Origin of the sequence: Psychrobacter sp. AOP7-B1-25 (genome assembly GCF_052376195.1) — a bacterium.
Classification (GTDB): Bacteria; Pseudomonadota; Gammaproteobacteria; order Pseudomonadales; family Moraxellaceae; genus Psychrobacter.
In genome coordinates, this window is the sequence record NZ_JBQSVK010000002.1 from 173,015 (window position 1) to 230,685 (window position 57,671).

53 protein-coding genes and 2 tRNA genes (2 of these 55 running past the window's edge) are annotated in these 57,671 nt (G+C 42.1%); 30 read left to right on the forward strand and 25 right to left on the reverse strand.

The annotated features are described in order from the left end of the window. Positions 1–413, reverse strand: the 5' portion of a protein-coding gene (locus tag ACT3QR_RS03360) for an AOC03_06830 family ribosome hibernation factor (protein WP_444519983.1). Its footprint begins 700 nt before the window's first position; 413 of the gene's 1,113 nt are visible here — the first part of the coding sequence; it begins with the start codon at positions 411–413; the stop codon falls past the left edge of the window. 508 nt (positions 414–921) lie between these two features. Here ACT3QR_RS03360 and ACT3QR_RS03365 point away from each other — a divergent pair. The 4 genes from ACT3QR_RS03365 to ACT3QR_RS03380 all read left to right on the forward strand — a co-directional run bounded on the left by ACT3QR_RS03365 (position 922) and on the right by ACT3QR_RS03380 (position 4,635). Next, positions 922–3,108, forward strand: a complete 2,187-nt coding sequence (locus ACT3QR_RS03365; RefSeq protein ID WP_444519984.1) for a M3 family metallopeptidase — start codon at positions 922–924, stop codon at positions 3,106–3,108. Next, a complete protein-coding gene (locus ACT3QR_RS03370; RefSeq protein ID WP_444519985.1) occupies positions 3,109–3,366 on the forward strand; it encodes a YheV family putative metal-binding protein in 258 nt (85 codons plus the stop codon). It begins immediately after the preceding gene. Between the two features lie 127 nt (positions 3,367–3,493). Beyond that, positions 3,494–4,042, forward strand: a complete 549-nt coding sequence (locus tag ACT3QR_RS03375) for a hypothetical protein (protein ID WP_444519986.1) — start codon at positions 3,494–3,496, stop codon at positions 4,040–4,042. A gap of 29 nt (positions 4,043–4,071) precedes the next feature. After that, the gene (locus tag ACT3QR_RS03380; protein WP_444519987.1) at positions 4,072–4,635 is read left to right on the forward strand and encodes a hypothetical protein; all 564 of its coding nucleotides are present in this window, start codon (positions 4,072–4,074) and stop codon (positions 4,633–4,635) included. Positions 4,636–4,754: 119 nt separating this feature from the next. Here the strand turns inward: ACT3QR_RS03380 and pnp are convergent, their stop codons facing one another. From pnp to tpiA, 14 genes are all read right to left on the reverse strand, one after another. After that, entirely contained in the window at positions 4,755–6,857 is a 2,103-nt protein-coding gene (gene pnp / locus ACT3QR_RS03385) for a polyribonucleotide nucleotidyltransferase (RefSeq protein WP_444519988.1), read from the reverse strand. 690 nt (positions 6,858–7,547) lie between these two features. Further along, a complete protein-coding gene (gene rpsO / locus ACT3QR_RS03390) occupies positions 7,548–7,814 on the reverse strand; it encodes a 30S ribosomal protein S15 (RefSeq protein ID WP_045443035.1) in 267 nt (88 codons plus the stop codon). A gap of 383 nt (positions 7,815–8,197) precedes the next feature. After that, the gene (locus ACT3QR_RS03395) at positions 8,198–8,374 is read right to left on the reverse strand and encodes a hypothetical protein (protein WP_444519989.1); all 177 of its coding nucleotides are present in this window, start codon (positions 8,372–8,374) and stop codon (positions 8,198–8,200) included. Between the two features lie 119 nt (positions 8,375–8,493). Continuing rightward, positions 8,494–8,655: a hypothetical protein gene (locus tag ACT3QR_RS03400; RefSeq protein WP_444519990.1), complete on the reverse strand. Its 162-nt coding sequence runs from the start codon at positions 8,653–8,655 to the stop codon at positions 8,494–8,496. 79 nt (positions 8,656–8,734) lie between these two features. Next, on the reverse strand, positions 8,735–9,259 hold the full coding sequence (locus ACT3QR_RS03405; protein ID WP_444519991.1) for a type 1 glutamine amidotransferase domain-containing protein: 525 nt from the start codon (positions 9,257–9,259) through the stop codon (positions 8,735–8,737). Positions 9,260–9,643: 384 nt separating this feature from the next. After that, complete coding sequence (gene truB, locus ACT3QR_RS03410; RefSeq protein ID WP_444519992.1) at positions 9,644–10,741, reverse strand: tRNA pseudouridine(55) synthase TruB; 1,098 nt, start codon at positions 10,739–10,741, stop codon at positions 9,644–9,646. 9 nt (positions 10,742–10,750) lie between these two features. Next, positions 10,751–11,140 carry a ribosome-binding factor A gene (locus ACT3QR_RS03415; protein ID WP_444519993.1) on the reverse strand — a complete coding sequence of 130 codons (390 nt, stop codon included), beginning with the start codon at positions 11,138–11,140 and terminating at the stop codon, positions 10,751–10,753. Positions 11,141–11,341: 201 nt separating this feature from the next. Further along, positions 11,342–14,068 carry a translation initiation factor IF-2 gene (infB, locus tag ACT3QR_RS03420; RefSeq protein ID WP_444519994.1) on the reverse strand — a complete coding sequence of 909 codons (2,727 nt, stop codon included), beginning with the start codon at positions 14,066–14,068 and terminating at the stop codon, positions 11,342–11,344. A gap of 151 nt (positions 14,069–14,219) precedes the next feature. Continuing rightward, positions 14,220–15,704: a transcription termination factor NusA gene (gene nusA, locus ACT3QR_RS03425; RefSeq protein ID WP_444519995.1), complete on the reverse strand. Its 1,485-nt coding sequence runs from the start codon at positions 15,702–15,704 to the stop codon at positions 14,220–14,222. 131 nt (positions 15,705–15,835) lie between these two features. Then, positions 15,836–16,336, reverse strand: coding sequence for a ribosome maturation factor RimP (gene rimP, locus ACT3QR_RS03430; RefSeq protein ID WP_057757748.1), 501 nt, complete (start codon positions 16,334–16,336; stop codon positions 15,836–15,838). A gap of 452 nt (positions 16,337–16,788) precedes the next feature. Further along, positions 16,789–16,865, reverse strand: a tRNA-Met gene (locus ACT3QR_RS03435). Positions 16,866–16,989: 124 nt separating this feature from the next. After that, positions 16,990–17,073, reverse strand: a tRNA-Leu gene (locus tag ACT3QR_RS03440). Between the two features lie 141 nt (positions 17,074–17,214). Further along, positions 17,215–17,523, reverse strand: a complete 309-nt coding sequence (gene secG, locus ACT3QR_RS03445; protein ID WP_191114493.1) for a preprotein translocase subunit SecG — start codon at positions 17,521–17,523, stop codon at positions 17,215–17,217. A 214-nt stretch (positions 17,524–17,737) separates the two neighbouring features. Further along, the gene (gene tpiA, locus ACT3QR_RS03450) at positions 17,738–18,550 is read right to left on the reverse strand and encodes a triose-phosphate isomerase (protein ID WP_444519996.1); all 813 of its coding nucleotides are present in this window, start codon (positions 18,548–18,550) and stop codon (positions 17,738–17,740) included. 379 nt (positions 18,551–18,929) lie between these two features. On the opposite strand from tpiA, the gene pilB reads away from it, so the two are divergent. The 4 genes from pilB (at position 18,930) to coaE (ending at position 23,798) form a co-directional block, all read left to right on the forward strand. Further along, positions 18,930–20,645, forward strand: a complete 1,716-nt coding sequence (gene pilB, locus ACT3QR_RS03455) for a type IV-A pilus assembly ATPase PilB (protein ID WP_444519997.1) — start codon at positions 18,930–18,932, stop codon at positions 20,643–20,645. A gap of 210 nt (positions 20,646–20,855) precedes the next feature. Next, the gene (locus ACT3QR_RS03460; protein ID WP_444519998.1) at positions 20,856–22,079 is read left to right on the forward strand and encodes a type II secretion system F family protein; all 1,224 of its coding nucleotides are present in this window, start codon (positions 20,856–20,858) and stop codon (positions 22,077–22,079) included. A gap of 7 nt (positions 22,080–22,086) precedes the next feature. After that, positions 22,087–22,986: a prepilin peptidase gene (locus ACT3QR_RS03465; protein ID WP_444520103.1), complete on the forward strand. Its 900-nt coding sequence runs from the start codon at positions 22,087–22,089 to the stop codon at positions 22,984–22,986. A gap of 125 nt (positions 22,987–23,111) precedes the next feature. Then, the gene (coaE, locus tag ACT3QR_RS03470; protein WP_444519999.1) at positions 23,112–23,798 is read left to right on the forward strand and encodes a dephospho-CoA kinase; all 687 of its coding nucleotides are present in this window, start codon (positions 23,112–23,114) and stop codon (positions 23,796–23,798) included. Here the strand turns inward: coaE and rlmB are convergent. Together rlmB and ppnP are read right to left on the reverse strand one after the other, a co-directional pair. Then, complete coding sequence (rlmB, locus tag ACT3QR_RS03475; RefSeq protein ID WP_444520000.1) at positions 23,761–24,531, reverse strand: 23S rRNA (guanosine(2251)-2'-O)-methyltransferase RlmB; 771 nt, start codon at positions 24,529–24,531, stop codon at positions 23,761–23,763. The two genes, coaE and rlmB, sit on opposite strands and share 38 nt — an antisense overlap. 223 nt (positions 24,532–24,754) lie before the next feature. Further along, positions 24,755–25,090 carry a pyrimidine/purine nucleoside phosphorylase gene (ppnP, locus tag ACT3QR_RS03480; protein ID WP_057757729.1) on the reverse strand — a complete coding sequence of 112 codons (336 nt, stop codon included), beginning with the start codon at positions 25,088–25,090 and terminating at the stop codon, positions 24,755–24,757. 765 nt (positions 25,091–25,855) lie between these two features. On the opposite strand from ppnP, the gene recN reads away from it, so the two are divergent. The 8 genes from recN (at position 25,856) to ACT3QR_RS03520 (ending at position 32,060) form a co-directional block, all read left to right on the forward strand. Further along, positions 25,856–27,535, forward strand: coding sequence for a DNA repair protein RecN (gene recN, locus ACT3QR_RS03485; protein WP_444520001.1), 1,680 nt, complete (start codon positions 25,856–25,858; stop codon positions 27,533–27,535). 168 nt (positions 27,536–27,703) lie between these two features. Then, entirely contained in the window at positions 27,704–28,267 is a 564-nt protein-coding gene (locus ACT3QR_RS03490; protein WP_101204671.1) for a YqgE/AlgH family protein, read from the forward strand. A gap of 89 nt (positions 28,268–28,356) precedes the next feature. Continuing rightward, positions 28,357–28,881: a Holliday junction resolvase RuvX gene (gene ruvX / locus ACT3QR_RS03495; RefSeq protein WP_444520104.1), complete on the forward strand. Its 525-nt coding sequence runs from the start codon at positions 28,357–28,359 to the stop codon at positions 28,879–28,881. An 86-nt stretch (positions 28,882–28,967) separates the two neighbouring features. Further along, the gene (locus tag ACT3QR_RS03500) at positions 28,968–29,444 is read left to right on the forward strand and encodes a hypothetical protein (RefSeq protein ID WP_444520002.1); all 477 of its coding nucleotides are present in this window, start codon (positions 28,968–28,970) and stop codon (positions 29,442–29,444) included. Between the two features lie 83 nt (positions 29,445–29,527). Continuing rightward, positions 29,528–29,854 (forward strand): sulfurtransferase TusA, encoded by a 327-nt coding sequence (tusA, locus tag ACT3QR_RS03505; protein ID WP_444520003.1) that lies wholly within the window; start codon positions 29,528–29,530, stop codon positions 29,852–29,854. Positions 29,855–29,920: 66 nt separating this feature from the next. Further along, positions 29,921–30,859 carry a site-specific tyrosine recombinase XerD gene (gene xerD / locus ACT3QR_RS03510; protein ID WP_444520004.1) on the forward strand — a complete coding sequence of 313 codons (939 nt, stop codon included), beginning with the start codon at positions 29,921–29,923 and terminating at the stop codon, positions 30,857–30,859. Positions 30,860–30,927: 68 nt separating this feature from the next. Beyond that, complete coding sequence (locus tag ACT3QR_RS03515; RefSeq protein WP_444520005.1) at positions 30,928–31,257, forward strand: DUF3817 domain-containing protein; 330 nt, start codon at positions 30,928–30,930, stop codon at positions 31,255–31,257. A 194-nt stretch (positions 31,258–31,451) separates the two neighbouring features. Beyond that, positions 31,452–32,060, forward strand: coding sequence for a class I SAM-dependent methyltransferase (locus tag ACT3QR_RS03520; RefSeq protein WP_444520006.1), 609 nt, complete (start codon positions 31,452–31,454; stop codon positions 32,058–32,060). A 120-nt stretch (positions 32,061–32,180) separates the two neighbouring features. Here the strand turns inward: ACT3QR_RS03520 and lptG are convergent, their stop codons facing one another. Then, positions 32,181–33,389 carry an LPS export ABC transporter permease LptG gene (gene lptG, locus ACT3QR_RS03525; RefSeq protein ID WP_444520007.1) on the reverse strand — a complete coding sequence of 403 codons (1,209 nt, stop codon included), beginning with the start codon at positions 33,387–33,389 and terminating at the stop codon, positions 32,181–32,183. Next, the gene (locus ACT3QR_RS03530) at positions 33,389–34,774 is read right to left on the reverse strand and encodes an LPS export ABC transporter permease LptF (RefSeq protein WP_444520008.1); all 1,386 of its coding nucleotides are present in this window, start codon (positions 34,772–34,774) and stop codon (positions 33,389–33,391) included. The genes lptG and ACT3QR_RS03530 overlap by 1 nt, the downstream gene beginning before the upstream one ends. Before the next feature lie 409 nt (positions 34,775–35,183). On the opposite strand from ACT3QR_RS03530, the gene ACT3QR_RS03535 reads away from it, so the two are divergent. From ACT3QR_RS03535 to sstT, 4 genes are all read left to right on the forward strand, one after another. Further along, complete coding sequence (locus ACT3QR_RS03535; protein ID WP_444520009.1) at positions 35,184–35,801, forward strand: cysteine hydrolase family protein; 618 nt, start codon at positions 35,184–35,186, stop codon at positions 35,799–35,801. Between the two features lie 218 nt (positions 35,802–36,019). After that, positions 36,020–37,675, forward strand: coding sequence for a leucyl aminopeptidase (locus ACT3QR_RS03540; RefSeq protein ID WP_444520010.1), 1,656 nt, complete (start codon positions 36,020–36,022; stop codon positions 37,673–37,675). A 7-nt stretch (positions 37,676–37,682) separates the two neighbouring features. After that, positions 37,683–38,168: a DNA polymerase III subunit chi gene (locus tag ACT3QR_RS03545; RefSeq protein WP_444520011.1), complete on the forward strand. Its 486-nt coding sequence runs from the start codon at positions 37,683–37,685 to the stop codon at positions 38,166–38,168. Between the two features lie 292 nt (positions 38,169–38,460). Further along, complete coding sequence (gene sstT, locus ACT3QR_RS03550; RefSeq protein WP_444520012.1) at positions 38,461–39,663, forward strand: serine/threonine transporter SstT; 1,203 nt, start codon at positions 38,461–38,463, stop codon at positions 39,661–39,663. Positions 39,664–39,735: 72 nt separating this feature from the next. Here sstT and ACT3QR_RS03555 read toward each other — a convergent pair whose 3' ends face one another. Then, positions 39,736–40,059: a chaperone modulator CbpM gene (locus ACT3QR_RS03555; RefSeq protein ID WP_444520013.1), complete on the reverse strand. Its 324-nt coding sequence runs from the start codon at positions 40,057–40,059 to the stop codon at positions 39,736–39,738. Positions 40,060–40,159: 100 nt separating this feature from the next. Beyond that, the gene (locus ACT3QR_RS03560; RefSeq protein WP_444520014.1) at positions 40,160–41,185 is read right to left on the reverse strand and encodes a DnaJ C-terminal domain-containing protein; all 1,026 of its coding nucleotides are present in this window, start codon (positions 41,183–41,185) and stop codon (positions 40,160–40,162) included. Positions 41,186–41,866: 681 nt separating this feature from the next. Between ACT3QR_RS03560 and ACT3QR_RS03565 the strand changes: the two genes are divergently transcribed. Then, positions 41,867–42,229 (forward strand): septal ring lytic transglycosylase RlpA family protein, encoded by a 363-nt coding sequence (locus tag ACT3QR_RS03565; RefSeq protein WP_444520015.1) that lies wholly within the window; start codon positions 41,867–41,869, stop codon positions 42,227–42,229. Positions 42,230–42,301: 72 nt separating this feature from the next. On the opposite strand, the gene ACT3QR_RS03570 is transcribed toward ACT3QR_RS03565, so the two are convergent. Beyond that, positions 42,302–44,323, reverse strand: a complete 2,022-nt coding sequence (locus ACT3QR_RS03570; RefSeq protein WP_444520016.1) for an ATP-binding cassette domain-containing protein — start codon at positions 44,321–44,323, stop codon at positions 42,302–42,304. Between the two features lie 660 nt (positions 44,324–44,983). On the opposite strand from ACT3QR_RS03570, the gene erpA reads away from it, so the two are divergent. The 8 genes from erpA (at position 44,984) to ACT3QR_RS03610 (ending at position 53,434) form a co-directional block, all read left to right on the forward strand. Further along, positions 44,984–45,364, forward strand: coding sequence for an iron-sulfur cluster insertion protein ErpA (erpA, locus tag ACT3QR_RS03575; RefSeq protein ID WP_444520017.1), 381 nt, complete (start codon positions 44,984–44,986; stop codon positions 45,362–45,364). Positions 45,365–45,718: 354 nt separating this feature from the next. Beyond that, the gene (gene gshA, locus ACT3QR_RS03580; RefSeq protein ID WP_444520018.1) at positions 45,719–47,293 is read left to right on the forward strand and encodes a glutamate--cysteine ligase; all 1,575 of its coding nucleotides are present in this window, start codon (positions 45,719–45,721) and stop codon (positions 47,291–47,293) included. Between the two features lie 125 nt (positions 47,294–47,418). After that, positions 47,419–47,931, forward strand: coding sequence for a disulfide bond formation protein B (locus ACT3QR_RS03585; RefSeq protein WP_444520019.1), 513 nt, complete (start codon positions 47,419–47,421; stop codon positions 47,929–47,931). Between the two features lie 442 nt (positions 47,932–48,373). Next, complete coding sequence (locus ACT3QR_RS03590; RefSeq protein ID WP_444520020.1) at positions 48,374–49,003, forward strand: copper resistance protein NlpE N-terminal domain-containing protein; 630 nt, start codon at positions 48,374–48,376, stop codon at positions 49,001–49,003. A 292-nt stretch (positions 49,004–49,295) separates the two neighbouring features. Then, positions 49,296–50,777, forward strand: a complete 1,482-nt coding sequence (mpl, locus tag ACT3QR_RS03595) for a UDP-N-acetylmuramate:L-alanyl-gamma-D-glutamyl-meso-diaminopimelate ligase (RefSeq protein ID WP_444520021.1) — start codon at positions 49,296–49,298, stop codon at positions 50,775–50,777. Between the two features lie 322 nt (positions 50,778–51,099). Continuing rightward, on the forward strand, positions 51,100–51,354 hold the full coding sequence (locus ACT3QR_RS03600; RefSeq protein WP_057757652.1) for a GlsB/YeaQ/YmgE family stress response membrane protein: 255 nt from the start codon (positions 51,100–51,102) through the stop codon (positions 51,352–51,354). A gap of 201 nt (positions 51,355–51,555) precedes the next feature. Continuing rightward, positions 51,556–52,110 carry a peptide deformylase gene (def, locus tag ACT3QR_RS03605; protein ID WP_444520022.1) on the forward strand — a complete coding sequence of 185 codons (555 nt, stop codon included), beginning with the start codon at positions 51,556–51,558 and terminating at the stop codon, positions 52,108–52,110. 148 nt (positions 52,111–52,258) lie between these two features. After that, positions 52,259–53,434, forward strand: a complete 1,176-nt coding sequence (locus ACT3QR_RS03610) for a type III PLP-dependent enzyme (protein ID WP_444520105.1) — start codon at positions 52,259–52,261, stop codon at positions 53,432–53,434. Positions 53,435–53,688: 254 nt separating this feature from the next. Here ACT3QR_RS03610 and ACT3QR_RS03615 read toward each other — a convergent pair whose 3' ends face one another. The 3 genes from ACT3QR_RS03615 to dnaJ all read right to left on the reverse strand — a co-directional run bounded on the left by ACT3QR_RS03615 (position 53,689) and on the right by dnaJ (position 56,811). Further along, positions 53,689–54,594, reverse strand: a complete 906-nt coding sequence (locus ACT3QR_RS03615) for a hypothetical protein (protein WP_444520023.1) — start codon at positions 54,592–54,594, stop codon at positions 53,689–53,691. 77 nt (positions 54,595–54,671) lie between these two features. After that, on the reverse strand, positions 54,672–55,502 hold the full coding sequence (gene dapB / locus ACT3QR_RS03620) for a 4-hydroxy-tetrahydrodipicolinate reductase (RefSeq protein WP_444520024.1): 831 nt from the start codon (positions 55,500–55,502) through the stop codon (positions 54,672–54,674). Positions 55,503–55,674: 172 nt separating this feature from the next. Beyond that, on the reverse strand, positions 55,675–56,811 hold the full coding sequence (gene dnaJ / locus ACT3QR_RS03625; protein WP_444520025.1) for a molecular chaperone DnaJ: 1,137 nt from the start codon (positions 56,809–56,811) through the stop codon (positions 55,675–55,677). Between the two features lie 249 nt (positions 56,812–57,060). On the opposite strand from dnaJ, the gene ACT3QR_RS03630 reads away from it, so the two are divergent. Further along, positions 57,061–57,671, forward strand: the 5' portion of a protein-coding gene (locus ACT3QR_RS03630; RefSeq protein WP_444520026.1) for a DUF2939 domain-containing protein. The gene runs 208 nt beyond the window's last position; the window shows 611 of its 819 coding nt (coding positions 1–611); it begins with the start codon at positions 57,061–57,063; the stop codon falls past the right edge of the window.

The window sequence follows — 57,671 nt, forward strand, 5'->3', positions numbered from 1 at the left end:
GCCTCAATTAGACGAGCATTATCGCGAGTTAAGACCACGGTATAGTAATGAACGGCACTAGCCATATCACGAACCAAGTCACGAGTAGCAAATCTATCTGAAATCACAACGCGTTCTGTTGTATCGATTGGCATACGAACGACTTTCACGTCATCTGTACTAGCGAATATGGCTAAGGTGTCGAGGTTATAATTGTGATTAAGTTCACTGATTTTATTTTGGATATTATCTAGAATGGTGGTCGCTGTGCGTTTATCGTATTCATTGGTCAAACGCTCTTCGGCAACTTTTAGTTGATTTTTTAGAGCGATAGGATCCTGCTCGTTGGCTGGATGTTCACGATGTGTTTTAACAAAGATACTTACTGCAGGGTTAGCTTTTGTCTCACGTAAACTTTTAAGAGTCGCTTTCATATATTGCTCCTTGTTTTATTATCGTTCATTTTCAACTTTGTATATTTCTTTACTCATATACTTTTTATAAGTTTAAAAATATCTGAGTTTAAAAATCTCTATCCGTGTTTTTCTTACACCCTGTCGGTGCACTATTTTCAGATTCCATTATCTTAATGCTAACAGCTATACCCCACTCCCTGTAGGGTTAATTTGCAAGCAAATGATAGCGCTTTGTAAATAGAATACTCTATATTGTTAAAGAGATTCTTTATCTAACATACCTATATATCCAGATAGCTATCTTTAAACGCTTACATCTAAGTATCAGAATCTCGATATTCATTTTTAGATTGCTAATATTGTTTTAATCATTCGAATTGTATAAAAGCACTTAGGTTGTATTTTTACTAAATGAACCCATCTTTTATATAATCTATATATAAAATAAGAACGCACTATATATTTTAATCGTAGCCAGCCCTACCTCATTTTAATTCATAATAACTCATTGATCTTGGATACCTATATGACACTTTCTCCTTCAGATTTACACCTTGTCGATTTTGCCGATACTGCGCCACATAAGTTACAGAGCCAAGTGATTGACGCTATTGATGCTGCCAATACTTTTTTAGATACACTGACAGTAATAGAAAAGGGTGGCGCTGAAAAAATAAGCGCTGAACAAGCTTTAGCAGATGTTATGAGGTTTGATCATATCAATTTAGCATTAGATCGCGGCTGGGGTATTTTGTCGCATCTCAATAGTGTAATGAGTAACGATGAGATTCGCCATGTTCACCATGAGCTACTACCGAAATTATCTGCTTACGGTACGCGAGTTGGCCAGCATCAGCCTTTGTTTAATCGCTATCAAACTATCGTTAATGATACGGATTTTTTTGCCACACTAGAGCCTGCTCGTGCACGTGCGATCGAACTGGCATTGCGTAGCTTTGAGCTATCAGGCGTTGCGTTACCTCAAGCTGAACAAGAAAAATTCGCCGCTATCCAAAGCGAGCTATCTACCTTGTCTGCAACCTTCTCGGATAATATCTTAGATGCAACGCAAGCATTTGCCTTGCCTTTAGAAGACTCACAGTTAAAAGGCTTAACAGAAAGTGGTTTGGCACTACTGGCAGATGCAGGCGAGCAGTATAAAGCGCGTGAGCTTGCTAGCGGTACCCTTAGCCAAGCTGATATAGATGCACTGCCAACGCCTTATTATGCGGCAAGTTTGAATATTCCCGTATATCTGGCGATTATGACTCATGCGGATGATCGTAGCCTGCGTGAGACGCTTTATCATGCCTACGTCACGCGGGCCTCTGAGTTTGATACGCATACCAACGCAAAAGGCAAATCATTAAATAACGCTGATAACATGAGTCAAATCCTCACATTACGTGAGCAAAAAGCCACGCTACTTGGGTTTGCAAACTATGCCGAAGTATCGCTATCGACCAAGATGGCAGACAGTGTCTCGGAAGTTGAAACATTCTTACGTGACCTGGCGGCACAAGCGACCCCTGCTGCCAAAGCAGATTTGGCACAACTACAAAAATACGCGAGCGATTATGGCATTGACGAATTACAACCGTGGGATAGTGCCTACATTGCCGAAAAGGTAAAACAAAGTGAGTTCAGTTTATCGCAAGAGGAAATTCGTCCATATTTCCCAGTACCAACAGTAATTAATGGTTTGTTCACTATCGTTGAGCGTCTATACGGTATCAAAGTACAAGAGCAAAGCCGTAAAGATGCAGAAAGTGACTCAGCATCTCGCTGGCATGATGATGTGAGTTTTTATCAATTATTCGATGCAGACGATCGCTTACTTGGTGGTTTCTACTTCGACCTATTTGCGCGCAGTGGTAAGCGTGGCGGTGCATGGATGAACGGTTTCCAATCTCGCTATAGCTATGAAAAACAAAATCACCAGCAGCTACCCGTCTGTTTTATGGTTGGTAATTTTACGCCAGCACTTGATGGTAAACCTAGTTTATTGACCCATGATGAAGTACTGACCCTATTCCATGAGTTCGGTCATGGCTTGCATCATCTATTAACCCAAGTGACGGTCGGCGATGTCGCTGGTGTCAATGGCGTTGAATGGGATGCTGTCGAGCTTCCTAGCCAGTTTATGGAGAACTGGGCTTGGGACGCTGAAGGTATTGCCCTTATCAGCAGCCATGTTGAGACTGGTGAGCCATTACCTAAAGACAAGCTTGATGCATTATTGGCAGTGAAAAACTTCCAGAGCGGCATGCAAACGCTACGTCAAATTGAGTTTGCTCTGTTTGATTTACTGATTCATGCTCATACGCCAGCGCTGAATTATGATGGCATTTTAGAGACGCTCAATACCGTTCGTAATGATATTTCTATCATGCACACGCCTGACTATAACCGCTTTGCTAATGGCTTTAGTCATATCTTCGCGGGTGGTTATGCGGCAGGCTATTACTCATACAAATGGGCAGAACTACTATCAGCCGATGCGTTTAGCAAATTTGAAGAAGAAGGCATTTTTAATCCAGTAACAGGTAAAGCGTTCCGTGAATCTATCTTATCTGTTGGTGGAAGCTTTCCAGCGAAAACCAATTTTGAAAACTTCCGTGGCCGTAGCGCTAGTATCGACGCCTTACTACGTCATAACGGTTTTGAGAATGTTGATGCGGCAAATACTCAAACGACTCGCGAGGCCATTTAAATGCGTTATCAGTCATCTAGTCCTAAACGCCGGTTTTTAGCAGGAGTACGTTGTCCGAAATGTCAGGAGATGGACGCTGTCGTGCAAGTTAATATCGTCACTCCTACCCCAGATGAGTATATTGAGTGTACTCAATGCGGACACACGGAGCATCGTCCCGATCCTGATGCTATTAGTGCAAAGAACCATTTAGAGGATCAAATGGCGCGTGATGCTATGGTAACTGGTACAAGTGGCACCGTAAAATTTAAGTCTTAGTTATCTGGTACTTGTACTCGCAAACAGATTAAATCCTCTATTAAGCCTATCTATCAATAGATAGGCTTTTTATTTTGAGTTTGCTATAGTATGGCTACTTATATTCTTGACATGAATCGATCATAATATGAAACCAGAAAACATCCGGCCTTCATCAACCCACGCCTCCAATAAAAATCCGACTAAATCACATCAGAAAATTTTGGCAGTACTTATCTCCTTATTGCTGCTTATTGTCATTACCTACCTTATTGTAGGCAGATCTAGCACCCAGTCTACACTCCCTGTAGATGTCTCTGCTTCAGTACCAGTAACTGAGCAAACGACGACAGAGTTAACCACAGGTAATATATCTGATATAGCGGATGACTCTGTGGTTATCGATGGTGTGCTCATGGATGAAAACTCTGAGGAAGCAAATAATGACAGTGACGCGATACCAAATCCTACTGCTATATTAGATGCGCCTCTACCAGAAAGTGATAGCTTAGCGAAAGAAGAGATTGATCGTTTAGAAGATGAGCGTCAGCGACTGGCCGAACAAGAAAAGTTAGCAGCTGAACAGGTCGCTATGAATAAGCAATTGACTGATATGAAGGCCGAACAAATTGCACTACTCGAACAACAAATTGCTCAGTTAGAAGCAAACGACTCTAATAAAGCAACGGTTCAGTAGCTGCGTACTTTCTTATAGAGAGACTTACGATGGCAGTTTTGCAACCTACACATACCTCTATTTTAAATAGCAATGCACAGCTGCTTGTTTTTCCTGTTAATACTGCTGGTGTCGTTTTAGATCCTGTACTCACACGAGCTAAAACACTATTTCCTGGCAACTATAGGCGCTATCATCGTGCGTGCCGCGATGGTAGTCTAAGTATCGGTAGCTGCTTACTTAATAAGCTTACACGTGAGCAAGTTGGTCTTGGTATCAGTAGTAACGGCAACCAGCCAAGCTATATTGCTAACCTCGTAATATCAAACCACCCTTATCATCCAGTGCGCACGCGTTGGCTGACTGCTGCTTTGATTGATCTACAACAGCAAATGATGCCACTCATACGTTACCAAGGCATACGCAGAGTTGCATTACTTGCACGGCCGCTGATCTCAGGTAAACCACGTGATATCGTATCCAATCAGAGTGATATAGCAGACACCTTGCCTTTGGACTGGTATGCTGATACTTTGCCATTACTGACTGAACACTTACAAGACCTACCAAAATTTCGTATCGACATACATCTGCCCAAAAGTATTAATTTATAAGTGACTTTTTAGCTAGCCTGTTATCGTCTCTTTGAGCACATAAAAAAACCGCCTTGAATACTCATAACGAGCATTTCAAGGCGGTTTTTTATTACTTAAACCACATCAGATATTGAGTATTAGTTCTGCTCAACACCTTTCATAGTCAGTTTAATACGACCACGGTTGTCAACGTCTTGTACGAGTACTTTAACGACCTGACCTTCTTTTAAATAGTCTGATACACTCTCAACGCGCTCTTCTGCGATTTGTGAGATATGTACTAGGCCATCCGTGTTTGGCAAGACATTTACGAATGCACCGAAGTCAACAATGCGAGCAACCGTACCTTCATAAGTCTTACCGACTTCAACTTCAGCAGTCAATGCTTCGATTTTGCCAATGGCGGCTTTAGTTGCGGCTTTGTTTTCACCAAAGATACGAATCGTGCCACCATCATCGATATCGATCACTGCACCAGTTTCTTCAGTTAACTGACGAATCATCGCGCCACCTTTACCGATTACATCACGAATCTTATCTGGATTGATTTCGATAACCGCATAGTTAGGCGCATGAGCATTGATTTCAGTACGACTTTCTGGCAATACTTGGTTCATTGCTTCTAAGATATGGATACGACCAGCATGGGCTTGCTTAAGCGCTTGCTCCATGATGTCTGGTGTAATACCTTCGATTTTGATATCCATCTGTAGCGCAGTGATACCGTCTTTAGAACCAGCTACTTTAAAATCCATATCGCCAAGATGATCTTCATCACCTAAGATATCTGACAATACAGCGAAACGCTCGCCTTCTTTAACTAGACCCATCGCGATACCAGCAACTGGTGCTTTTAATGGTACGCCTGCGTCCATCAATGCCAAGCTTGCACCACAAACAGATGCCATAGACGATGAACCGTTTGATTCAGTAATCTCTGATACCACACGGATAACGTACGGGAAGCGTTCGCTATCTGGAAGCATTGCTTGTACACCGCGACGTGCTAGACGACCATGACCGATTTCACGACGTTTTGGAATACCTTCACGACCCGTTTCACCTACTGAGAAATGCGGGAAGTTGTAATGCAACATGAAATGGTCACGAATCGTGCCACCCAATGAATCAATCATATTAACGTCACGGCTGTTGCCCAATGTAGTCGTAACCAATGCTTGCGTCTCACCACGTGTGAACAATGCTGAACCATGCGTATATGGCAATACACCAACTTGTACGTCAAGCGCTCGAACTGTTTCAGGGTCACGGCCATCAATACGCGGTTTACCTGACAAGATATTGTCACGAACCGTACGATATTTAAGTTCGTTGTAGATTTCTTTAAGCTCAGATACGGTATCAGCATAAGTTTCTGATTCAGCATCACCGGCAAGTGCATCAATAATTGATTGCTTGATTTCATCAAGTTTCGTGTAACGTGCTTGTTTATCAGTAATGGTATATGCATCAGCAACTTGCGCGCCAAACTGCTCTTTCATGCTACTGGTAAGCGCTTGATCACGCTCAGGAGCAGAATATTGCTGCTTAGCAGTACCAACTTCTTCTGCCATTGATACAATGTTATCAATAACGATTTGCTGTTGCTGATGACCGTATAGTACTGCGCCCAACATTTGATCTTCTGACAATTCAGCCGCTTCTGACTCAACCATCAATACAGCAGATTTAGTACCAGCTACAACCAGATCTAGATCACTGGTCTCAAGCTGCTCAGACGTTGGGTTTAGAACGTATTCACCGTTAATGAAACCAACACGAGCAGCAGCAACAGGACCATTAAATGGCGCATCAGAGATAGCCAATGCTGCTGAAGCACCGATTAGTGCAGCAATGTCTGCAGACTGAGTTTTATCTGATGATACAACTGTTGCCGTAATTTGGATTTCGTTTACGTAGCCTTCAGGAAATAGCGGACGAATCGGACGGTCAATCAAGCGTGAAGTTAACGTTTCAAATTCGCTCGCACGGCCTTCACGTTTGCCGTAAGCACCTGGAATTTTACCCGCTGCATACATTTTTTCTTGATAATTAACCGTTAGCGGAAAGAAGTTTTGACCTTCTTTAGCTTCTGACTTCACGACTGCTGCAACTAATACTGTTACGCCGCCCATATGGACTAAAATAGAGTTTGCTTGACGAGCTACGCGGCCTGTCTCAATAACAACCTGCTGGTTGCCATACTGAAATTCACGCTTAATGGTGTTGAACATTGTCATATAATCTTCCTAATGTTGACTGACAAAACTGATATCAGCGTCAAAAAAAGCTGATATCTGTCATTAAAATTCTGTTTATATGGCTATCAGTTGACATGTTTTCTATTAGAAATCATCGCAACCCATGCCAATAACGTTACTTGGTTATCTCATATATTTGTCTGAGTTAGACATCGTACTATTATGTATATTCGGTCGTGCGATTTTGGCTTTACTATAAATACTATCAAAAAGACATTAAGTCAAAATACTTCGATGCTAAAAACCCTACAGGCTATTTTCTGAACTTTCAAATATCAGCTATCTGCGCTGATTACCAAGCTAAGTAATAAATATCTTATTGATAATCGCCATATCTGTAGTAGATGCACTATCAAACTCACAAAGCATTATTTTACAGTGATTTATAGCCATTGACCAATTAATTGCACAGTAGCGCAATTATCATCAAAGAATACCGTATTTGAGGCTGGGTTAGTACAGTTTATACCAATACTCCTCTTAGCTATTCTATGGAAGGAGTTATAACTCTTACTATTTGAGCACCATACCTAAAACGAATAAGCATAAAAAAACGGCGTGAAACTATTCCACACCGTTTTTAGAAAAATCTATTTTATCGATATCAACAAACAAGTTCCAAACGGTTGACTAAAAAACTTAGCATCCACTCGTACTATTGCCGTTAGATTAGCGACGTAGACCTAACTGGCTGATTAGAGTAGTGTAACGACCAAGGTCTTTACCTTTTAAGTAATCAAGCAATTTACGACGCGTGTTAACCATACGGATAAGACCGCGACGGCTATGATGGTCAGCTTTATGTGCTTTAAAGTGGTTCTGCAAATCATTGATACGAGCACTCAACAAAGCTACTTGAACTTCTGGAGAACCAGTGTCATTTTCGCCGCGTTGGTATTGAGCGATGATTTGTTCACGATCGGTATTAGTTAGCATAAATAACTCCGGCAATGCTAAAAACTTTAAAAAACTGACTGCAATTTGAGTCAGTATTAAAGCAATAGAATAATAAATAAAATAACCTGTACGCCATTCAGGACAACCCTGCATTACTAGAGTTGACCTAGTGTACGACAAGCTCAGTTAACAACCATTTAATATGTTTTGAATCGTACATTACATTGAGCTATAGCACTACTTAATCGAAGTAATGAGCTAACTACAGTACATCATTCAAAACCTAATTTAAATGTGGGGGTAATTATAACAAAAAACTGCTGAACTAGCAGCAGTTTTTCGTAATACTTGTGAAGCTACAATTAGTCTTTAGTAGATGGCATTTAACAGATAACTACCTATTAAAACCCTATACAAGCAGACTATTTTTTAGCGTCAGACTCTTTCGCATTGCCACCTAGTTCATCATCTTCAAGAGGCGCGGCAGTAGTCACTTCCGCCAGACTGTCTGGGGCAGTATGCTCACTCGGATTGATTTCTTCTGCTAGCTTTTCAATCTCTTTTTCTTGCTCGTCCATATTATTCGGTGAATTACTCATATTAGCTCCTGAATTATTATTTTGTGGACTAACTGTAGTTGCACTCATCGATAATAAAACGTGCAAACTATACTGTAAACGTATCGATGCCACCCTACTACAGGTGACATATAAAAAACTTACTTGTCTTCTTTCGCGCCTTCTAAGTTAGCTGCGATACGTTCTGCAGCTGCTTCGCTATCTTCATTATGATTGTCTTGAGTTTGACTTTTGAGCGCTGCTTCTGCTGAATCAGAACGTTGTTGCTCAAGCTTAGTATCATTTGGATTAGAGTTTGACATAGTATTTTCCTTAGTTATGATTATGAATAGTTGAGATTTAATAGTAATTAATTAACTAAAATTAATTAGAAAAAAAACCTTAAGATAATGCTTTATCTATGGCATCAACAAAGTTGGGTATATCATCTGGGTTACGCGAAGTAATAAGATTACCATCTACTTGTACAGTCTTATCTATATAGTCCGCACCAGCATTTTCTAAATCTAGTTGCAACGTAGGATAAGCAGTAAGAGTTTTACCTTTTGCAATACCTGTATTGATAAGAACCCAAGGTGCATGACAGATAACAGCTAATGGCTTTCCTGCTTCATAAATAGCGTTAATAATTTGATGTGCTTTTCCATTACCACGAATAGTATCAGCATTTACAGTACCACCTGGTAAGATCAATGCATCGTAGTCAGAAACGTTGGCATCTTCTACCAAGACATCAGCAGTGAAAGTATCACTCTTGTCTACGTCTCCTTGCATGGCTTGCACTTCTTTCTTATCATTTGTTGTTATGAGAAGTGTCTTGTAGCCTTTATCTTTTAGCTGATTATTAACATCTTCGTACTCTGCTTGTTCGAAGTGGTTGTGTAGTAAAAAAGCGATCGTTTTCATAACTTTCCTTTTTCTTATCTATTGATTTTTGTAAGTTAGTATATTTTTATGAGCTAATATTATTATTGTTTGATAATAAATTTTCCTTTGAACCGTCTTATTGTTATTAAAATGCGTCCTTCTTGCACTAGTTTTCATTCTTAATTATCTATTTTTTAATTATTTACTTTTGCAGTAACTTTTTATTTTTATGACCTTTATCCGTTTTATCTTTAGCTCAGCATTCCCTATCTGATGAATCTAGATTACAAAAAAAGCAGGTTTCACTATAGGCGAAACCTGCAATAAAATGTGAGGATATGTGATTAGTGTAAACTGTTAGTAAATCAGGCGAATATTAGATGGTAGTTTCTCTATCTAAGTAGTTTTAATGAAAACGTCATATTAGCGCTGAATCAATTTCTTAGGTTGTAGACGTCCATTTAAGCTCACAGACCCCAAACCAAGGAACTCTCCCTGCTCATTGAGTAAACGTATATCAATAGGTATTTCATGCTCTAGTAGCTGAGGCACATCAAGCTCAGTATCAGCTCCATCTTCACTATTAGTGATAGCGTTATCATCGATATCACTAGAGCTATTATTAGACAGTTGGTTAGCAACCATACTAGCAACATAATCTTTGAGATTACCTGTTAGCTCGTTAAATACGTTTAGACGCTGTCCCATATGTACACGGGCGCATTGCTCCTCTGTCAGAGTTAGCTCAGCGTCGATATTAATACACGCGTCGATAGGTAGCAGCCAAGACTGACGTTCCTCTAAACTATTCTCTTCTAATGACGATAAAACGATAGCATCATCAACACCGAATTTACCTACTTGTGTACGACGCAATGCCGTCAAATGTCCTAGCGTACCTAGCCGCTTTGCAATATCTTCCGCTAATACACGTACGTAGGTACCTTTAGTACAAGTGACTGTCAGATTAATCTGAGTATCATCTATCATCTGTAGATTGATTGCTTTGATTATGATATCTCTAGACGGTCTGTCAACCTCAATACCAGCGCGAGCATATTCATAAAGCTTTTTGCCATCTTTCTTTAGTGCTGAATACATCGGTGGTGTTTGCTGCTGAGCGCCCAAGAACTGCTGTGCAATTGTCGCTAATAAAACATCATCAAATTCTGGAATAGACGCTTGTGTGACAATTTGCCCATCAGCATCGCCAGTATCGGTTTGGCTACCCAGCAAGATGGTTGCTTGATAAGCTTTGTCAGCATCGAGTTGATAATGGCTATACTTAGTGGCTTCCCCTAAGCAAATAGGTAATAAACCAGTTGCCATTGGATCAAGTGTGCCTGTATGCCCCGCTTTTTTACTATCGTGGATCGGTGACTTAAATAAATACTTCACTTTTGACACGACTTGCTGTGAGGTCATACCTTTGGGCTTATCTACCAAAATGACACCTGAAACTTTCACTTTTTCAGATGCTTTATTAGCTTTTTTACCAGCTTGCTTAGACGCTATAGACATAATAGTAATTTACTCGTCATTCTCGTTTTGCTCAGTTTTGGTCACGGCTTTGCTAATCAAGTCCATCATATAATTACCACGTGCAGTCACTTCGTCATAATGAAAACGTAGGCGCGGCGTTGTACGGGTTTTTAAACTGTGGCTTAATTCCGTACGCAAAAAACCTGCCGCTTTATTCAATACCTTGATGCTTTCTTCATGATTGGTCTTACTCATAGCATCATTGAGCTCAGGCTCCATAATAGTGACATAGACATCGGCGTAGCCTAAATCTGGGCTAACTTTGACGCTAGAAATAGTGACAAAACCTGTCAGACGAGGATCATTAACTTCATCGCGAATAAGAACAGCAAGCTCACGCTGAATCTGATCCGACAATCTTTGTAAACGTTGGTTCATGTTGTTACCTTACTTTAATGGGCTTATTTTACTAATGTATAAGTCTGCTTATTAATAAATTTAGCACTTATATATGCTAAAAAAGGCCTAGCAGGATGTACCTGTTAGGCCTAAGTACAGCTGAATCGGAGCAAAGTATCTAAAAAGCTCAGCGGATTGCGCATGTTGCATTAATACATACTCTGCTATTAGACAGCAGCTTTAGATAGTACGTGCGAACTCTTGGATTTCAAAGACTTCGATCTTATCGCCAGCTTCGACATTATAGCCACGAACAGCCAGACCACATTCGATACCAGTACGTACTTCATTAACGTCTTCTTTGTAACGACGCAATGACTGCAATTGACCAGTAAAGATAACTTGGTCATCACGCAATACGCGGATAGGCTTGTTGCGATAAATGGTACCTTCGACCACCATACAACCTGCTGCAGCACCGAACTTACTAGAACGGAATACTTCGCGAACTTCTGCAACACCAAGGATTTTCTCACGATGTTCAGGAGCAAGCATACCACTCATTGCTGATTTCACATCATCGATCAAACCATAGATTACACTATAGTAGCGAATATCCATGTTAGCAGTATCTGCTTTACGGCGTGCGGTAGCATCTGCACGAACATTAAAGCCTAATAGTACCGCTTCGCTAGACTCTGCAAGTGTTACGTCAGATTCAGAGATAGGACCAACGCCTGAACTGATGACTCGGACTTTCACTTCGTCAGTAGACAGCTCATTCAAGGCAGCTAGTAGTGCTTCAAGAGAACCACGTACATCTGTCTTCAATACAATATTCAAGAACGACACATCGCCTTGGCCCATCTGATCGAACATGCTTTCTAAACGCATGGCGTTCTGACGTTCGAGTTGACGTTCACGCTCACGGTTGGTTCTAAAGTCCGCAACTTCACGAGCTTTCTTCTCATCCGTTACTACTAAGAATTCACTACCAGCAGCAGGTGTTTCAGGCAGACCTAAAATCTCTACAGGAATAGAAGGACCAGCTGACTTAATACGCTGACCATTCTCGTCTGTTAGCGCACGAACCTTACCATACTGCTCACCAGCCAAGACTAAATCGCCTTGTTTCAATGTACCTTTTTTCACTAGTACACTAACGACAGGACCACGACCTTTCTCAAGTCTTGACTCAATAACAACACCTTGAGCAGCACCATCTAATGGCGCTTCTAGTTCCATTAGCTCAGCTTGTAAGCTAATGAATTCTAGTAAATCTTCGATACCTTCACCAGTTTTAGCTGAGATACGGGCCATCGGTGTATCGCCACCCCATTCTTCTGAAACAACTTCTTTCGTCGTCAATTCATTAAGAACTCGGTCAGGATCAGCGCCTGGCTTATCCATTTTGTTGATAGCTACAATAATTGGCGTACCAGCAGCACGTGCATGATCGATTGCTTCTGCTGTTTGTGGCATCATACCATCATCAGCTGCAACAACAAGTACAACGATATCAGTCGCTTGAGCACCACGTGAACGCATCGCGCTAAATGCGGCGTGACCTGGAGTATCAAGGAAAGTAATGACACCGCGATCAGTTGTTACATGATAAGCACCGATATGCTGAGTAATACCGCCAGCTTCACCGTTCGCAACTTTCGTTTCACGAATCTTGTCTAACAACGATGTTTTACCATGATCGACATGACCCATGATAGTTACTACTGGTGGACGAGTCTGAACGTTACTACTACGCTCATCGACCGCATACTGTAAGTCATCTTCAACTTTGGTATCGCTAACTGGTACTGGGTTATGACCCATTTCTTCCACAAGCAAGCTTGCCGTTGCTTGATCAATCGTATCTGACTCACGAGCCATTTCACCCATCTTCATGAGTAGTTTAGTAACTTCACGAGCTTTAACTGCCATACGTTGTGCAAGATCAGCAACTGAAATTTGCTCACTAATCTCAACGTCATAGACAATTTTTTCAACAGGTTTTTCAAACTTATGCTGTGAGGCTTGAGTTGAACGTAAACCGTTTTTGCGGTTTTTAATTTCGCGCTCATCTTGGTTCTTACGACGACGACCACGAGTACCAGTACTGTTGGAGCCACGCTTAATTTCACGACGCTCTTTTTCAAAAGACTCTTCTAGTGCATCACCGACCAAGCCTTCAGCCAATGGCTCATCTTTACGGACTTCAGTAACAGGCTCACGATCCGTATATTTACCAGCCATTTTGCGCATTTGCTCAAGTGTGCGCTTTTGCGCTTCTTCAGCTTGTGTGCGGCGGGTTTCTAATTCGATTTCACGCAGACGCGCTTCTTCTTTTTCACGTGCTTCACGCGCTTTACGCTCAGCAGCTGTCTCAACTTTAGGCTTGGTTGCAGCGACTTTTTTCTTCGGCTGTTCTTTAGGCTTAACTTCGGCAGCCGCTTTACCGCCTTTTTTAACAACAACTGATGTAGAGATGTCGTCATTTTTGTCATCTGATTTTTTGCTAGAGCCTAAGCTTGCACGCATTGCTGCTAAGGTTGCTGCTTGACGTTCTTCAGCTTTTTTCTTAGTAGCGGCGCGCTCTTCAGCTTCTTTCGCGGCACGTTCTTGAGACTCAACCAGAGCCTGTTCACGAGCTGCTAGCTCTTCAGCCATTTTTTCTGGATTAGGCTTTTCAAATACTTTCTTTTTACGTACTTCTACGTTGACGCTCTTAGACTTACCAGAAGAGCCAGTCACGCGGGCGGTACTGGTCGTTTTAGATTTAAGACTAATACGACGCTTTTCTTGTTGACCATGACTTTGCTTTAAATGCGTCACCAGCTTTTCTTGCTCAAGCTCGGTGACTAGGTCATCCTCTGCGCGAGCAGGCAGGCCAGCATCTACTAATTGCTGCTTTACAGCATCTGTAGTTTTGCCTACCATTTCTGCCAGTTCTTTGACGGTCTTATCTGCCATTTATTATCACCTACTGTCTATTATTTGCTATATGTTCAATTCAGTTGTTGGCTACAAATGATTGGGTTAAGGCTAGTACCTACAACATGTAAGCGCTAGCACTTTATTCTCAATAGCATATCACCAAAAGACAGCGATATGCAGTTACCGCTTATTCATCGAACCAAGATTCCCGAGCTTTCATGATGAGTTTTCCTGCAGTTTCAGAGTCTAATCCTTCGATATCTTCTAGATCGAAGACGGCTTGTTCTGCCAAGTCATCAACAGTGATGATGTCTTTTTGTGCCATTTTATAGGCCCAGCTGACTGTCATACCTTCAAGCTCTTGGAGCTCTTGACTCGGCTCTTTCATGTTCTGTTGTTTGACCAATTCATCAGCGATGACAACTTCTTTAGCACGCTCTTGAATCATATCGATCGCTTCATCGTCTAGACCTTCAATATCGTAGAAAGTCTCGACTGGTACATAGGCAACTTCTTCGATACTGGTAAATCCAATATCAACCAATGCCTGTGCTAAATCTTGGTCTACTTCTAGGCGCTCATAAAATAACTCAATAAACGCTTTAGATTCATTTTCTTGACGCTGCTTGTACTCTTCTTCAAGCATCATATTAAGCTTATAGCCCGTTAGCTCAGATGCTAGACGTACATTTTGACCTTGTGAGCCAATAGCACGCGCCAATTGGTCATTGGTGCTAAAGATAATATCTGCTGTTTGGGCATCTTCGTCCAGAATGATACTGCTTACATCAGCAGGCTCTAAAGAGCTAATAATAAACTGGGCCGGATCATCTGACCATACCACGACATCGATGCGCTCACCGTCCAACTCTTGCTGTACTGCTTGGATACGTGTACCACGCATACCAATACAAGCACCAACTGGATCAATACGGTGATCATTGGTCTTCACAGCTATTTTAGCACGAGTACCCGGCAGACGAGCCACATTACGGACTTCAATAATTTGTTCTGCAATCTCAGGTACTTCTTTTTGCATTAATGCTGAAAGCATCTCAGGATGAGTACGAGATAACAGTAACTGTGCACCGCGGTTTTCACGGTTTACATGGTATAAGATAGCGTTAATACGCGATTTTGCACGTAATTGCTCACGTGGCAACATCTGATCACGTGATAAATACCCTTCAGTATTATCTCCTAGATCAATGATATAGCCATCACGTGTCTGTTTTTTGACTTCGCCATACATCATCTCACCAACACGTGGCTCAAAGGCATCTGCAACAAGTGCACGCTCAGCTTCACGAATTTTTTGAATGATAACTTGCTTAGCTTGCGTAGCAGCAATACGACCAAATTCGATCGATTCAATCTGCTCTTCTTTGATATCACCGATTGACCATTCTTCTTGATCAAGATCTGTAATAGCAAGCTGACAAGCTGGCATTTCATGGTCTTCATCTGCAACCACTGTCCAGTAACGATAAGTATCGTAATCGCCAGTTGCACGGTCGATTGCTACCCGTACAGCCACTTCTGGCTGCTCGGTATATACTTTTTTCTTAGTCGATACCACCAAAGCGTCTTCAATTGCTTCAAAAATATCTTCAGGATTTAAGCCCTTTTCATTACTGACAGTTTCTACTACCGTTAAGATTTCACGACTCATGCTATACCTGTCCTATCATTTTTTAATTGACTTAAATTTTATAATTTGTGTGCTGCTATTATATAGTTGCTATAAGCCACATAAGCTATTGGAAGATAAAACTGTCTATAAACAGTTATCCTAGTAAAAATCTAGGCATCTTCATAAATCAAGTTGGCTTTATCAATATTACTCAATGCAATCTCAAACTGCTCGCCATCACTTGACGTTAGTTTTAGAGAATTTTCATCAATACTATCTAGAGTACCTGTGGCCTTACGACGCTTTTGATCGCCTGTGCCAATAGCTTGAATGAGACGCAAGCTCACCGTTTGACCAACATATGCATGCATCTGCTCGTCAGAGAAAAATGCACGGTCGAAGCCAGGTGAAGACACTTCTAAGATATACTCACCAGCGATAGGATCATGAACTTCTAAAATACCGCTTACTTGGTGGTTTACTGCTGCACAGTCTTCAATCGTTACTTGTTTATCTTGGGCTTGCTCTTCTGGCAGTGCCTCAATATAGATACGTAGTAAAGAGCGACGACCTTGTGGCGCAAACTCGATACCCCATAGTGACACATCACAGGCGGCCACGGCAGGAGCAATAATATTAGTCAGTTCTGCAACTTTAGTCGAAAGCTTCATAATCTCTTTGTATTTTCCTATTCACTTATCTATCGTACTTAGTAAACCGTATTAAAGATCGACGCTTATCTATATATAATAATCTTATGATGATAAGAGTCACGGTTAGTATATAATTTTGAATCACAACTATATGATACATATTGTGCATTTATATAAGGACGAGCGTAAAAAACATCAAGCTCGACCAAACAATGCTTTTATTATTTATAAAGCACTACTATCGATGAAAGTATGAGGAATAAAAGATAGTGTTGCTTAAGAAACACCGTGCCGGTAGCGGCCGATGATGACCAGTGACGAGTAATATCATACTCTATAGACTTAGAGCTTAGCATAAGTAGGATAGATACCGCGATAACACTGACCTTCAGATACAAAAAAACCCACAAACATAATGGTGGGCTAATCGGTACTGACAAATTTAGTGTACAAAACATCAGTATAAAAAGTGGTAGCGGGGGCTGGATTTGAACCAACGACCTTCGGGTTATGAGCCCGACGAGCTACCAGACTGCTCCACCCCGCATCAATCTAGAACGCATATTATAGGTAGGTTTAATAGAAGTGTCAATACTTTTTTTAAATTAATTATAAATTAAGTATTCTCTGCTAAAAAATCCAACCTGACGCTATGCTGCGCCTGTAAAACTTGGTGCGATTGGGGGGACTTGAACCCCCACAGCTTTCGCCACCACCCCCTCAAGATGGCGTGTCTACCATTCCACCACAATCGCATTGTACTGCTCTGTCTCTATCGTCCAATCTATAATTAATGATGCTTAAGGTAGGCACCTATAGAACAGGAGTTGCGAAAACAGGAAAGCATTGTAAATCTAACCTACCAAAATAGCAAGTGCTGCCTACTTAAAAGAAGCTTACTCGGAATGTTGAGTCATTGGACGCGGCGTTTGCGGTGCTGAAACTGGTGCATCTAGACGAAACTGATCTTCTGCTTGCTTACGAGCATGAACGGCAAGCGTCATACTAGTAATAAAAAATATGACCGTCAGCACTGCCGTAGCACGTGTCAAAAAGTTAGCAGTTCCTGCTGCGCCAAACACGGTACCTGATGAACCGGCACCAAAAGAAGCTCCAGCGTCTGCCCCTTTACCATGCTGTATCAGAATCAAGCCGATCATGGCAATGGCCACAATAATATGCAGGGCTAATATAAACGTAAACATGGTGGCCTCTTTTGCCGCGTAATGACGACTGATAACGAAAAATAAAACGTAAAGTGAATATAAGGACAATCGATATTGTCAAATGCCAAATCGATTATATAAATAAGGCGCATTGTACACGATTGCAAGGGCAGTGTTAAACCTACTTTTACCAACCAATAAAACCATACTGTCTATAAGCTATGATCTTGATATCTGAAAATTATTTAATCAATTAAGCATTAGCTTGGTCAAAGGCTTTGGCAATCGCTAGAAAGCTATCTGCTTTTAACGAAGCACCGCCCACCAGTGCGCCATCAATCATAGCGTTAGCAGCAAAGCTATTGGCATTATTAGCATTGACACTACCGCCATACAGCACGGTAATCCTATCTGTGATATCAGCAAAGCTTGCAACTGTTTGTTTAATATACTGATGAGTCTTACTCACTTCTGCCACAGTCGGCACTTTACCTGTACCAATCGCCCATACAGGTTCGTAAGCGACGAGCAGCTTTTCAGATAACGATGATGCTAAATCTGGTTGCTGAGTCAGTAAGTCCTTAATAACTGAGAGTTGCTCATTGATAACATTGAGTGTTTGACCATTGTCATACTGCTCTTGTGTTTCGCCGATGCAAAACACCACGCCTAAGTTTTGAGAAAACGCATGAGACAATTTGTTTATCAGGCATTCATGAGACTCTTTGTGGTATTGGCGACGCTCAGAATGGCCTAATAATGTCCAAGTAGCACCTGCATCTGCTACTTGCTGTGCTGAACAGTCACCAGTATAGGCACCTGTACTTGCACTATGAGTACTGACATTCTGAGCTGCACAAAGTATTGAGCTATCTGCTAGGCGCGTACTGACTGTATTTAAATGAACACAACTTGGCGCTACCATTAATTTGCAACGATTTTTTGACGTTTGCGTATTAGCCCGTTTTTCAGAGTCCACTTTGATCAATAAGTCGTCCAACAGTTCATTAACAGCACTGTTAGTCGCAGGATTCTGTTTCCAATTGCCAATTACCCAAGCTTGCATACTTATTTACCTTGTCTCATGTATTCATGCCAATTCGGCTAATATGCGCGTCAGTATAACAAATAATTCGCAAGTGCTATAGTAGCGTGCAACCATGAGCAAAAGCACTTCTATAAACTTATCTACAAATAAGGTAGTAACAGACAAGTATTTCTACGAGCTAGTCGTTTAATGGTATATATAAAACTTTCAAACTAAAGTAAAGTTCTATACTACTAAGTTCTTAAGCTCGAATATTGTAGATAGTGCTATACGTAAATGCGTAAGAAGACAAAACAACTAAAATCTTTAAAGTGCTTCGCCGACTAGTAACGACAATTATATAGCGTGTAATACCAAGCGGGTCTACAGAATACTTCGTATAACAGGAGAGGTCAGAATGTCTATCGCAACCAGTAAGTACGGTGGTCTAGCGCAGCAACTCATTAGTGACGGTGTTGTTAGCGAAGCAAATATGAAGACGGCACAGGTTGAGTCGCAGCAGCAAAAAATAGGACTGGTACCCTATCTGGTAGACAACAAACTGGCCGACGCTTATCATCTTGCTCAAATGCTATCCCAAGCCTTCGGGGACCCTCTATTCGATCTCGATGCATTAAACGTTGATATCATCCCAAAAGACTTGGTTGATGAAAAAATTGTTCGTAAATTTAATGCTTTACCACTCTTTAAACGAGGGCAGCGCCTGTTTGTTGCATTAAGTGATCCGACGCGTGTAGATGCTATTGATGCGATTGCCTTTAACTCTCGATTATCGATAGAAACCGTCATCGTTGAAGAAAATAAGCTCAAAAAACGTATTGAAAGTACGTATGCAGATACAATGCAAAGCTTTGATAGTTTCTCTGATAGTGATTTGAACGTTGACGTTGAAGACGGTGGCGAAGATAAAGATGATGGTGAAACTAAGCTAAACGACGGTGTCGATGAAGCACCTGTTGTAAAGTTCGTCAATAAAATGCTAGTCGATGCTATCCGTATGGGCGCCTCTGATCTACATTTTGAGCCATATGAAAAGTCTTTTAGAGTACGTTTTCGGGTGGATGGCGTCATGCAAAAAATGGCCAATCCACCCGTTCAACTTGCGAATAAAATCGCAGCACGCTTGAAAGTCATGTCTCAGATGGATATATCAGAGCGCCGAGTACCACAAGATGGACGTATCAAACTAAAAATCTCTAAAAACAAAGCGATTGATTTTCGAGTGAACTCACTACCAACGTTGTTTGGTGAGAAAATTGTTTTGCGTATTCTTGATCCATCGTCAGCGATGTTAGGTATCGATGCATTAGGATATGAACCAGATCAACAAGAAATGTTTTTGGAAGCTTTGCACAAGCCGCAAGGCATGTTGTTGATCACGGGTCCTACTGGTTCTGGCAAGACAGTCTCCCTTTACACTGGTATCAATATTTTAAATACTGGAGCAACCAATATCTCAACGGCTGAAGATCCGGTCGAGATCAATCTTGAAGGAATCAACCAAGTTAACGTTAACCCTAAAGTTGGTCTAACGTTTGCCAATGCACTCAAATCTTTTTTACGTCAGGATCCTGATATTGTCATGGTCGGTGAGATTCGTGATCTTGAAACTGCTGAGATTGCCATTAAAGCAGCACAAACTGGTCATATGGTTCTTTCTACTTTGCATACCAACTCAGCACCTGAAACATTAACGCGTTTACGCAATATGGGCGTTGCCTCTTTCAATATTGCCACCTCAGTCAACTTAGTCATTGCCCAACGCTTAGCACGACGCCTCTGTCAGAATTGTAAAAAACCTATTAGCATTCCAAGGCAAAGTTTATTAGAGATTGGTTTTACTGATACTGACTTAGATAATACTGATAATGTCATTTATGAACCAGTCGGCTGTAATGAGTGTCGTGAAGGGTATAAAGGTCGTGTGGGTATTTATGAGGTGATGAAAGTCAGTCCTGATATTTCACGCATCATTATGGAGGATGGTAATGCGATAGATATCAAGGACGCTGCTATTAAAAATGGATTCCGCGACTTGCGCCGTTCTGGGATTTTAAAAGTGTTGCAAGGCGTCACAAGTATTCAAGAAATGATGAGGGTGACTTCTGAGTAAAGATCAGAAGTATAGACTCTTATTTAGATTATAAATTTTAACTACTAGATGATTTATAATCTAGTAACTCTTGTTATCAGATGTTCCTAAAAATAAAACAGATAAACACTGGTTTTTTGCGCTAAAATAAAGTATGCCTGACTAGTACCTTAAGTCTGGTATTCTATTGTAGATTTGCAATATATCTTGGACAATTTTAAGGGTAGTAACATGGCAAAAGCTAAGACCGATATGTTGTTAGATTTTGTTTACGACGGTGTAAACCGACGCGGCCAAAAGGTAAAGGGCGAAACCACCAGTCGTAACTTAGAGCTGGCGAAAGCAACCTTACGTAAGCAAGGCATCACGGTTAAAGGAATTAAGAAAAAGCCAAAACCACTCTATACCTTTAAAAAACCTATTAAAGCCATCGATATTGCTATTTTTGCTCGGCAATTAGCAACAATGATGAAAGCAGGTGTACCGTTAACACAGTCTTTTGAAATTGTCGCCGACTCCCTTGATAACCCAAGTATGAAAGACTTAGTATTGCAAATAAAAGCAGATATTGAAGCTGGTGGCACTTTTGCCTCTGCTTTGCGCAAGCATCCTCGATATTTTGACGACCTGTTTTGCTCACTTGTTGAGTCTGGCGAGCAGTCAGGCGCACTTGAAACCATGCTTGAGCGTGTAGCTACTTATAAAGAAAAAAGTGAGCTCTTAAAAGCAAAAATTAAAAAGGCAATGAAGTACCCTATTGCTGTAATCATAGTAGCTATCATTGTTACTATGATTCTACTAATAAAAGTAGTGCCTGTATTCTCTGACTTATTTAGCTCATTTGGTGCAGAGCTGCCCGCCTTTACTCAAATGGTTGTTGGTATGTCTGAATGGATGCAGGCATGGTGGTTCATCTTGATTATTGTTATCGGCGGTGCAATCATCGGTTTCTCAGAGACCAAAAAACGCTCTAAGAAATTCCGTGACCTCTTAGACCGTGCTGTTTTAAAAGCGCCCATATTTGGCAAAATCGCTTATCAAGCAATTATCGCCCGTTTTTCTCGTACACTATCTACGACTTTTGCTGCTGGCGTGCCACTTATTGATGCTCTAGACTCTACTGCTGGCGCGACCAATAATGTCGTATTTTACAATGCTACTCAGCAGATTAAAAACGATGTCTCTACCGGTCAGCAATTACAATTCTCTATACGTTCGACCAACTTGTTTCCAAGTCTAGTCATTCAAATGGTTGGCATTGGCGAAGAGTCTGGTAGTTTGGAAGAAATGCTGGATAAAGTTGCTGTCTACTACGAAAACGAAGTTGATAATGCTGTTGATGGTTTGACCAGCTTGATGGAGCCAATGATTATGGCAGTACTAGGTGTACTGGTGGGCGGTTTGGTTATTGCAATGTACTTACCAATCTTCCAAATGGGTTCAGTCGTAGGATAATGATTTGATGCAATTTATACAGTTATTACAAGAAAACATCACCCTAGCTTTGTTCGTATTTGGCCTATTAGGTCTTTGCGTTGGCAGTTTTCTAAATGTTGTGATTCATCGCATACCACTCATGATGGTGTATGGTTGGAGACAAGAGTGTAGCCAGTTTATGTCTGATCAAACAGATTTGCCACGCGAGCATACACTACCCATAGCAAATATTGTAGCTGCTGACCAACCGATCACTCTAAGTCGACCTGCCTCACGCTGCCCTCATTGTGCACATAAAATTAAGTGGTATGAAAATATACCTTTAATAAGCTGGCTTTTACTAAGTGGACGCTGTTCAAGCTGTAAAGCAGCAATTGGTCTGCGCTACCCTCTCGTTGAGTTAGTAACTGCCCTTCTGTCCGTATTAGTAATATATAAATTTGGTGTGAATACTACAGGCTTGTCCGCATTGGTTTTGGTATGGACACTGGTGGCTCTAACAGGTATAGATTTTGATACGCAGCTACTACCTGATCGTTTGACTTTTCCATTGGCAGGCTTGGGGTTGGCTGTAAATTCACAAAGCTGGTTTGTCACGCCAACACAATCGATATGGGGACTACTACTAGGGTTTTTATCGCTTTGGATAGTAGTAAAAATCTTTTACTTGATCACTAAGAAACATGGAATGGGGCAAGGAGATTTCAAGCTATTGGCAGTATTAGGTGCTTGGCTTGGACCTATGATGTTACCCTTGATTATTCTTCTATCGTCTTTACTTGGCTCTATCGTCGGGTTGATTTTGATGAAAAAACAGGGTGAAAGCCGACCTTTTGCTTTCGGGCCTTATATCGCTATTGCAGGTATTGTGGCATTGTTATACGGATCAGATATTGTTAGCTGGTATCTTGGTATGTATGTTTAATAGTTGATAGCGTACACTAGATTATTGTAGTAAATTTCAGCAGTGACTCATGAACGAAACCTTAAAAGGTCGATTATGAGTTTATAGCTGCATTCATTGTTCTATCTGTCAGATAAGCCATTATTATGTCAAAAAATACATCACCTTATTATTCACACCAACCCCAAACCCCGCAACCAAAAAATAAGAAGCTCGTAGTCGGTTTGACGGGTGGTATCGGTAGTGGCAAATCTGCCGCTAGTGCTTGGTTTTCTGAGCAAGGTATCGATATCATTGATGCAGACGTGATCGCCCATGAGATTGTCGCTAAAGGCAGCGCTACTCTACGGAAAATTCAGAAGAAATTTGGTGATTGGATATTGACGGACGAGGGCGTCATGGATAGGACTGCTGTACGTACGCATGTATTTGCAAACCCTGAGGCGCTGATTGAGCTTGAGGCTATCACTCACCCAGCGATACGTGAGACGGCGAAAGCACAACTAGATGCTAGTACTTCACCGTATATCATCCTTTCAGCGCCTCTACTTATCGAGGCGGCAGAAGCGGGACTGGCCAATTTATGTCAACGTATTTTGGTGATGGATGCAACTGAGGACACGCAGCTTGCGCGTGCCAGTCAGCGTGATGATCAAAGCATACAAAAGATTAAAGCCATTATGACCAATCAACTTAGTCGTGAAGAGCGCAATCGTCATGCAGACAATGTCATACTCAATGAGAGCGACCTCGCCTCTCTATATCTACAACTAAAACCTTTACATCAAGAATACCTTACGCTTGCCCAGCAGCTAAAGTTCGCTGGCGATTAACCTCATACAATGCCATCCCAGTAGCAACACTCACATTTAGACTTTGTAGATTACCATGCTCGTTTCCTGACATTGGAATATAAACCAACTCATCACAGCTCTCCATTGTCAGGCGACGCATACCCTCTCCTTCTGAACCCATAATGATAGCGGTCTTGCCAGTTAGGTCAGCGGCATGTATTGGCTTAGCTTCTTCACTAAGTGCCGTACCAAATACGAAAACCCCTGCACTTTTTATTTGTGATAACGTGCGTGCCAAGTTCGTAACGCTGACGATCGGCATCATCTCTGCTGCACCAACCGATACTTTAGCGACTGTTGGCGTTAGACTCGCTGCATGGTGTTTCGGACAAACCACTGCATCCACACCCATAGCCACTGCGGTACGTAAGCAAGCACCAAAGTTATGTGCATCTGTGATTTGATCTAGTACTAATAATAAGCACTGTTCACGACCAATAATAGTGTCAAGCAAACCTTCATCAGCGAAACCTAACGGACGAGCATTGAGCACCACGCCTTGATGCTGCGGACTACCACATAACTGCGTCAGCTTGTCTTTTTGGGTTGGTTGAATGCTAATGCCGTTTGCGTCCGCTTCAGCCATGATAGCTTGTACATGACTATCACTCTCACGTCCTTGCTGTACAAACAAACTAAGACCATCAAGAGGACGATGTTCAAGTAACGCATCAATTGCATGAATGCCGTAAAAATAAATGGGTTTTGCCATAATAGGCCTACTAAATATAAAGTGGATATCGCACTAAGCGATGGGATAAAAGAGAATGACGTTAGTTTGACGTGTCATAGTTCATTCATGATGCGAGAATAGTAAACTAAACGTCAAAAAAGAAATAAACAATACCAATCCGATATTGTTTATTTTCTTGAACGATTAATATGTGATAGAGCAAGCGCTAGAATGATAAAGCCCAAATACTCTACCAATGATATCAGCCTTCTAGATGACAGACATATTGAACAATCTCTTCGGTACGTAGATTAAAACCGCTATTGCCTTCAACGACAAATGATTGACCTGCACGATAGTAACTAAACTCGTCATCACCATTAATCTTCACTTCACACTCACCACTGGTGATTTCGATACGCTCAGAGGTATTGGTGCTGAAGTGGTAATGCTCAACTAAGTTGTCACAAGGTAAGATAACGCCTAGCGTTTTATGGCGACCATCCTCGAACATAATGGTATGGCTTGAGCAGCGACCATCATAAGATACTGTCGCTTGGGCATTAACTGTTACGTTAGTAAATTGCGCCGCTGTCATAGTGGCTTCCTTATCAAATAATTATGGCAAAACTAAAAAATAAGCAACGGGTTAAAGTACCGACGGAGTTGCACCAGGCTTCAAATACGTGACCAGTAAGCAAACACGCCTGCTTTATGCACCTTATCCCTCTATAGTAGATATCTGCGCGCTAAAGGTAGCCACAGGTTCTATGAAAACGCTTTTGAATAATGATCGAGTGGTATGTTTTTACCACTATACGCCTACAATTTTACAAAATTATGACTTGTTATTAGGTTGCATAGCGCATCAAACTTCATCAGAAGAGTTTATCATTATGTGAGATTATGCTACCACATTATATCTATAAAGTTTGTTAAAGCGACTGGGAAAATTCTATTTGATGACAAGTATCCATTGGTTTATTCAATACGTATTTAGTATTTTTATGAATGGAAGTTGGCTCACTATTTTAGGTATATTTTTATTATTATTAGTCGAAACATCTCTTCAAATACTATGCCTATCTTGAGACACTCCACTGCCTTAATGATTGATATCATAAGCATTATACTGATAATTCATTGTCAGTTTTCGATAGTTTTATGGTAATCTCCTAATGATAAATTCTATTATACTTCATCTTAAAGTTTGTATTTATGCACGTTTAACACCATACTATTTGCCTACAATATTTATCTAATTAGCAAATTTAAATAGATATTTTCACTCCCTTATTTACCCTATTTATAGATGGCTTCCTAAGATTTATATGATGTCCATTGTCTGTCCTGAGAGGCGTTGATGCTAGTATCGTTAACTTTACATCAGTTTGCGTTGATTTCTCAGCACGAGCTGAGCGTGGCTGAAGGTTTTAATGTCATCACTGGTGAAACAGGTGCTGGCAAGTCGTTATTACTAGATGCACTATCACTGTGTGTCGGTGAGCGAGCAGACAGTGCGATGGTTAGGCATGGCGCTGCGCATGCAGATATCTACGCTCAATTTGATGTAGAAAATAACAGCGTCGTCGCTGAGTGGTTTGCCAACAATGAGCGACCGCTAGAAGAGCCTGAAGTACTTATTCGTCGACAATTAAGTAATACTGGCCGCTCAAAAGCATGGTTAAATGGTTCACCGGTTAGCTTAGCGGAACTAAAGAGTTTAGGCACTTTGCTAGTCAACATACATAGCCAACATGCTCAGCAAGCATTACTCAAACCGCAGTTTGTGGTGCAATGGCTTGATGAAATGGCACAGATAACACCACTAGTCATCCAAACTGCGAGTAGCTATCAAGCCTATCAGCAGTTAAAACGTCGCGCGGATGACATAGCGAGTCGTGAAGCCCAGCGTCAAGATCGTATTCAGTTGTTGCAGAGCCAATTAGCAGATATTGCGCCATTATTGGCTGTGGACTACGCAGAAGTTGAATCTGAACACGAAGAGCTCTCTAACATTGAAGCCTTAATGCAAGAAGCCAGTCATGGCTTGCACTTACTCGACAATGATACTGATGAGCCAGATGTCATGACCTTGCTCGGGCAAGCGATTAAACTCTGTGACAACCAAGTAAGCGTCAGCCAAACGTTTGAACAAGCCTCTGAACAGCTCCATTTAGCACAGCAGCAAATCACTGAAGTGACTGCCCTGCTATCAGATTATGCCGAACAACAGCTACCGGATCCTGAGCGTTTGCAAACACTAGACAACCTAATCAGCTTAGGACATCGTTTATCACGCAAGCATAGCTTGCCCGCGAGTGATTTAATTGATGAAGCAAAAGGCTGGGAAGCTCAATTAGAGCAGCTAGAGAACGAGCCAAGCAGTGATGTAATGGCAGCGCAAATTGAACAGGCTTGGCAAGATTATCTCGCTCTGGCCACACAGTTAAATAAAGAGCGCACCAAAGCTGCTCCGATAATTAGTAAACAACTCATCAAACAACTACAACCGCTTGCGCTACCTAATGCTCGCTGTGAATTTGTTTTTACCAAAAAGGCCGAACCTAGTCAGTACAATACACAAGGTTGCTACGATATTGACTTATTGTTCAGCGCCAATGTCGGCATGCCAATGCAGCCCTTGCACAAAATCGCCTCAGGTGGTGAACTGTCACGTATGGCGCTCGTGATGCAAGTCTTACAAGCGACCAACGCCGATAACAACGCTGCCAAGCCTATGTTGGTATTTGATGAGGTCGATGTCGGTATCAGTGGCGGCACTGCGCAAGTGGTTGGCGAACTGCTACGCTCACTTGGCCAAACACAGCAATTGCTGGCCATCACGCACCAAGCACAAGTTGCGGCGCAAGCGCATCAACATATCTTGGTACAAAAACACCATCAAGAACAGACCGAAAGCGAGCTACTCATATTGACCGACAGTGCACAAGTAGACGAGTTGGCTCGTATGTCTGGCGGTGTCACTATCACCGACGTCACGCGCGATCATGCCCGCAGCTTATTATCCGATGTTAAATAACTCTCTCTGTATGATATATCTAATGTCAAACAACCATCCGTTTTAATAAAACGGATGGTTGTTTGAGTCTGTGTGATAATCAATAGCAATTAGGATGAATCTTGCTTTTCTATTGATTATCACCATATAGTGGTCTTCCACCTTTATTATTAGGTTGCGTTTATTTCTATGTCCAAAACCAATTTGACCCATCATTTTTTGATTGCAGCACCAGAGCTGTCAGACCCAAGGTTTGAGCAGGCACTTATATATATTTGCCGTCATGACAAGCACGGTGCGCTAGGTCTAATGGTTAATCGCCCGCTTGAGCAATCTCGCGTAGGTAAGCTGCTAGAAGATTTAGATATTGAAGTAACCAACCCACAGGTGATGGAAGATGTGGCATTAGAAGGCGGCCCTATGTATCCTGAGGTCGGATTTGTGCTGCATACTGGTCAACCAGAATGGGCTTCTTCTTTTGCTATTTCGGAAAACGTTTGCATCACAACTAGCCAAGATATTCTAAAACGTATCGCTGCAGGGCAAGGTGTCGGTCACTATCAGCTGTGCCTCGGACATGCTAGCTGGGGCAAAAAACAGTTGGACCAAGAGCTAAGTAATGGTGATTGGTTAGTTTGCCCTGCCGACCTGAATTTATTATTTGACACACCGTTTGAAGAACGTTGGCAAATCGCAGCCGACAAAATCGGTGTCAATTTTGACTACCTTAGCAGTGACATAGGTCATGCGTAATATCATACGCTCTACAGATTTAGATAAAAACATAAAGGACACCCATGACTATGGTAGATAGCACTTTTACAGCCAATAGCGCAGAGGCTATGGGTGATGACATCGATATTGGTACTCTCGATAGCACTACTGAAATTATTAAGCCAGAAGTAAAGCCGCATCTTATCTTAGCGCTAGATTACGGTGTCAAAAAGATGGGCATGGCGCTCGGTAATACTATTACGCAGACGGCGCGTGCCTTTGATATATTGGCAATGAATAATGGTCAGCCAGATTGGGACAATCTAATTGGCATCATCAAAGTTTGGGGCGTGGCACAAGTCGTGGTCGGTTTGCCGCTTAATATGGATGGCACTAGCTCCATGCTTTCAAAACGAGCACACAAATTCGCTCGTCGTCTGGCCCATAGGGTGATGGAGCAACATCTACCAGTGACCGTATCATTGTGTGATGAGCGCCTGACCTCCATCGAAGCAAGAGAAATAGCATGGGACAATGGTTGGATCAAAAATGAACGCGACCCAATCGATGATATTTCTGCCTGCATATTGATGTCGACCTATTTTGCTGATCCTAATAGTAGTATCGCTATCGATGCAATCAAAGCAGAATAAAGAAACCAGATAGGTAAAAGACACGTGTGCGGCTATAATGTCACTTCGATACATCGTACCTCTTAACAGATAAATGACTGATTACTATGACCACTGTCTCAGACCAACCTTCACAACATAAGTCACAGCATGGTTTTGCTCCGCTTGCTATTGCCCGTATTAAAGGTGCCCAACGTGCCAACCAAATAGCGATTTATCTCATTTATGCGGCTATTTTTGCATTTGTGGTCTTTGGCACGATTGCTAGTATCAAAGCTTTCCATGATAACCAGTTACTTTATCAGTTATTTTATAACTTGCCGTATGCCTTAGTAGCTCTCACGATACCCATTACTATTTATGATGCATTGGTTGTTTATCGCTATCGCTTAAATCAACCATCAATGATTGCCATGAGTATTGGCGTATCAACTATTATATTGGTTGGTGGATTAATATTTGCCGATACTGCATGGTTAGGACTGTCTTGTTGGCTGGGTGTGGCATTTTTATTTAAAGTAAGCTTTAAGCGGTTTTTTAACTTTTTAGAAGTAGCTGATGCTGACGAAAATGCTGAAGCGTAGATGATTTAGAAAGTACGCAGCGATAAGCATTCAAGCAAACTACTTACCTTCAAATTCACTTATATAGCTTTACGATAACGACTATGACCACTTCAATACCAGACACGCCTATCCACCATCACTTAGATACTCAAGGACTGATCTGTCCTGAACCTGTCATGATGCTGCACCGCGTCATTCGAAAAGCAGTTGGCGGTGAAGTGATTGAAATATTGGCTACAGATCCTGCTACCACGCGCGACATTCCAAATTTCTGTCGTCATTTAGGGCATGAACTAATTGATCAAGAAACACTGGCTGAAAACGTGAGCTTAGATGCTGATCCTGACGAAATTACCGTCGATAACGATGATGACATGCCTGCAAGCGTGACGCTGTATCGCTATCTAGTTAAGAAAAAAATGGCATGATAAGTTGGATGTTATATTAATAACTGTCTGTCATTGCTCACTTAACCCCTACCTGAGTATTATCTTATGAGCCGTGATCGCGCCGTGCAACAGCGCCAACCTAAAGCATTGTCCGTCGATGACGAGCCAGCTTATATGACTGAGTTTCGTCAAGCCATGCTGGCGCGCGGTCTAGCGACACGTACTCGTAATGCGTACGTCCGTGACCTACGCGCTTGTGAGTTGACCAACCCTATCGCCCTGACACGCTGGCAGCCTGATGATGTGATGTACTGTCTGTCACTCCTTGCTCAAGACGGCAAAACTCCGCGTACTCAAGCGCGTATGCTCTCAAGTCTGCGTCAATTTTATCTATGGATGATTGCCAGTAATCTGCGTGAAGATAATCCTTGTGAGCGTATCAAAAGCCCAAAGCTTGGTCGTCCTTTGCCAAAAGACTTAGCCGAGGCTGATGTCGATAATCTACTTGCTGCACCTGATACCAGTACCGCGCTTGGTCTACGTGATAAAGCCATGCTAGAAGTTTTATATGCCTGCGGCCTACGTGTCAGCGAGTTGATCAACCTCTCACTAGAGCAAGTAAATTTAAATGCTGGCTGGCTACAAATCACGGGGAAAGGTAACAAAACACGACTGGTGCCGCTCGGCGAATATGCAGCTGATGCATTGGAAGACTATCTGTCCCATGGGCGTGGTGATTTGATTGCACATTTAAAATCAGGAAACTGCCAAGCAGTATTTCTGACGGCGCAAGGTGGTTATATGACGCGGCAGAATTTTTGGTACTTGCTCAAGAAGTACGCCAAAGTTGCCAGTATCGATAAAGAGCTATCGCCGCATACGTTACGTCACGCCTTTGCCACGCATCTACTCAACCATGGCGCAGACTTACGAAGCGTGCAGTTATTGCTTGGACATAGCGATTTATCTACCACGCAAATCTATACTCATGTGGCAACGGCAAGATTGCAGAAACTACATGCCGAGCATCATCCACGTGGGTAACCTTGCCATATTGTCATATGGGAAGCATTGAAATCTAATATTATTGATGATTGTAAAAGGAATATATCGTGTCGCAAGCTCAACCGTCTGCCTTAACGAAGCGTCAAAACTCTGCACTCAGAAACCTTAATATCATGGGTTATTTAGAAGGTACTTCTTTTCTATTGTTACTCGGTATCGCGATGCCACTCAAATATATGTTCGATATTCCAGAAGCGGTGAGCTATGTTGGCCCAGTGCATGGGGTATTATTCGTTGCTTATGTTATGGTATTAATCATCACCGCGAGTAGAGTAAAAATGCCGCTTTGGGCATTACCTGCTGGTGTGCTCGGCTCATTTTTACCATTTGGGCCGTTTATATTTGATTATTTACTTAAGAAGCGGTTGGGAAAATAAGGTAAGAAACTTTCATATATTTGTTAGTGCAAACATCATTTTTCTTCAAAGACAAGAGCTATGCAATACAATGAAAGATAGCTGCAAACCCACCCTTTTCTCGTTACAATACCCTTATTAAAGTGCGTCATGATATACATGCTACCTAATTAGGCTGCGCACTACCTTTTCCCCATCTATTATCCGAGAACCCCATGAGCCATAGACCACCTGCTGACCTATTAAAAAACGCCGAACACTGGCGCGAAGATATCAATTTTCGCCAAGACGTATTGGGCAAGCCATTTGATTTTGCGACCACGTGGGGTATTTTCTCACCACAAAAGCTCGATGACGGTAGCTTGATGCTGCTTGATTATGTGGACTTTGAGCAAGATGATGATTCAATCGATTTGGGCTGTGGTTATGGCGTACTTGGTATGACAGCAGCACGTGAATGTCCAAACGGTCAGCATACGTTAATCGATAAAGACTTTATGGCGGTAGAGTACGCACGCCGTAACTGTGAAAAAAACGGTCTGAACAATGTCGATGTACATTTATCAAACGGCTTCAATCACGTAGCAAAAGACAAAGACTTTAGCCTTGTGATGTCAAACTTACCAGCCAAAGTCGGTAAAGAGCAGCATTATTTATACTTCCTCGATGCCTATGAACGCATGCGTAAAGGTGGACGTTTTTATGTTGTTACGATCAATGGCTTACGCCAATTTGTGAAACGCTCGTTTACCGAAGTGTTTGGCAATAGCGATAAAATCAAACAAGGTAAAACCTATACCATTACGATGGCGACCAAAGACTAGTTTTAGCTTTGCCTGATTGAGTTTCGGCCATTTAAACTGAAGCTTAAATTGAAATCGACACAAAAAAGCACGCTAAATCTAATTTAGCGTGCTTTTTATTTTGTATGATTAACTGTCATCTTACATCTGACGTTTTATTAAATATCCGCCTAATAGCGCGCTGCCGATAATCGGTAATAACACCATTAGCATCGGTGAAAAACCTGTGGCTAACGATACAAAACCAACTAAGTCTTGAATATAGCTGAATAACAGACCAAACAGCAATGCCACGACAATACGCAAGCCTAAGCTGTGCGTCCGTAGCGAGCCGAAGACAAATGAGCAAGCGACAATCACCAGCGACAATATCGACAACGGAGATAAAAGCTTTTGCCAAAAGGCGACTTCATGATCTAAGGAACGACTGCCTTGTTGGCGCATAAAGGTGCGATGCTCATACAACTGCGTCAATGACAAATCCTCTGCCTTGCGCGTCAGTAAATACACAGACTCTGGAGCAAAAGGTAAGCTCAGCGTATCTGATGGTGATATAGCCTGACTACTCTCAAAGCCCTGATTGATAGAAAGTTCAACCATATCATCTAGCTGCCACTCATAACGATACTGCTCGCTTGGCTTGTCACTGTTCACATCAATTGGCTCACGGCCAGTATACTGTCCGCCTTCCGCATGGACAGCAGTTTGCAAGTTACCATCGTTATCCAAATGCCAGCGTTTAACCTCACCAATATTACCTGCGACATCAGCATAATCAATATATAAAATATCGCTACCATCAGGTGTCGCACTACCATCTTCTGCGCTGTCGAATCGTGGCTGAATTGTCCAGTATCCACGTACCGAGGTAACTAGCGAGGCGCTGTCCTCATCGTTAATCTGCTTTGCCAATTGATTCGAAGACGGTAGGACAAACTGATTGATAGCCAAGGCCAATAGCACAAATATCAAAGCAGGCTGTAATACCCAGCCAACGATACGATAGATACTAACGCCAGCCGCACGCATGACGACCAGCTCGCTTTTGTTGGCCAGTAAGCCCAGCCCTATCACAGCACCCAGTAGCGCACCTGTTGGGATAAACTGCTCTAAAAAGTATGGCGAGCGATAAAATATATATTTAAGCGCCTCTCCCATGGTGTAACCATCATCTAACGACTCAAGCTCTGATAAATAAGAAAAAATCAATTGTAATGCCCACAAACCAATAACGGCAGCAACTATAGCTAATAGAGCGTTCAGTTTTACATAACGGCTAAGGACCTTTAAATTGGCAGGTTTCTTGGCTAAGTGAACAGACTCGGCTGATTTAGCAAATAAAGAGCGCATTAAGACTGCCCTCCTTGTGAGCTGTTATTCTGGCTATCTATGTCGCTAACTGAATTAGTTGCGACAGCAGCTAGCCTATTTTCTTGTTTGCGAAAGCGCAGTCGATGTTGCACACGGCTACCCCAGTTCATGTAAAGCGCCAATGCCATAAACCCTAAGATAAGCCATACATATGCCCATACGCTGATGCTGTCTTTGCTCACTGCGTTTTTGAGCGAAATGATACCCAATGCACAGCTGACAAATAATAAGATAGAAGGAAACAAACGCAGCCAACGTCCCTGACGCGGTCGCACTTGCGCAAGTGGCACGGCTAACATAGGCGCGATAATCATCAGCCACGGTAATGCCAAACGATAGCCAAGCTCACTTTGGGCAGCACGCATTGCACTATTCGTACCTGATGGTGAACTACTCGTTGCGGCTTGCCACAATGGTCCAATCTCTTGCGTCTCGATATTGTCTTCGGTGATGACTTCCTGCGAGGACTCAGTCAGGGTAATGCGATAGCGATCAAAAGCAACTTGATTATACTTTAGGCTGCCTGCACCAACTTCATAACGACGTCCTTGGAACAGATCCAGTTGGGTCACACCACTATTGCCAGTATCTACTTGCTCAGCACGCTTAGCTAGCGTGATAGTGTCTTTACTAATATCCTTTGCGCCGCTATTTATAATGTCTTTTGGAATATCAGATATGCCAATCTGTTCGGCTGTTTCGTTATCAATCGTATTATTCATATCAGCATCGGTGGCATCAACACTTTCAGCAGTTCCACCTTTTTTCGCAGGTTCAGATTGGATCAATATCACATCTTGTAGTTTTTTCTTGTCGTTACTGAGACTACCCACGTATAGATGATAGTTACCGCTACTAATAAACTCATTCGGACGAATCAAATCAAATGCACTGGTCAATGCTTGCTGCTGCCAGACAGCCTCAGACGAGCGTACGCCCCAAGGTTTGCCAACGACGGATAGTGCCGCTTCACCAACGAATAATGCTAATATCAATGGTGTCATTAACCGAGCAAGCTTACCGCGAGATACGCCACTAGCATTAATCACTGCCATCTCTTGATCAACATACAAGCGGCCAAATACCAACATCAGAGCAATAAAAAAAGCTAACGGTAAGATGAGCTCTAAAAAGTACGGTAGGTTATACCCAATGATCGTAAACAGTAGGCTGACGTCCAAACGACCTTCGGCGGCGATGCCAAAATAGCGTATCAAGCGACCGCCAAGCATCATCACTATCAAAAACCCCAACACTAAGGCTGTGGTCGAAGCAACTTGTTGTGTCATGTAGCGGCGTAATATCACAATGGGTACTCTTAAACGGTTGGTATGCGCGTGATTGGTGATAGACTTACTGAACATTAAGGCTGTACGACAACATATCATCAGCATGATATGAGTCATTCAAATATTCAAATAACGATAAACGTTGCCAAGCGAATGATTAGCCATACTCAATAAACACAAGCGACAGATATAACCGCTAATGCTAGCATATTTTGCTTAAAAATGACTGTGAAATGTGTTTGAAAACATTACGCACACCTTGCTGATAGCGCATTATTGACAGTAGGTGAAAAATATAGCAAATATTGGATAAATGAGTGATAAAACCTCAGATGACATCAAATTGATGTTGTGAATTTTTTGCTTTATTTATTTTAGAAAGGTTTGTTTGCCATTCGTATCATCGACCATCTATCTCTGTTATTAGTTGCTAGACTGACTGATAGAAAAATATACCTATACTGTCAAACGGAGAATAATACCAATGAATAAAATAACCTCTACGCCCTCTACCCTACTTGAACTCGCTGGCGGGTCATTCGATGCGCTTGACTGGTCAAATTGCGCGCTCGTTCTTATCGACTATCAAAACGAATACGTCGATGGCGCGATGCCATTAGGAGACGCTGGGACAGAAGCCATAGCCAATGCGCGTTTACTACTTGATAAAGCGCGTCAGCAAAATCTACCTATCTTTCACATTACTCATCATGGCGCAGAGAATGGCAACGTTTTTGATCCTTTATCCGCTAACGTTGAAATAGTAGAGCAGTTGCAGCCGCAAGATGGCGAAACAGTGATTGCAAAACAGCATCCGAATGCTTTTTATGATACACGGCTACAATCATTAATTTCAGCAGAATCAAAAAAGCAGATTATTTTTGCAGGCTTTATGAGTCACATGTGCGTCAGCTCAAGCGCTCGCGCCGCATTTGATTTAGGCTTCGATAGCTTTGTCTGCCACGATGCCTGTGCTACCCGCGACCTACCTAGCGCTACAAGAGAGACTATCAGAGCTGATATCATGCATGATACTGCCATGGCAGCACTGCAAGACAGATTTGCTGCGATGGTAACGACCGATGAATTGGTTAATGGCTAATTTACAACGCTAAATTATAGTGTAAGTTAGCACAGCGCAATAATTCAAACGCATTACCTAAGTTTTGCTAACTGCGCACTATTATCGCAATATGCTACACTACTGTGGTTGCTCGACAGACCAAATAATCTAATAATCTGACAGGTATAAACAGTCATACAAATCCTGCATTTTTCATAACTCTAATCATTTTTCATAACTCTAATAAGGATAACTATATGAATATCAAATTATCTCAGCATTTACCAAAGACCCATACACAAAAAATCCTAAAAAAAGAAGCCAAAAGCAAAGACGATGCTTGTCTGGTTGTATTGGTCGATGACAAGAAAAACGTTTTAGCTGAATCTGTGCTGACCGAATATACCGCTCGTATTGAGCAGTTGATTGAAGTATCACATTTTAAAGGTACTGCATGTGAGACTGTTGCTGACTACGCCTTAGCAGGTGATAAAAAAACCACCAAGCAAAACCCTGTTCAACTGCTATTGGTCGGTGTGGGTAACACTGATAAATTCAATAACGCAGTACTGCAAAAAATCGCCAATACTATTTATAGCAGCACACAAAAGCGCGTCTCTTCTATCACTGTTGCATTAGGCGATGCACTAGAAGAAAACCATTTTGGTCAGTTTGCGCTTAACCTATTGGCAGCCAGCTATCGCTTTGACAAATACAAGTCTGAGCAAGCGACTCCTGTATTGACCAATGTTTATCTATTAGCTGACGAGTCACTAAAACCTGCACTTGCATTTGCTCAGTCAGTATTCGCTGGTCAAAGCCTCACTCGTGATGTGGCCAATGAACCTGGCAACATCTGCTTCCCAGCTTACATGGCTGAACAAGCTCAAGAACTTGCAAAAACTTATCCTGACTTATTGACCGTCAAGGTATTAGGTGAAGACGAAATGTCAGCGCTAGGTATGCATTGCTTCTTAGCCGTGGCGCAAGGTTCTACCAAAGAAGGTAAGCTTGTGCTCATGGAATACCGTGGCAAATCAGAATTCAGTGCTGATACAAACACGACAGAACAAACCACTAACAACGCAAAAGTAAGTGGTCTAAAAGCACTGGCTGATAAACTGCCAACCAAAAAATCAGCTAAAAATGTAAATAAAAATAGCGATAGTAATGCACAAGTGACCAACGACGACGCACCTATCGTATTAGTCGGTAAAGGCGTTACCTTTGACTCAGGCGGTATCTCAATCAAGCCAGGTGCGGCGATGGATGAGATGAAGTTTGACATGGGTGGTTCGGCGTCAGTACTCGGTACGATCAAGGCATTGTGTGAAGCGCGTCTACCAATCAATGTCGTTGGCGCCCTAGCCTGCGCTGAAAACATGCCATCAGGTGATGCAACGCGTCCAGGCGATATCGTAAAAGCGATGAATGGCAAATCAGTTGAAATCTTGAACACTGATGCTGAAGGTCGTTTGGTACTAGCCGATACCCTATGCTACGTGCAGCGTTATCAGCCAAAAGCTATCATCGATGTTGCCACATTGACTGGCGCTTGTGTCGTTGCATTAGGTCATGTTCGTTCAGCCGTGTTTAGTAATGATGAAGACGTCCTGTTTGATTTAGAAAATGCAAGTAACCTGTCAGGCGATCTTGTCTGGCATATGCCTTTAGATGACGACTATCAAGCGCAGCTTGACTCACCAATCGCTGATATGCAAAACATCGGTGGCAAAGGCGCTGGCGCAGTAACTGCTGCCTGCTTCTTATCTCGTTTCGTTGAAGAAGGTCAAGCATGGGCGCATTTAGACATCGCTGGCACTGCATGGAACTCAGGTAAAGACAAAGCAGCAACTGGTCGTCCAGTACCATTGTTTATGCAATATCTGAAAAACAGTGCAGAGATGGTTTAATCCATTTATGAAAATTAGTTTTTATGTATTAAGTGAGAGTAAGGCCCAAGATTTCTTGGGCTTTATTTGTCAGCTTGCTCAGACGGCGCTTAACAAAAGCGCTCAGTCTTTGCTGATTTTAATTGAAGATGACACATTGTTATCAAATTTAAATACGGCGCTCTGGGCGCAAGAAGCCACGAGTTTTATACCGCATCAAGTCCTTTCTGATATTACTGCTGAAAGTGATGATATTAACGCTAATCCCAACGTTGCTAATCCTGAATTATTAGCGCCTGTAATGCTTGGCAATCATATGCCAGCAGGTTTTAATGGTATCGTTCTTAATACGACAACACATCCTGTTAACGATTTTATGGCTGCTACTAATAACTCCAACCCCTCCCGAGTCCTTGAGCTGATCCGACCTGATGTCACAAGTACCCAAGAAGGTCGTAATAAATATAAAGCCTACCAGCAATTAGGTTACGATTTAACCCACTTTAAGGTATAGCTCTGCCGTTTATTTCCCCTTCATTTTTTACAATGAAATATACCACCTATCTTATATATCACAATCTATACCGCCACTTTTACTCTCACGAATGAGATATTCTTAGTAGCTAGCCTTTACCTATAAGTGCTGCATTCTTTTATACTTATTAGATGACTCTGCTACCTCTCCGTTTTCTCATGGCAGTCACTGCTACGAGCAGTATGCGAATATGTCAAAAAATGCTACTATCCATCGATAAATTTTCTGTTGTGACAATTCACTTACTTTTAACGGACTTGAGGGTGTACAGATGCGTTCATTAATTGCGATGTACCAGCGTATAGGGCTGGTGCCGCTCATTATTATTGGTTTGGTGCTAGGGGTATTGATTGGTTGGTTAGCGCCAAGTATCGGCACCGCCATAGGGTTACTTGGTACACTCTTTGTCGGTGCACTAAAAGCCGTCGCTCCCATCCTAGTGTTTGTGCTGGTTATGGCAGCGATTAGCCAACATCGCAGTGGTAATGAAGTCTATGTAAAGCCTGTACTTATCATGTACATGTTCGGCACTTTTTTAGCCGCGCTAACGGCAGTCGGTGCTAGCTTCTTGTTCCCGACTGAACTTGTCTTGATAAACGCTGATATCGCACAGGTTCCACCTGCTGATCTAAAAGAAGTCTTGACGAACTTGCTCATGAACTTGGTGGCCAATCCGATCAATGCAATCGCTGAAGCCAACTACATTGGTATCTTAGCATGGGCAATTATTATTGGTTTTGCATTGCGCCAAGCCAGTGATACTGCTCGCAATGTCGTTGGTGATTTTGCTGATGCCATCTCACAAGTAGTTAAATGGATTATTGCTCTAGCGCCATTTGGTATCTTAGGCCTAGTCGCTAGCACGGTTGCTGAGACAGGCTTTGCTTCTTTGGCAGGCTACGCACGTATCTTGATGGTATTGATCAGCTGTATGTTATTCATTGCTTTGGTTGCCAATCCGCTTATCGTCCTTGTTAAAACGGGTAAAAACCCTTATCCACTCGTGTTCAGATGTCTGCGCGAATCAGGGATTACTGCCTTCTTTACGCGTAGTTCAGCGGCTAATATTCCGGTCAACATGAACCTTGCCCGTAAGCTTGGATTGCATGAAGACACTTATTCGGTGACCATTCCACTAGGTGCCACTATCAATATGGCTGGTGCTGCGATTACGATTAACGTCTTAACGCTTGCTGCTGCTCATACGTTGGGTATCGAAGTAACATTTGCCTCTGCATTATTATTAAGTCTGGTTGCTACGATTAGTGCTTGCGGTGCTTCTGGTGTTGCTGGTGGTTCATTATTACTAATTCCACTCGCTGCTAGCTTGTTTAGTATTCCAAATGATATCGCAATGCAAGTGGTTGCGATTGGCTTTATCATCGGTGTGATTCAGGATTCAGCTGAAACTGCCTTGAACTCTTCAACTGATGTGTTGTTTACAGCAGCGGCAGATCCTACTTATTCGCGTTAATTGTCGTTGAAATGCTTTCTATAGATATAAAAAAGGGCCTTTAAACGGCCCTTTTTTTATGCGGTATTTTGATTACTTTAGATTGTCTATATCGACTTCGATAACTGGTGTTTGCTGCTCTATTTGGCGTTTGAGTTGACGCAGTTGCTCAACCTCATCTAGCAGCTCAAGTATCAAACCGATGGCAGGTACGCTGGCTTCAAAGTCACGACTCAGTCGCGATGCACGTCGCACTGTCGTTAGCTGATAACCAGTAAATTTCTCATGCGCTGGTGCATCATATTCAATGATATTTTCTTCGATTAATTCGATGACCCATTGGCGCTCTTGGCCACAGGCAGAGACCAGTTCATCTAAGCTCATGATGATGTCTGTAAATTCAGTCGAGTGGTTCATAGCTATTATCCTCGTTTTCTCTTTATTTCATCAGTATCTTATTCATCTCTGCTATTTATTTATCACTTCGGTAATAAATAACGGTTATTCATAATCTTGTTTAACGACTAATATCGGTATCAGCAAAGGCTTGCTTTAGCTGCTCATAAGCCTGTGTCGATGCATCATTACTGACATCAGGATTGACAATATTTAAAGTTAGATACAAGTCACCTGCTTGCTTGGCAGGGATACCTTTGCCTTTAAGACGTAAATTGCTACCAGACTTACTGTTCTTAGGAATAGTCACGCCAAGCGTACCCGCTGGTGTACTGACATTGATTTTTTCACCCAGTGCCGCTTCCCAAGGTGCAATATTCACGGTTTGATAAACGTCTGCGCCTTCTATACGAATATTGGCATCATGACGAATCTTAACCTTCAAAAACAAATCACCATTTTTACCATTACTACTACCAGCAGCACCTTGCCCTGCTAAACGAATCTGCTTACCATCAGTGATACCTTTCGGGATTTTTATTTTAAGGGTTTTATTATCATAGTCGACATTGCCATTGGGCTGACGAACAGGGACATTTAGTTTGATACTATAGTCGTCACCACTGTAGACTGAAGATAAGTCAACGGTAATCTCAGCATGCTGATCCTGACCTTTGCTATCTTGCGTCCCAAAATCACTGCCAAATTGATCAAAACCGCTGCTTTGAGAGCGGCTGCCCGTTTGCCCGCCAGCTGACCCACGTGCGCCGCGACCAAATGCTGAAAAAATATCATCGAAGCGAAAACCACCATCGCCAAAGGCTTCTCCATCACCAAACTGATCTTTGATGTCTTCCCAACGAAAACCACCTTGACCCGCGCCAGCTTGCCCACCGCCACTAAACCCACTTGAGCTATTTTGACCCGCAAATGGGTTGTTTAGCATAGCGTCATACTCAGCACGCTTGTCTTTATCTCTGATCGTTTCATACGCGTTATTTATTTCTGCAATCTTATTATCAGCGTCTGGATGATCGCTGACATCAGGATGGTATTGACGAACGAGCTTACGGTATTTTTTTTTGATATCAGCGTCTGAGGCGTCTTTTTTGACCCCTAAAATGTCATAGTAGTTTTTCTCTGCCATGTTATTTTCCCTCAAATAAAAACATATTAGTGGTATCAGTCTGCCACTTTCAAACGATACGGTATAAACGGCTACTAGATTTTGCTATAGCAGTTTTTGTGGCTTACTTATTATCATAACAATAATTACCATAAACACCGTTATATAAATATTACCAGTAATGATGCCAAACAGTATCTACAATACTTTCTAGTACAGAAAAAACGCTTTTACATTGGGCTAAACTTCTTCAAAATTTATCATCATCAGTTTTCTAATGACATCAAAATAATACCAAACCCTCTGTTTTTAGATTTTAGCAACACTATAGAAAGTTTTGCTTACACGATATTATCCACTCCTAAATAGCGTTTTATAACGTCAAGTATGCTATATCGATATATTTGGTCTTTATATATTACCTATTTATATTGTGTGGTTGGCTTTCTAGTATTTTGTCGGCTTCTTTATGAGAATCGCTCTTTATAAGACTAATTTTAGTTTCTTCATCATCATTATTTTTGCTAAAAAGTATCTATTTTTCCTTAAAAAACAGGTATTTGACCTCATGAGTTTTTTACATAGCAGTAATAATATGACAAGCTAGCTCTTGTAGAATCCCCTGTTATTCATACTCATAGGGAGTATAGATAACGTAGGCAAGAGCATCTGTCTATTTTATTAATTGCTTAAAGGTATTAAATGTCTTATTTAATCAAGTCTTTGGTTGTCACTTTATCACTACTACTTAGCACCACAGTTTTTGCTGCCAATACCAGTTATTACGGTAGTAAGTTTCATGGCAAGCGCACAGCGAGTGGTAGTATCTTCGACATGAACTCTTTGACCGCTGCACATCGCACGTTACCGTTCGGCACGAAGGTACAAGTAACCAACCAAAAGACAAAGCAGAGCGTCGTTGTAAAAATCACGGATAGAGGACCTTTTATTCGAGGCCGTATTCTTGATTTATCAAAGGCCGCTGCTGGTGAAATAAACTGTCAACTTTGTACGACCACGATGGAAATATTATCGTACGGTGATGGCAAATATCGTAAGGAATGATGTAATAAAAAAGGGATGGCTCATGCCATCCCTTTTTTATGTCTGCTTCTATAACTAACTATCTAGAACGCTTTATGCAAACTTAGCTTCCATCTCTTCTAAAGTCGTCATTGATAGTAGTAACTTCTCTTCATTATCACTGTGCTGCTGCTGTAGCGCTGTTTGCTCATTGAGTAATACAAGCAAGTTAGACTTACGGCTCTCTTCGTACAGCTCTGTATCAGCCAATTTTTCTTCGAGCGTCACGAGCTGCTTATCAATCTTAGCCAGTGTCTTTTCTGTTTCCTCTATCTCGCGGCGGATAGGTGCTGTCATTTTACGCTGTTCAGCAGCTAGCTTACGCTGCTCTTCTTTACTAAGTGCAGACGGTGCAGCTTTACTGTTTGATGAAGTATCAGATGATTCATTCCTTACTAAGCTATCATTAGTTTCACGTGAAACAAACTTTTTACTCTCTTTTTTACTTTTCTTCTTACCTGTATTTTTATCTGCTGCGTTCTCTTGTTTACGCTTCTCTGCTAGCCATTTACCATAGTCACCAATATCACCATCGAATTCTTCGATAATGCCATCGTGTACCAAATATAGCTCATCACAGACATTGGCAATCAGCTCTCGATCATGCGATACTAGTACCACTGCACCTTTGAAGCCTTGCAATGCGATAGTCAGCGCTTGACGCATTTGTAAATCTAAATGGTTGGTAGGCTCATCGAGTACAAGAACGTTTGGACGCTGCCAAACAATCAATGCCAAGGTCAAACGCGCACGCTCACCACCTGAGAACAGCTCACTTGGGGTATCAATGCGCTCACCGCGGAAGTCAAAACTGCCCAAAAACGAGCGCAGCATTGCATCAGAAGTTTTACCGGCTAGACGACGTAGCATCTCTATAGGTGTTGCTTTGGCATCTAGGATATCCATCTGATGCTGATTGAAATAGCCCAATTTTAGGGTGTCTGAAACTCGATACTTGCCTGTTAATATGCCAAGCTCACCGACCAATGCTTTAATCAACGTTGATTTACCAGCACCGTTCATGCCCAATAGGCCAAGACGAGTATCAGGGGTCACCTGTACATTAGCATTACGTAACAGCGGTGTTTCACTATAGCCAATATCTGCGTGGGTCAGCTCAATCAGCGGTGAGCTCATATTTGCTGGCTCGTAGAATTGGAACGAGAACGGGTTGTCGGCCATCATTGGTGACAGCTCCGCCATACGCTCAAGCTGCTTAATCCGGCTCTGGGCCTGTTTGGCTTTACTGGCTTTAGCACGGAAACGACGAATAAAGTCATCCAAGTGAGCCTTGGTCGCTTCTTGCTTTTCAAACGCTTGCTGCTGCTGCGCCATACGCTCGTGGCGGGTACGAATAAACTGCTGATAGTTACCAGTATATAGGGTGATTTTTTGTTGCTCTACATGCAAAATATGACCAACTGTCGCGTCCAAAAACGCTTGGTCATGCGAGATGACGATGACCAAACCCATATAAGCATTGATCCATGTTTCAAGCCACAAGATAGCATCTAAGTCCAAATGGTTGGTTGGCTCATCGAGTAACATCAGGTCAGCACGGCTCATCAAAGTCTTGGCAAGGTTTAAGCGCATGCGCCAACCACCAGAAAACCCCTCTACTGGCAGCTCATGCTGGCTAGTCTTAAAACCAAGCCCTGCCATAATTTGTGCCGCTTTGGTCGGTGTACGATACCCATCAATCTCATCGAATTGCTGGTGTAACACACCAATTTGCTCATCGCTAACGCTACTTAAATCATTTAGCGCAGCATTAATCTCATACCACTGCTCATCACCGCTCAATACATAATCGATTGCAGACTGCGTCGTAGCACCAACTTCCTGTGCCATGTGCGCCACATGCCAGCTATCAGGAATACTGACTTCACCTTTATCAAGGGTGACCTCTGTATCGCCTGTACCCATCTGCGTCAGTAATAGCGCAAATAAGGTAGACTTACCTGTGCCGTTGTTGCCCGTCAGTCCAACTTTGTGACCTGGATGGAGCTGAAAGCTTGCACCTGCAAACAATTCACGACCATCACGGCGAACACCAACGTCTTTAAATTCGATCATATAATTTCTTCATCTCAACAATAATATAGATATAGGGCAATAAGAAGCGCACATAGGGTATGTCAACTGGCGGCTATTATTTCAAACGCTTGCTCTATAGGCAAACAATTAAACAACTATTTCAAAACTAAGTATTTTTTACGCTAAAAACCTTAATTTTCACAAGCGACTCTTGAGCTCATACATGCTTATTCCTATTATAAAGGTTATGACCACAAAATACCGTAATACGACCAATAAGCTTTAAGACTTCTTAATATTGTTAAGTAGTATTTAATCGCATAGCGATATTATTGGTTAGTAAGATTTTTAGCATGAGCCTTCAGCGCAATTTTTTTAGACAATTCTGTATCAAACTTGAGGCACTGCTTATTCGTTAGTAACATTCAGTAGTCGCGCCACTCTTGACAAACGAAACAGTACCCCCATTATGATATACTGCTACAAAATAAGTGCCCACCATCAATAGAGGCAATAAAGTGTTGTAGTGGCACAAATACCATTTTGAAATAGTACAAACAGCTTATAATGCACCAATAGCTTTGCCATAATGACAGCACCCAATTAAATCAAACGCCGTGCGTATCTTTATTTGCAAGTACCCTATTGCAAACCCAAACAGGACGACGACCGCATTTGATCCTAGCAACTGAGGTAGATATGAACGAATCAGCCAACCAATTTAGTCCAAGCGCCAGCCAACCAGTGGACCCAACCGTATTAAGCCTAACCGATAGTGCGGCGCAGAAAGTACGCCGTCTACGCGAAGAAGAAGGCGATAGCGACCTTATGCTACGTGTTTATGTGACGGGCGGTGGTTGTTCTGGTTTTTCTTACGGGTTTAACTTTGCCAACGATCTAAACGAAGACGATGCAAACTTTGATAATGGTGATGTGACGTTAGTCGTCGATTCGCTGAGCTATCAATACTTGCAAGGCTCTACTGTCGATTATACCGAAGGATTAGAAGGGGCACGTTTTGTTGTGACCAATCCGAATGCCACGACCACTTGCGGTTGCGGCTCGTCATTCTCTATATAAACTGAGTAGACACCGTCGCGCTATGACTGTTGAGATGATGAAGTAGTGCACAAGCGATATCTCAAATAGCTTGTAGGCATAATGGATAAAGCATCTATCTTTCAAGTAGATGCTTTTTTTATCAAACTATTTGGTCAAAACAACGCTATATTCGAGATAAACCTATATTAAAAAACAGGGTCAAAATCTTCACAAATCGCTTTGCTTAAAGCTTATCGTATTTGTAATTGTCCGTGGTTTTCAAGACAGCTTTGAGCTAAACTGACGGAATTATTGACCTAACACTTACCTATTTTATGGACAAACGCTTATCGTGTTTTGATCCGCCATAATAAACAACAATAGATGACTATTATGAGTAATTTTGCGAGTAGCTTTGTTAATTTCGAAGTCCCTAATTGGTTTGATAGCACACACTTGACGGGCATGCTCCGCGGTATCGAAAAAGAGGGCCTTCGCGTAAAACCTGATGGTTTCTTGGCACAGACCCCGCATCCAACCAAACTTGGGTCAAAACTTACTCATCCTTTTATTACTACCGATTACTCAGAAAGTCTGCTTGAACTCATCACAGAACCAAAGTCCTCACCAAAAGAGACTCTCAATATGCTGCGCCAATTGCATGTATTGGTCTATCAGGGTATACCTGAAGGTGAGCTAATGTGGCCATTATCGATGCCTTGCATGCTGTCTTCTAAAGATGAAGATATCCCACTAGCTGATTATGGTAATTCTAATACGGGTAAGCTAAAAACCCTATATCGTAGTGGTCTTGGTATTCGCTATGGTCGCCGCATGCAAACGATTGCTGGTCTGCATTACAATTTGTCTTTTGGTGATACGTTGTTTGAGACGTGGCAAGCCAAAACCTCGACCGCACAAAGTCAAACGTTAACAGAGTTCAAAAACGAGAAGTATTTAGGGCTGATTCGTAATTTTAAACGTCTGACTAGCCTTGTTTTGTATTTACTCGGTGCCAGTCCAAGCGTTTGTCCTTGTTTCTTGGCAGGGCGTGAGCACGATTTAGAGTTGCTCAATGATTCAACCTATTATAAGCCTGCTGCTACTAGCCTGCGTATGGGTAAGCTTGGTTATACCAATAGCGTGCAAGAGCAGCTCGATATTCGTTATAACTATCTACCAGAGTATGTCGCTGGTCTGCGCCGTGCTATTCAAACCCCACACGAAAGCTTTGCGAAACTTGGTTTGAACGATGAAGACGGCAACCCGATCCAAATCAACAATCATATTCTGCAAATAGAAAACGAGTACTACAGCCCTATTCGTCCTAAACAAATCGCGATGAGCGGTGAAACACCAACCGAAGCACTTGAGCGTCGTGGTATCGCCTATGTCGAGTTCCGTGCTATTGACCTTGATCCATATAGTGACGTGGGCATTCGCCTCTCTAGCGCTTGCTTCTTAGAAGTAATGGCGCTGTATTGTCTGTTCAGTGACTCACCAGACCTGCTACCTGAAGAAGAGGAATCGCTCGCTATCAATCTTGAGCGTGTGGTCAACGAAGGTCGCCGTGATGACTTGCATATTATCAATAATGGTCAAGAGCAATCACTTGAAAGCTGGATGCTAACGCACCTAGAGCGTATGCAGCCGCTTGCCGCATTACTTGATGCTCACTACGGTGGTAATGATTACCGCGCGGCCGTCGCATTGATGCAAGGCAAAGCAGGACACTCTGAATCAACTATTTCCGCACAAGTGAATTCCGACAGCAAACGCTTAGGCAGCTTATGGCAGCTTGGCTTTACATTGGCTCAACAGCATCGCGAGTCTTTACTACAGCAGACATTTAGTCCAAATACTCAAGCTAAATACGAAGTATTGGCAGAAAAATCTATCTTGCAGCAAGCTGAAATTGAGCAGTCTGAAACAGAAGACTTTATGGAGTTTTTACAACAATATCGCTAGCTTTTGATTACTGAGCCTTGATTGCTAAGTTTTGATGACTGGTTGTTGATTGTTAAATTTTGACTGCTTAATCTTGATTGCTGCCCTACATCTATTATAGATAAACATATAAGAGTAACCGCACAATGCGACAGCTAACCACTTACCGTAACCTGCAAGTATTGTTGGTAATAATGGCCATTACAGGCATGAGTTTTGCGCTGTTTTATTTACAGCGCCACCTAGGGCTTTCTCCTTGCCCGCTCTGTATTTTTCAGCGTGTTGGCCTAACAGTCATGGGCGGTTTTGCCCTGATATCAGCATTGTTCAACCCTAAATCTAAAGTGATAAGGTTACTACTGTGGCTTGGTAGCTTAGTAGGTATTGGTTGGGCAACGGCGGTAGCAGCGCGCCATGTATGGTTGCAATATTTGCCTGCTGACCAAGTACCTTCTTGTGGACCAGGACTGAACTACTGGCTTGATACGCTTCCTATTTTACAAGTGTTCGAAGAAGTTTTTGCAGGATCTGGCGAATGTGCTTCTGTTGATTGGACATTCATGGGGTTAAGCATCCCTGAGCAATCTTTGATTTTATTTAGTGTGCTACTGATTGTACATATATTGATATTATTGCGTATCGTCAAGCCCACTAATTAAAATCCTATCGCTTAATAAGACGTTAGGTTTTATTCCTGCTTCTACTTTTGAAACAGACATTACTATCTTAGATACAATGTCTGTTTTTTTTATCTACTATTAATCCGCCTTTATAACCCACATTGGTTATACCGACAGGTGTTTCTACGATTTCTTTTATTTCTTGAATTTTTCGGTAACAACAAAAAGCCCACAGAGATATTTTTTAGCCTTTGATATCTTTAGTCAGCTTTTATCATAAATGAATAAGCATCAGATATTTATCGCTTTCTACTCATAAGCTATCTGTATCCTACATATAAGATAATGCTCTCAAGCTCTCAATTTATATTACTACTACGCGCCCATTTCTCATTGTCCTGATTTTTGACAGTGGTTTTATGGTGTCTATAATATAGACGAGCTTGAAAAATACTTGTTAATAACTGTTTTTGGTATAACCATGATATATCTTGCTCTTGTTCGCTCTACTACGTTAACTATAGTAAAGCGGTGGCGTCCTGCGTTATTTGTAGCATCACTATGCGCGTTGGTCGTCGGCTGTGATAGCGCTTCATCTAATACCGACAAAGACATGGTATCTACATTCGCGGCTACTAGTCCTGAACCACAAGATAACTCGCAAGCGTTGCAGGATGAGAATATTGAGCTAGCGAGTGATGACGAGACAAGTGAAATGATAGAAGGGCAATCGTTGATTGCTGCTGCTCAGTCAAACAAAAACACTTATGTAGATAGCTCTATGGAGCGATCAGAAGCAAAGAGCAGTATGCTGCAAGCAACGTTGATGGGCGATTATGGCGGCATGGTCTCTTGTACAGATTGTGACAGTATCGACGTCACATTGAATCTATTCGCTGATGGGTCTGTATTAAAAGCAAGTAATTACCATAATTCCAAAGAATCAAAAGCACCTTTACTCGAATCCGGTGTCTACCGACAGGACAATGACAAAATCACTATTGTTTATGAAAGAAAAAATATCGAGACCTATCGCATACAAGACAATCATCTAATACGTATGGATGAGTACGATAATTTAGATAATGACTATACGTTATCCCGCAAATAATAAGCGGATCAATAAGAACCGCCTGAACAAAAGCATCATAATACGAGTTATTGATTAGCCTATCGCTTAATACTAAAACAGCTAAAATTTATTAGCTATATAGCGCCTACTTGTTAGGCGTTTTTTATTAGTCATCGAACAGGGTTTACTTTACAATGATTGCTGGTTTGCCCAGCTGATATATTGGTCACTAGGTATCAATAGTATTTATTTTTAATGATAACAGCTAAGCACCTCTCATTTTATTTTATCAGCTCTCTATTCTTTTCACTTAAGCGCGTACGGAACGTCTATGCATATTCATATTCTTGGTATTTGTGGTACTTTTATGGGCTCACTGGCATTGCTAGCTCGTGCGCTTGGGCATACGGTCACAGGTTCAGATGCCAATGTCTATCCGCCTATGTCTACTCAACTCGAAAATGCTGGCGTGACTATCGAAGAAGGCTATTTAGTAGGGCACTTGCAACCAAAGCCAGATCTAGTCGTCGTTGGCAATGCGATGAAACGTGGCATGGATGTGATTGAGTACATGCTAGATAATGGCTTACGCTATACCTCAGGTCCGCAGTTTTTATCTGAGCAAGTATTGCAGTCACGTCACGTAATTGCCGTTGCAGGGACTCATGGTAAGACCACAACTACAACTATGCTGGCGTGGATATTACATTATGCTGGTATTGATACAGGGTTTCTCATTGGCGGTGTGCCACTAGTTGATACGACTGACGAGCACCTACAGCAAGTGTTTGCGCACAGTAGCTATTTGGGTGCTGATAAAAGTGATGATAACGAATCTGGCTATTTTGTGATTGAAGCAGATGAGTACGATTCTGCGTTTTTTGATAAGCGTTCGAAGTTCGTTCACTATCGTCCACGTACGGCTATTTTGAATAACCTTGAGTTTGATCATGCTGATATCTTTGCAGACCTTAATGCGATACAAACTCAGTTCCACCATATGGTGCGCATGATTCCAAGCACTGGCAAAATTATCATGCCAGCTGCGACCACCAGTTTAGAAGACACGCTAGCAAAAGGGGTCTGGACACCTGTTTGGCGTACCGCTGTCATTGACTCTACTTTAGCTGATAACAATGAAAGCGCGCGTACTCTAGAAGATAGTAGCGATTGGCAGGCTCAGCTGATTCAAGCAGATGGTAGCCAGTTCAAAGTCAGTTTTGCTGCTGATAAAGAGACCACTGCCATCGTAAACTGGTCAATGAGCGGCATTCATAATGTCAACAATGCGCTCGTTGCCGTGGCTGCTGCCTACAACGTTGGCGTCAGTGTTGAGACTGCCTGTGCTGCCTTATCAGATTTCGCTGGTATCAAACGCCGGATGGAGCTGATCGGCGACGTCAACGACATCTTAGTTTTTGATGATTTTGCCCATCACCCAACAGCTATTACAACCACATTAGACGGTGCCAAAAAGAAGCTAGCCGACAGACGCATTTGGGCAATCATTGAGCCACGTAGTAACACTATGAAAATGGGGATTCATCAAGACAGCTTAGCTCAATCAGCAGCACTTGCAGACTACACATTATGGTACGAGCCTGCTGGTTTAGAATGGGGCTTAAAAGATGTCGTCGAACAAGCAAAGGCTACTAGCGACTCTACTGGCAACCAACAAGTACTATCAAGCATTGACGCTATCATTGAGCATATCAGCAGTCATGCAAAATCAGGCGATGCGATTGTGGTCATGTCCAATGGCGGTTTTGAAGGCATTCATCAGCGTTTATTAGCCGCATTGCATAACGGATAACGCTTCTAGCTAGAAACAACAAAAGCTCTTATGTTGTACATAAAAACGCAGCCATCTAATAGATGGCTGCGTTTTTTATTTCCAATATCTATATAACTATAGTATGACAAGTACCACATCAATGAGTACTGTTAGCACCATAGCTACCTTTGTAACTTTTCGTTTACTTATTGCCCCTACTCGATAGCAAATCGGACTTTTTTCTCACATAGCCCCTACAGTAGTAACATTTTAGGCTTATTTTTGTGCCCAAGGACTGTTTACAATAGATTTATCAAAACTTGTAACACATTATAAATACTAATAATACTAGGAGAATAACATGAGCTTTATTTGGATGATTATCGTAGGTTTAGTCGCAGGTCTACTCGCACGTGCTATCAAACCAGGTAACGACCCTATGGGTTGGATTATGACAATCGTATTGGGTATCGTTGGTGCAATGCTAGGTGGTTTCTTAGCTGGATTAATCGGTATTAATGCTGACGGTGGTTTCACTGGTCTTATATTCTCAGTGATTGGTGCAATTATCTTACTATTCTTATATGAAATGATTGTAAACAAACGCCGTGCATAGTCGATTACTAGCTAACTAAAACACTATATAAACAAAGCCTTGCGTTAAGCAGGGCTTTTTTATGCCATTTACCATCAAAATCTAATCTTTCTATATGCATATAGCATCATATGACTGCGAAAGTATTGATAAGCATTACTTTTGTCCCCATTTATCTTATAATATCAACCCTATTTTGTCCTTATCATTGAGGTGAGCGTTATGGCACTACTCCCTATCTTAAGTTACCCAGATCCTCGCTTGCGTACTATCGCCAAGCCTGTCAAGGAAGTGACTGCTGAAATCAAAACCTTAATCGCAGACATGATCGAGACGATGTATGATGCTCAAGGTATTGGACTTGCGGCCAGTCAAGTGGATCATCATATTCAGCTTATCGTTATGGATCTGTCTGAAGACAAAAGCTCTCCTAGAGTTTTTATCAATCCAAAGGTCACGCCACTGGTTGAAGAAAAGCAGCCGTACGAAGAAGGCTGCTTATCCGTACCTGACGTCTATGACAAAGTCGAACGTCCTAATAAAGTCCGTATCGAAGCATTAGACGGTAACGGTGAGGTTATCGACGAAGTTGTAGAAGGACTACTTGCTGTTTGTATCCAGCATGAGATGGATCATCTCAATGGTGTGATATTCGTTGACTACCTATCTCGTCTTAAGCAAACGCGTGCTCGTGATAAAGTTCGCAAAGTTTTAAAAATACGCGAAAAAAAAGAAGCACAGTCAACGGAAAAACAAACACAAGCCACCAATTCTTAAAGCTCTACTCTTTACTCTTATCCCTGTTATTCCGTCTTTATCCTTCACATCGTTATATCTACAGTGAATGCTATTATTTAGCATTCACTGTTTGGCGATACTTCTTTCTAACCGATACAGTTTCCGCAAAAGGTTTATTACTATGACAATGATCAAAATTGACCAATATTTTGACCCTGCCAGCTGGCAGAAATTTACCAAGGCTGCTGAAGGTCGCGAGACACCTTTCTTAGTAGTTGACCTTAGCCGTATCGAAACCAAGTACCATGAAATGGTCAGCCTGTTTCCTAAAGCAAAATTGCATTATGCAATGAAGGCTAGCCCTGCGGTGGAAGTAATTAACTTGCTAGCAGATCTTGGTTCAAACTTTGACTGTGCCTCTATCTATGAGCTTGATCGCGTGCTTGACTGCGGTGTGGAACCATCGCGTATCTCATACGGCAATACTATTAAAAAAGCCGAACATGTTAAATACGCTTTTGAAAAAGGCATCGATCTGTATGCGACTGATTCAGAAGCGGATCTGAAAAATATTGCCAAACATGCTCCAGGTTCTAAGATATTTGTACGTATTTTAGTCCAAGGGTCAGAGACAGCAGAGTGGCCATTATCACGTAAGTTTGGTTGCCATCCTAACATGGCAATTGATTTACTGGTTCAAGCACGCGAGCTGGGCTTGGTCCCTTATGGTATCTCGTTTCACGTTGGTAGCCAACAAAAAGACGTCGCTGCATGGGATGATGCATTAGCCAAAGTCAAATATATGTTTGACTGGATGAAGAATGAAGAAGGTATCAAGCTACAAATGATTAATTTGGGTGGTGGCTTCCCGACCAACTACATTAGTGAAGTTAACCCTATCAAAGTCTACGCTGAAGAAATCACCAGCTACCTGACTGACGACTATAACGACGATGAAATGCCAGAAATTATTTTAGAGCCGGGTCGTTCGTTGGTTGGTGGTTCAGGCGTATTGGTCAGTGACGTGGTACTGATCTCTCGTAAGTCTGATACTGATTTGACCCGTTGGGTGTATACCGATGTTGGTCTATTCCAAGGCTTAATCGAAACGTTGGGGGAAGCCATCAAGTATCCTGTCTATACGCCTAAGATGGAAACCTCTACCAGTGAAGGCACAGTAGTACTAGCCGGTCCAACCTGTGACTCAACTGATATTATGTATGAAGAAGCAGGTTATCAGCTACCAGAAGAGCTTGAGATTGGTGATAAAATCTATTGGCTAACCACTGGTGCTTATACCAACTCGTACTCATCGGTAGAGTTCAATGGTTTCCCACCGCTCGAAGTAGTTTATATTGATTAGTATCTAGAGCGTGTCTTCATTTCAAAAATGGTGATAAAAATGAGATAAATTGCCGTCAAACAAGAAAAATAGTGCAGATAATATCGGGATATTAACCAGCTATTTGACGATGTTTGGCAAGATTTAACCATTTTTAGCCCATTAAGATGACTATCGAGTGAATTGAAGACACTCCCTAGTACTTTTCACAAAAAAGCGCGGCACGGTTAATACCCGTATCGCGCTTTTTTGTGCTTAGTGATTTAATTTTTTAACTATTCAACTCTTAAAGCAATAGGCACGCTATTATTGGTATTAATAGTTTGGCTGCTGTTACTAGTGCTACTGGTTGAGTTTTGTGAAACCTTTCCAATTGTCACCCACTGTCCACGTGGCACGATAATCCTACTGTTCAATCTTTGTCCTCGGACAGTATTGTTAATAGAACTCATTTGATTATAAGGTGAATGCGGCTGCACTAACCTTTCTTCCGCTTGGGAGAGCTGTACTTCCACCTGTCCATTGGGCAGCAGTCTTGGTGTGATGGTAATCCCTTGTATCGTTGGCAGTAGTATTTGCTGCTGAATCACGATCTGTGATTTGAAGTTATGACTAGCTGAACGATGATAAATTGAATCGTTATTTGTGTTATAGGTTTGAGTTAGCGAGTAGAGCGTACCTGTGCTAATACTCGCCGCACTGCCAGATAACGTTTGTACTTGATATAAATTACTACCCTGCTGCTGGCTGCTACGTTGACTAATAACCCCTGCACCTTGGATACCGCGATTAGTAATAATGACCTGACTTCGCTGAATACTACCTTGATCGCTACTACTATTGCCAACACGTACGGCGACCGTCAATGCCTGTGGCTGACGGTCAATCTGAGACAATAACTGCTGTACCACTTGATAATTGCGTGCAGTGGTTTGCAGTACCAATTTATCTTGATACGTAGTCACCGTACCACCGTCTACGCTACTATTTAATTTCTGCCTCACTGCAGGTAGTAGGCTAGCCCCACCATAGGTATGGATGACATAAGTTTGAGCAGTACTAGCTTGTACGGTAATTGGTAGGATAGCTAGGCTCATCGCAAAGACTGATAGACTTGCAAGGTTAATGGTACAAATCACACCAATCGGTTTATGTCTAATATAACGTTTGGTGCTATTCATATCTGCTCCCTTACTATTATGGAGTCATCGAGCGGTCAGTCACAATACTATAGCCAACCATAGACCATCAATAGTCGTTAGTCACTTAATCCAAGCACGTCTTGCATATTGTACTGTCCCACTGCTTGCTCAACGACCCAAGTTGCGGCACGTACCGCACCAGCGGCAAATGTCATGCGAGCACGCGCACGATGAGTGATTTCAACCACTTCTCCATCTGCGATGAACATCACAGTATGATCGCCTACGATTTCGCCACCACGTACTGCGTGAATGCCGATTGTTCCAGATTCACGCTCGCCAGTTTGTCCTTCACGGCCATAGATAGCGACGTCTTTTAGATTTTGTCCGCGCGCTTCTGCGACTGCTTCGGCCATCATGTATGCGGTGCCAGAAGGTGCATCGATTTTGTGCTTATGATGTGCTTCGATGATTTCTACATCAGCATCATTGCCAAATGCCTTGGCAGCCATCCCGAGTAGTTTCAATGATAAATTAACGCCTGTCGAATAGTTACCTGCATACACGATAGTGATTTGCTCACTTGCTTTTGCCAGTACTTGTTCCTGCTGCTCATTGAATCCCGTCGTACCGATAACCATAGCGACGTTATTCTCAGCACAAACTTGCATATTTTTTTCGGTGGCATCAGGTAAGCTAAAATCAATCAATACATCGATGTCGTTAATCACATCGGCTAAGTTATCAACGATTTTTACGTTTAAATGACCGATAGCAGCAACTTCGCCTGCATCTGCTCCAACTAGGCTAGAGCCTTGACGTTCAATCGCTGCTTTTAATGTAGTTTGCGGGTTGTTTTGTACTGCTTCGATAAGCATACGACCCATACGACCGCCTGCACCGATTACGCCAACGTTGATAGATTTATTATTTGCTTGTTCGCTCATACTTTTACCTTAGTTACTTTATATTTGGTGAAATTATTTTTAATCATATTTATCGTAAGTTTAGCAAATATCACTACATGAGGGGCTTTTTATACCGTCAACAAAAAGCCCAAAGGTTTCACATGAAACCTTTGGGCTTAATTGAGTATTTACTAATTAGTTTGGCTCATTCTTAATCGAATAAATCGCCGATTTTTTTGAAGAATGATTTTTTATGTGGCGACTGTTGGTGCTTGCTATCGTCATCCAAAGTATCTTGGAATTGGCGTAACAAGTCTTTTTGCTCACGAGTCAGATTAACAGGTGTTTCGATAACCACGCGGCAAATCAAGTCACCTTTCATGGTAGTACGCACTGGTGTTACACCTTTGCCGCGTACACGTAGTAACTTACCACTTTGCGTACCTTCTGCCACCTTGATTTTTACTTTACCATCTAAGGTTGGAATTTCGACTTCTTTGCCCAATGCCGCATCAGTGATGCTTACTGGCACATCCATATATAGGTCCGCGCCTTGACGGGTAAAGACATTGTGCTGTTTGACACGTACTTCGACATATAGATCGCCATTTTGTACACCAGCGCCGCCTGCTTCACCTTCGCCTGCTAGACGGACGCGATCACCATCGTCAACACCTGCAGGGATAGAGACTTCTAGCGTGCGTGATTTGTCTTTTACGCCATTACCATGACAGTCTGGGCAAGGGTTTTTGATCTGTTTACCAGTACCGCCGCAATGAGGACAAGCTTGCTGTACCGCAAAGAATCCTTGCTGCATACGTACTTGACCTTGGCCATGACAAGTCTGACAGGTTACAACATCAGAGGCATTTTTTGCCCCTTTACCATCACAGGTATCACAAGGCGCAGGAGCCGTGAAGCTGATTTCTTTTTTGCAGCCACGTACGGCTTCTTCTAATGTAAGCTCAATCACATAACGTAAGTCAGAGCCACGACGCGAACGCCCACCGCCGCCGCCACGCTGCTGACCAAAGATATCACCGAAATTACCGAAGATATCGCCAAAGATATCTTGGAAGTTTCCGCCGCCCGCTCCGCCAAAGCCGCCGCCACCCATACCGTTTTCGAAGGCTGCATGGCCCATACGATCGTAGGCTGAACGTTTTTCTTCGTCGCTCAATACTTCATAAGCCATTGAAGCTTCTTTGAATTTTTCTTCCGAATCAGGATCATCAGAGTTGCGATCTGGATGGTATTTCATGGCAAGCTTACGGTAGGCTCGCTTAATTTCTTTGCTGTCAGCGGTCTTGCTGACACCTAATACTTCATAAAAATCGCGCTTACTCATGCTCTCTCCTATCGTCTTTACAGCCACACCGGTCAGTCAAATCATCAGCTCAATTAACAATGATACTAATCGTTATTCTTACGCACTAGACATGTATAACGTTTCACATGAAACATAATAGGTCGCAATGCTATAAAACGATCATATCTAGACTTAACCAACAAATACGGTAAAGGCTGCTTAGCCAAATCAATTATAAAAAGTTTGCGCTATTTATGGAGATGGTCTTCTGATTTATCAAGATCTTAAATGATGAAATTAGCCGTTGATCCTACCCTGGCAAAAGACAAACGATTTATTAAGGTTACTGCAAAGCTTTTCGTACCTGAGCCGTGTCCAGTCATGCTAATATTTGTCACCACATCTACGGTCATTCAAACTCATAGTGATGACGCTTGCGACAAGGTATCAAGTCTTATGAAAAAGCTGGTTATTCTATTCATCATAATTGCGATAGCAGTGTATGCAGGCTCGCCTTACTATAGCGCTTATCAGCTCAAAAATGCTTACGACGATAAGGACGGTGCCACGATTGCAGCGGCTATTGATTATGATCAAGTGCAACCAAGTGTCCAAAACCAGCTAACCAGCCAATTTGCAACGACCATGACTAAGTATCCGCTAATCTCCGAGTTAGGTGGTGATGCGTTGACCCAAGCAGCGAACGGCTTCATCGCGCAGGCAGTTGAAGGGGCCATCACGCCGCAGAATATCGAAAAGGTTATTAATACCCAAGGTCAGGCCAATACAGCAACCAAAGAGCTAGCGGCAGCATGGGCCATCGCTAGCGATCAAGTTGACTTGAAAAACCTGATTCAAAGTTTGATTATTCAGCGCGGTGATGTCGATGCGGTGGTCAA

What these genes read in the sequence shown, in the direction of transcription:
- ACT3QR_RS03415 (WP_444519993.1), bottom strand. Translation starts at nt 11,140, where the DNA reads ATGAACCAACGTTTACAAAGATTGTCGGATCAGATTCAGCGTGAGCTT.
- ACT3QR_RS03380 (WP_444519987.1), top strand. Translation starts at nt 4,072, where the DNA reads ATGGCAGTTTTGCAACCTACACATACCTCTATTTTAAATAGCAATGCA.
- ACT3QR_RS03375 (WP_444519986.1), top strand. Translation starts at nt 3,494, where the DNA reads ATGAAACCAGAAAACATCCGGCCTTCATCAACCCACGCCTCCAATAAA.
- ACT3QR_RS03365 (WP_444519984.1), top strand. Translation starts at nt 922, where the DNA reads ATGACACTTTCTCCTTCAGATTTACACCTTGTCGATTTTGCCGATACT.
- rpsO (WP_045443035.1), bottom strand. Translation starts at nt 7,814, where the DNA reads ATGCTAACTAATACCGATCGTGAACAAATCATCGCTCAATACCAACGC.
- ACT3QR_RS03460 (WP_444519998.1), top strand. Translation starts at nt 20,856, where the DNA reads ATGGCAAAAGCTAAGACCGATATGTTGTTAGATTTTGTTTACGACGGT.
- dnaJ (WP_444520025.1), bottom strand. Translation starts at nt 56,811, where the DNA reads ATGAGTAAGCGCGATTTTTATGAAGTATTAGGTGTCAGCAAGACCGCT.
- ACT3QR_RS03565 (WP_444520015.1), top strand. Translation starts at nt 41,867, where the DNA reads ATGTCTTATTTAATCAAGTCTTTGGTTGTCACTTTATCACTACTACTT.
- gshA (WP_444520018.1), top strand. Translation starts at nt 45,719, where the DNA reads ATGAGTAATTTTGCGAGTAGCTTTGTTAATTTCGAAGTCCCTAATTGG.
- ACT3QR_RS03610 (WP_444520105.1), top strand. Translation starts at nt 52,259, where the DNA reads ATGATCAAAATTGACCAATATTTTGACCCTGCCAGCTGGCAGAAATTT.
- def (WP_444520022.1), top strand. Translation starts at nt 51,556, where the DNA reads ATGGCACTACTCCCTATCTTAAGTTACCCAGATCCTCGCTTGCGTACT.
- pnp (WP_444519988.1), bottom strand. Translation starts at nt 6,857, where the DNA reads ATGACAATGTTCAACACCATTAAGCGTGAATTTCAGTATGGCAACCAG.
- dapB (WP_444520024.1), bottom strand. Translation starts at nt 55,502, where the DNA reads ATGAGCGAACAAGCAAATAATAAATCTATCAACGTTGGCGTAATCGGT.
- ACT3QR_RS03570 (WP_444520016.1), bottom strand. Translation starts at nt 44,323, where the DNA reads ATGATCGAATTTAAAGACGTTGGTGTTCGCCGTGATGGTCGTGAATTG.
- erpA (WP_444520017.1), top strand. Translation starts at nt 44,984, where the DNA reads ATGAACGAATCAGCCAACCAATTTAGTCCAAGCGCCAGCCAACCAGTG.
- truB (WP_444519992.1), bottom strand. Translation starts at nt 10,741, where the DNA reads ATGTCTATAGCGTCTAAGCAAGCTGGTAAAAAAGCTAATAAAGCATCT.
- ACT3QR_RS03400 (WP_444519990.1), bottom strand. Translation starts at nt 8,655, where the DNA reads ATGTCAAACTCTAATCCAAATGATACTAAGCTTGAGCAACAACGTTCT.
- ACT3QR_RS03370 (WP_444519985.1), top strand. Translation starts at nt 3,109, where the DNA reads ATGCGTTATCAGTCATCTAGTCCTAAACGCCGGTTTTTAGCAGGAGTA.
- ACT3QR_RS03465 (WP_444520103.1), top strand. Translation starts at nt 22,087, where the DNA reads ATGCAATTTATACAGTTATTACAAGAAAACATCACCCTAGCTTTGTTC.
- ACT3QR_RS03540 (WP_444520010.1), top strand. Translation starts at nt 36,020, where the DNA reads ATGAATATCAAATTATCTCAGCATTTACCAAAGACCCATACACAAAAA.
- ACT3QR_RS03535 (WP_444520009.1), top strand. Translation starts at nt 35,184, where the DNA reads ATGAATAAAATAACCTCTACGCCCTCTACCCTACTTGAACTCGCTGGC.
- xerD (WP_444520004.1), top strand. Translation starts at nt 29,921, where the DNA reads ATGAGCCGTGATCGCGCCGTGCAACAGCGCCAACCTAAAGCATTGTCC.
- recN (WP_444520001.1), top strand. Translation starts at nt 25,856, where the DNA reads ATGCTAGTATCGTTAACTTTACATCAGTTTGCGTTGATTTCTCAGCAC.
- sstT (WP_444520012.1), top strand. Translation starts at nt 38,461, where the DNA reads ATGCGTTCATTAATTGCGATGTACCAGCGTATAGGGCTGGTGCCGCTC.
- ppnP (WP_057757729.1), bottom strand. Translation starts at nt 25,090, where the DNA reads ATGACAGCGGCGCAATTTACTAACGTAACAGTTAATGCCCAAGCGACA.
- ACT3QR_RS03555 (WP_444520013.1), bottom strand. Translation starts at nt 40,059, where the DNA reads ATGAACCACTCGACTGAATTTACAGACATCATCATGAGCTTAGATGAA.
- tpiA (WP_444519996.1), bottom strand. Translation starts at nt 18,550, where the DNA reads ATGCAAGCTTGGGTAATTGGCAATTGGAAACAGAATCCTGCGACTAAC.
- infB (WP_444519994.1), bottom strand. Translation starts at nt 14,068, where the DNA reads ATGGCAGATAAGACCGTCAAAGAACTGGCAGAAATGGTAGGCAAAACT.
- ACT3QR_RS03530 (WP_444520008.1), bottom strand. Translation starts at nt 34,774, where the DNA reads ATGTTCAGTAAGTCTATCACCAATCACGCGCATACCAACCGTTTAAGA.
- ACT3QR_RS03395 (WP_444519989.1), bottom strand. Translation starts at nt 8,374, where the DNA reads ATGAGTAATTCACCGAATAATATGGACGAGCAAGAAAAAGAGATTGAA.
- ACT3QR_RS03615 (WP_444520023.1), bottom strand. Translation starts at nt 54,594, where the DNA reads ATGAATAGCACCAAACGTTATATTAGACATAAACCGATTGGTGTGATT.
- ACT3QR_RS03545 (WP_444520011.1), top strand. Translation starts at nt 37,683, where the DNA reads ATGAAAATTAGTTTTTATGTATTAAGTGAGAGTAAGGCCCAAGATTTC.
- ACT3QR_RS03560 (WP_444520014.1), bottom strand. Translation starts at nt 41,185, where the DNA reads ATGGCAGAGAAAAACTACTATGACATTTTAGGGGTCAAAAAAGACGCC.
- ACT3QR_RS03600 (WP_057757652.1), top strand. Translation starts at nt 51,100, where the DNA reads ATGAGCTTTATTTGGATGATTATCGTAGGTTTAGTCGCAGGTCTACTC.
- secG (WP_191114493.1), bottom strand. Translation starts at nt 17,523, where the DNA reads ATGTTTACGTTTATATTAGCCCTGCATATTATTGTGGCCATTGCCATG.
- mpl (WP_444520021.1), top strand. Translation starts at nt 49,296, where the DNA reads ATGCATATTCATATTCTTGGTATTTGTGGTACTTTTATGGGCTCACTG.
- ACT3QR_RS03490 (WP_101204671.1), top strand. Translation starts at nt 27,704, where the DNA reads ATGTCCAAAACCAATTTGACCCATCATTTTTTGATTGCAGCACCAGAG.
- lptG (WP_444520007.1), bottom strand. Translation starts at nt 33,389, where the DNA reads ATGCGCTCTTTATTTGCTAAATCAGCCGAGTCTGTTCACTTAGCCAAG.
- ACT3QR_RS03585 (WP_444520019.1), top strand. Translation starts at nt 47,419, where the DNA reads ATGCGACAGCTAACCACTTACCGTAACCTGCAAGTATTGTTGGTAATA.
- ACT3QR_RS03520 (WP_444520006.1), top strand. Translation starts at nt 31,452, where the DNA reads ATGAGCCATAGACCACCTGCTGACCTATTAAAAAACGCCGAACACTGG.
- ACT3QR_RS03405 (WP_444519991.1), bottom strand. Translation starts at nt 9,259, where the DNA reads ATGAAAACGATCGCTTTTTTACTACACAACCACTTCGAACAAGCAGAG.
- tusA (WP_444520003.1), top strand. Translation starts at nt 29,528, where the DNA reads ATGACCACTTCAATACCAGACACGCCTATCCACCATCACTTAGATACT.
- nusA (WP_444519995.1), bottom strand. Translation starts at nt 15,704, where the DNA reads ATGAGTCGTGAAATCTTAACGGTAGTAGAAACTGTCAGTAATGAAAAG.
- rimP (WP_057757748.1), bottom strand. Translation starts at nt 16,336, where the DNA reads ATGAAGCTTTCGACTAAAGTTGCAGAACTGACTAATATTATTGCTCCT.
- coaE (WP_444519999.1), top strand. Translation starts at nt 23,112, where the DNA reads ATGTCAAAAAATACATCACCTTATTATTCACACCAACCCCAAACCCCG.
- rlmB (WP_444520000.1), bottom strand. Translation starts at nt 24,531, where the DNA reads ATGGCAAAACCCATTTATTTTTACGGCATTCATGCAATTGATGCGTTA.
- ACT3QR_RS03500 (WP_444520002.1), top strand. Translation starts at nt 28,968, where the DNA reads ATGACCACTGTCTCAGACCAACCTTCACAACATAAGTCACAGCATGGT.
- pilB (WP_444519997.1), top strand. Translation starts at nt 18,930, where the DNA reads ATGTCTATCGCAACCAGTAAGTACGGTGGTCTAGCGCAGCAACTCATT.
- ACT3QR_RS03590 (WP_444520020.1), top strand. Translation starts at nt 48,374, where the DNA reads ATGATATATCTTGCTCTTGTTCGCTCTACTACGTTAACTATAGTAAAG.
- ruvX (WP_444520104.1), top strand. Translation starts at nt 28,357, where the DNA reads ATGGGTGATGACATCGATATTGGTACTCTCGATAGCACTACTGAAATT.